A 57,087-nucleotide genomic window follows, 5' to 3' on the forward strand; every position below is an offset into this window, starting at 1 on the left:
AATGGTGCCGAGAACACTGCTGTGAACACTGGCGAGAACACTGCTGTGAACACGACTGACAACACCGCTGATAACTCGGCGGACAACAACACCGACCAGAGCTTTGAACTGGTTCCTGGCGTAGTCACGGTTGGTCAGGACTCAGAGGTATTGGGCGAGAACTACACGCCTAATGGCACGGTCACTGTCCAGATCAAGGACCGGGTAACCGGGGTGGAGACGGATCTGACCACGGATCTGGTTGTTGGGGAAGATGGCAGTATTGAGTACGCCATTGAAACCGGCGATCTCGCCCCGGGAACTTACAAGGTGACTGTCGTGGACAACACCACGGGCAATTCCACTACGCAGTACCTGGTTGTCAATGCACCAGACCTCCCTCTGGTCAAGGTGGACGTTACGCCCAAGACAGTAGTTAAGGGTGATGCCACGTTGCTGACAGGCAGCAAGTTCTCAGCTAATGAGACTGCGACTGTCGCAATTGCACCCGTCGGTGCAGGCGCAGAAACCGGTGGCCTTGCAGCATTCGCTGCTGCTGATTCCGAGCTGACAACGTTGACTGCCGATCAGCTGATCAAGGCTGACGGTACATTTGCTTTGCGCGTGGCCAGCACCAACCTTGAGTTGGGCGACTACCAGCTGGTAGTCACCGACAACAAGACGAGTGCCACGGACTCGGTAACGTTCACCGTAATCGCTGCTGGCGGAAATGCCTCGGACAACACGGCTGACAACGCTGCCGAGAACACTTCTGTGAACACCGCTGCGAACACGGCTGAGAATGCAAACGTGAACACGGCTGAGAACACGGCTGAGAACGCAAACGTGAACACGGCTGCGAACACGGCTGTCAACACGGCTGAGAACGCAAACGTGAACACGGCTGCGAACACGGCTGTCAACACGGCTGAGAACGCAAACGTGAACACGGCTGCGAACACGGCCGCCAATGGCACCAAGACCACCTCAGGTGGCAAGAAGCTGGCCAACACGGGTGCGGAGTCCTTGGGACTGCTCATCGGTGGCGGCTCGCTGCTTCTGCTGGGTGCAGCAACTATGCTGATTGTGCGCAAGCGCAAGACTGCATAATTAGTTAGACCCCGGCACTGCCCGGTGAACACCGCGTGGTTGGGGCCCATTTCTTTCAGGAGTGGGCCCCAGCCACGCATCACATTCTTGGTTGCCGCATTCCCGGCGGGCGACAATATTATAAGAAGGCATTTTGTGAAAATTCGACGCATTGGGCGACTCTCCACCGTCGTCCTGCTCATTGGCGGATTGCTGGCAGGTGGTCACCTGGCGGCAACATTGGCTTTTACCGGTCCCCAGACAGCCCTGAAGCAATCCCTTCAGCCTGCTTTGAGCAAGTATTTTCTTGGACCTCTGGATCAGGGCTGGAGCCTCTTTGCCCCGGGCCCGTACTCCCAGGATGAGAATTTCCTGATGCGCGGTTGTCTGAGTTCCGCCGAGGTCTGTGCCAAGGGTGCAAGTGCTGGTGCCGAGTTTTCAGAATGGCAAAACATAACGGCCGATGAATTGGCGTCGGCCAAGTTCAACATCTTTTCGAACCGGGAGTCGAAACAGTCCCGCGCCATTCACGGCCGGTTCTGGTCCGCGGCGGACAAACTTTCGGACAGCCAAACGAAACTGGCACAGGGAAACCACATAGATGGAGAAGCTGTTTTTGGTGTAGACCTGAACTCGCCCGAGGCCACCAAAAAGTTCAACCCGAGCCAGCTGAACACCTTGAAGTCTTACCAGCGACTCGAAGACGTGGCCGTTGGATTCGCTTCGCTGAAAGCTGTTGAACTGTGGGGTGGCAAAGCCTCGCTGGTCGAGGTCCGCATGCGCCGAGACCCCGTGACCCCCTTCGAACACCGCGATAACGAAGGCGGAAAGAAAAACTCCAACTTCATGAATATCGGTTGGCGGGATGTCATGACATTTGATGAAGACACCACGGCGGCCTGGAAATGACAAAGCAGACACTAAGCGAAATGAACGCCGAACCGGTGTCGTCCACTGCGGTGCAGACGAAAAATGACGGGTCCCAGCAAGACGACACCCCGAAGAAGCCGGCCACCATCCGTGGCTGGGTCACCAGCAACCGCTGGGGGCCGGTGAAACTGATCAACCTGGTTCTGACGTGGTTCACCAGCAACCGCCACGCCGACTACGGCCTGGCCGTGATGCGCATCGCCTCCGGCACGTTCATCCTCGGCTGGCTCGTCCTCAATATTCCAGTGGCCGCCCGCATCTGGGGCCCCGGTTCCGCCTACTGGGACGGCTACCGTGAAATTCTCGGCTACCAATGGCCGTTGAACCTCCTGCGTGACGCCGGCAGCGGCCCGTTCTGGCTTTGGTACGTCGCAGCAATTCTGTTGAGCATCGCCTTCGTGTTGGGCTGGCGCACGCGCATCATTACGCCATTGCTGTTTGTCTTTTACGCCGGCATCGTCGCCCAGAACACGCCGATCGCCGACGGCGGCAACTACTTCATCCGCATCATGCTCATCTACCTGGTGTTCGCCGACGTGTCCCGCCGCTGGTCACTGGATTCCCGCCGTCGTGCCCGGAAAAACCTGCAGGAGCACGAAGCCGCCACCGTTCTGCACAACCTGGCCCTGTGCCTGGTCATCGGGCAGCTGTGCCTTGTCTACCTCGAAGCCGGCCTCTACAAGGTCCAGGGCACGCTGTGGCAAAACGGCACGGCCATGTACTACCCGCTGCAGTCCGAGGCATACGGCGTATTCCCCTGGATCTCGGACCTGGCCACCCACTTCACCTGGGCCGTGGTGCTGGTGACCTACTTCAGCGTCCTGGTCCAGGTCGCCTTCACCTTCATGCTGTTCAACAAAATAACGCGCCGGCTCGCCCTTCTTGGCATCCTCGCCATGCACCTGGGCATCGCCGTGCTCATGGGCCTGCCGTTCTTCTCCGGCATCATGGCCTCGGCCGACGCCGTACTGGTGTCCGGGGCAACCTGGGTGTTGATCGTTGGCTGGCTGGGCCGCACCGGCCGCTCCGTCATGGGCCGCCTGCCCTTCCCGTCCAGGACAAGCACGACGGCGGATCACCCACCTGCCGCCGGAGCCGGCGCTGACGCGTTGGACCCGGAGGGCGCCGGGACCGCCCCCGAATTGGACAAGGTTTCATAGTTCCGCCCGCTCCGAATTCACCCTGCGATTCCGGCAAAGTGGTCTGCGAAAATTCAGACCGCTTTGCCGGAGCTGTTTAACGCCGGACGGGTCGCCCAACGCTGCGGCTCGGTAGCTGTCCGGCCGATGTCACGTAGTGGCTCGGCTAAGTCACTTAGCCAATTGGCCAAATATTGTGAGCTACAATGGTAAGTGCAATTCGGGGTGAATTGCAGGGTTAACAATGTTCATTTGTTGTGCCCGTCGTGCAAGCGGCAACCACCTGAGAAGTTGTTATTTCAGGAGCCAGTGGGGACTGGTTTGTGACATTTTCTTTGACATCAACAAAGAGAATCTCGTTTGGGGGGAGTAACACGATGAATATTGATTTTGCAGTAAAAACCGCAACGCTGCGGATGGCCGTGGTGGGGTGTGACTACGTCACCGGCCTGGGCCTGGCCCAGTTGCTGAGCCGTGCAAATTTTATCGACATGGTGAAAAGCGCCGCTGACTCCGCAGAGCTGCTGGCAGTGATGGAGAACGCGCCTGTTGACCTGGTCCTGGTGGATGCCGGCATACGAACAGAATCGCTGGCCCATGCGTGCAGGGTCTTGAGCCGTACGGCAGAGTCTCCAACCGTCGTCGTCATGGGTGACGTTCCCTATGACATGGCCGAGTCGCTCGTTTTTGAGGGTGTCAGCGCAATCTTGAATCATGGGCTGTTGGCAGAGGATCTCCCTGTCGCCCTGCGCATGATCCATCGTGGCGGGGCACTCCTGTTGAGCGACAGTGCGCGTGAAGCCATCATGGCACGCAACAGCACTTTCAATCCCAACCACCGCATCCGCTACGACAGCCTCAACGCCAGGGAACGCGTGGTCGCCCAAGGCGTCGCCGAAGGCATGACCAACGGTGAACTTGCAGTGTCGATGCACATGAGCGAAGCCACGGTTAAACTGCTGGTCTCCAATGTCATGAACAAACTGGGAGCCTCCAACAGGGTGCAGATCGCCGTGGTCGTCACCAAGGCGCGCGTAACCTGACCCGTCTGAAGCCCCGCCACGCGTGGGCCGGGAAACATGCCGGAAACACGATTGCAGCGCCAAATTAACCAGGGGGCCGCAAATGTAACGCCGTGGAAATCTTTTCCGCGCCGTCACGAAACACGCAGGTCCCAACATTGTAAGAGTCCACATTGCACAGCCCCGAAGAAGCGGCGCGCAGCATCTCTTTCAACGAAAGGCCAGCCCAATGAATACTGGCGATACAGCTTGGGTCCTTGCCTCAGCAGCTTTGGTGCTGTTGATGACCCCAGGATTAGCATTTTTTTACGGTGGCATGACCCGGGCAAAGGGCGTGCTGAACATGATGATGATGAGCTTCGGTGCCATCGCCGTGGTCGGCGTACTCTGGGTCCTGTTTGGCTACTCGGCAGCATTCGGCACCGACGTCGGCGGCGGATTGTTGGGGAATCCGTTCGAAAAATTGGGTCTCCAGGGTGTCCTTGACACTTCAGACAGCATGCCGCTGGTTGGTACCATCCCTGAGATCGCCTTCGTAGGCTTCCAGGCCGTGTTTGCCATCATTACCGTCGCACTTATTACAGGTGCAATCGCAGACAGGGCCAAGTTCGGTGCCTGGTTGCTTTTCGCGGCCATCTGGGTCACCGTTGTCTACTTCCCGGTAGCTCACTGGGTCTTCTCCTTTACCGAAGACGCTGACGGCAACCCCACAGGCGGTTGGATCGGCCAGGGGTTGGGCGTCATCGACTTTGCCGGTGGTACCGCTGTTCACATCAATGCCGGCGCAGCTGCACTGGCACTGGCCCTGATCTTGGGCAAGCGGAAGGGCTTCGGCAAGGATCCTAGTCACCGCCCGCACAACCTTCCCTTCGTTATGCTCGGCGCTGGCCTGCTGTGGTTCGGCTGGTTCGGATTCAATGCCGGTTCCGCTCTGGGTGCCAACGGTCTTGCAGCTTACGCTTGGATTAACACGCTTGCCGCACCGGCTGCTGCAATCTTGGGTTGGCTCTTGGTTGAGAAGCTTCGCGACGGTCACGCCACCTCGCTGGGCGCCGCCTCGGGTGCCGTTGCCGGCCTTGTTGCTATCACTCCCGCCTGCTCGGCCCTCACCCCCATGTGGTCGATGGTGCTTGGGCTGCTCGCCGGGGCCGTCTGCGCCTTGGCGGTTGGCCTGAAATACCGCCTGGGCATTGATGACTCGCTCGACGTCGTTGGCGTTCACCTCGTCGGCGGCATCGTCGGAACCTTGTTCATCGGCCTTGCTGCAGATCCCAACTCGCCGGCGGCCGGTCAGGGACTGTTCTACGGCGGCGGGCTCGAGCTGCTTGGCAAGCAGGGCATCGGCGCCTTCGCCGTCATGCTCTACTCCTTCATCATCGCCTATGTGATCGGCTGGATCATCAACAAAACTGTCGGCTTCCGCATCTCCAACGAACACGAGGCTGCAGGCATCGACGTCTCGGTCCACGCAGAGTCCGCCTACGATCTCGGCGGCCGCAACTCCGGCAGCTTCCACCCCCTGCTGGAGAAACTCCCTGAGGCCTCCATCGAATCCCGCACGAGCGAAGCAAAGGTTGACGCATGAAACTCATTACGGCAATCATCCGGCCCGAACAGCTCGACGACGTCCGCGGCGCCCTTGAAAGCTACGGCGTCCAGGGACTGACTGTCAGCGGCGCCCATGGCTACGGACGCCAGCGCGGCCACACCGAAATCTACCGCGGCGCCGAATACACGGTTGACCTGCACGCGAAAATCCGCATTGAGGTCCTCGCCACGGACGAACAGGCCTACGACCTGATGGACATCATCGTCGCCAGCTCCAACACCGGCAACGCCGGGGACGGCAAGGTGTGGCTGGTCGAGGTGTACGAGGCCGTCCGCGTCAGGACAGGCGAGCGCGGCGTCGCAGCCATCTAAATCGTCACCATGAAACGGCTGGGCCCACGCACCCTGGGTTCCCTGGCCGGGCTTGCGACGTTAGGGAGGGTGTGGGGCGGCGCCCGGGTTGGCAGGACAGCGAACCCGGGCGCCGCCGTCGTCCATGTCCGACACGGGCTTACTGCAACGGTCAGTCGCTGCTCGTGGTCCAGTCCGCCGGGCCGTTGGTGCCGGCCGCATATTCCTCCATGGGAACGTCGTTGGACTTCCAGGCAGCAAAGGCGGGTTCAACGATTCGCCAGCACTCCTCGGCCGTGTCGCCGCGCACCGACAGCAGCGGATCGGCGCTGAGCACGCCGTCGAGCACTTCACCATAGGGCAGCAGCGGGTCGCTGGCCAGTGCAGCCTCGAGGTGGACGCGGTCAAGGGTGAACAGGTCGCCCGGGCCGTTGACATCCAGGTCAAGGGTCAGGGTTTCCGGGCCAAAGCCAATGTGCAGGCGGGTGGGGGTGTCAGTGCCCTTGAAGCCAACCGGCAGGTGCGGCACCGGCTTGAACGTCACGACCGCTTCCTTGCGTGAGCGTCCGAGCGCCTTCCCGGAGCGCAGGATGAACGGAACCCCGGCCCAACGCCAGTTGTTCACGTACACCTCAACCTCGGCGAGGGTTTCGGTGTTGTTGGCCGGATCCACGCCTTCCTCGTCGACGTAGTTGGGCACCTTCCGGTCGCCGACGGTGCCCTTGGTGTAGCGGGCCCTGCGGGAGTGGGTGGCGACGTCGCCTGAACCATCGGGGCCGACCGTTGTCGCCCGCAACACGGCGGCCAGGTTGGACCGGACATCGTTTTCACCCAGCGTTGCAGGCGGTTCCATGGCGATGATGGCCATGATTTGCAGCATGTGGCTTTGGATCATGTCGCGCCCGGCGCCGGCGTGGTCGTAGTACCTGGCCCTGTTCTCCAACGTCAGCGGCTCGTCAAAAATGATTTCCACCTTTTCAACATGGGCGCCGTTCCAGGAATGCTCCAGGAGCCGGTTGGCAAAGCGCAGCCCCATGATGTTCAGGACGGTTGACTTGCCCAGGAAGTGGTCAATCCTGTGGATGTGATCTTCGGGAACCAGTTTTGCCAACGTGGCGTTGAGAACCTCAGCCGACTTGGTGCTTGAACCAAACGGTTTTTCCATGACCAGGCGGGTGCCCGGCGGCAGGTCCTTCTTCGCCAGCATCTCGCACGCCTTCTGGCTCACTGCCGGCGGCAGCGCGAAGTACAACGCCACGGGCCCCTCAACTTCCTTGAGGAGTTCGCCCAGTTCGCCCTTGGCGGTGACATCGAGCTGGTGGTAGCTGCTCTTTTTCTGGACCCGTTTGAGGTCCTTGATCCCTGCGGGGGTCGACACGCCGCCGGGGGAGAGCGCGTCGGAAAAACTGTCATCGAGCCGGTCCTGCCACTGTTTGGCCGACCAATCGTCGCTGCCGGCACCAACCAGCGCCAGCCCCGGCGCCCGGCCGGAAGCAATCAGCCGGGCCACACCGGGCAGCAGCAACCTGCCGGTGAGGTCGCCCGAGGCGCCCAAAATTACGAGAGTCTTGATCCGCTCGCCGGAGCCGTCCACCTCGGCCGGGGTCCCGGCGTCGTGCTTGGCTTTCGAGGCTTTCCGCGAGGCGGCAGTCTGGGTGGCGGGGGACGGGCTGGAGGCTGCAGTGGTTTTAGTCACGTCCTCAGCATGCCACCATCCGGCAGTTTTTTCTCCCCTCCGGGCCCGGTGGCTGAGATGTTTTGGTTCCGGGGTTTCTCCCGTGGCGCAATCGGCAAAGTTGGGCGCCATGTGCAGCGAAGGGCCCCGGCAGTTGGTACCCTTGATAGTTGAGTCCCTCAGGAAAGGGAGTGGGAGGGGGCCAAGTGCCCCGTTCCGCCGGTCTCATCCTGACTAACGTAAATTGCCGCGCCTGCATGCGCGGCCAGGTCTTCGGGCCCGGCCGCGCGGGCGTTGGTTATTCCCTGACGAAAGAAGTACGCGGCGCGTGTTCAACTCACTGTCTGATCGGTTGACAACAACCTTCAAGAACCTGCGTGGCAAGGGCCGGCTGAGCGAGGCCGACGTCGATGCCACAGTCCGCGAGATCCGTCGCGCCCTTTTGGATGCCGACGTTGCCGTGCCCGTGGTGCGTGAATTCACCGCCAAGGTCCGCGAACGCGCGCTCGGCTCCGAGGTCAACGAGGCGCTGAACCCGGCGCAGCAGATCGTCAAGATCGTCAACGAAGAACTCGTGGCCATCCTCGGTGGGGAAACCCGCCGCATCAACCTGGCCAAGAACCCGCCAACCGTCATCATGCTGGCCGGTTTGCAGGGTGCGGGCAAGACGACCCTGGCCGGAAAGCTGTCGAAGTGGCTCAAGGGCCAGGGACACAGTCCGCTGCTGGTCGCCGCAGACCTGCAGCGTCCCAACGCCGTCAAGCAGCTCCAGGTCAACGGTGAGCGCGCAGGCGTCCCCGTTTTTGCCCCGCACCCCGGCGTGTCCAGCGAATTTGAATCCGCCACCGGCGACCCCGTGGCTGTTGCCCTGGCCGGTCTGGCCGAGGCCAAGTCCAAGCTGCACGACGTCGTCATCGTTGACACCGCCGGCCGCCTGGGCATCGACGCCGAGCTGATGAAGCAGGCCGCGGACATCCGCACCGCCATCAACCCCGACGAAGTTCTCTTCGTCATTGACGCCATGATCGGCCAGGACGCCGTCAACACGGCCCAGGCGTTCAACGAAGGCGTCAACTTCACCGGCGTTGTCCTGACCAAGCTCGACGGCGACGCCCGCGGTGGTGCCGCCCTCTCGGTGGCTTCCATCACCGGCAAGCCCGTCATGTTCGCCTCCACCGGCGAGTCCCTGGACGACTTTGAGCTGTTCCACCCGGACCGCATGGCCAGCCGCATCCTGGACATGGGCGATGTGCTCACGCTCATCGAGCAGGCTGAAAAGAACTGGGACAAGGGCGAAGCCGAGCGGATGGCGAAGAAGTTCGCCGATCAGGAAGACTTCACCCTCGAGGACTTCCTCGCCCAGATGCAGCAGATCCGCAAAATGGGCTCCATGAAGAAAATGCTCATGATGATGCCAGGCGCCGCCAACATGCGCCAGCAGCTGGAAAACTTCGACGAGCGAGAGATCGACCGCGTCGAGGCGATTGTGCGTTCCATGACACCGCACGAACGCGTTGCCCCCAAGATCATGAACGGCTCCCGCCGCGCCCGCATCGCCAAGGGTTCCGGCGTCCACGTTTCCGAGGTCAACGGCCTGCTGGAACGTTTTGGCCAGGCCCAGAAGATGATGAAGAAGATGGCACAGGGCGGCGGCATTCCCGGCATGCCCGGTGTTGCCGGCCCCGGCGGTTTCAACAGCGCCCGCAAGGGCAAGCAGGGCCCGAAGAAGAAGGCCCGCTCCGGCAACCCGGCCAAGGCTGCCGCTGAATTGAAGGCTGCGCAGGAAAAGGCCAATGCGCCCAAGTCCCTGCCCACCGGTGCGTCATTCGGTGCCGGCGCCGAGGACTTCGACCCGGCGAACCTGAACCTGCCCAAGGGCTTCGAGAAGTTCCTGGGCAAGTAGCGCTCAGCTCAACTGCGTTTCCGGAAGGCCCCATTCTTCGTCAGTTACGACGGCGGATGGGGCCTTTCGCTGTGCCGGGGCCTTCGCCGTGTGGTCCAGCCGCTGTGCCGTGCGCCGCAATCCTGCGGCGGCTTCGCTGCTGCGAATCCGCACAAACTGCGTGATTATTGCCTCGAATTTGCGCCCCGGATAGTGTTCTTTGGTGATCCATCGCGTGTTGGCGGTAGGGGAAGGCCGCACCATTCATACACCACAATTTGCGGCAGGCTCAAGGTTGGCCGCCCGGGGAACTGTCGCCACATCTCCGCGGTGGGGACCGAGTCGGGTGCAGGTCCATTGCGCCTCTTGTCAGGGGCGTCCGGTAACCTGCATGAATGAGTAAAACCCGGATTGTGTTTGTGCACGGCATGGACGGCTATGGCGTTGCAGCCTGGCCGGCCCAACACCGCCTGGCCGGGAAATACGACTGTCTCTTTCTCAAACGGACCGGTTTCGACGCCGTCGAACCTCCCAAGCCAACCGACTTTGCCGCCGACGCCCGCATCGTGATCGACGCCCTGGGTGCCGGTGGACATGTCGTGGCCCACGCCCAGGGCGCCATCGCAGCCATGATGGCGGCCGTGCTCCGGCCGGATCTGGTCCGTTCGCTGGTCGTGGTTGAGCCGCTGCTACTGTCCCTGACCGCCGAGCTGGCCGCCACGGCCGCGCATTCCACGCAGGTCGCGAATCTGCAGGCCCGGTCGAAAGAACTGACGGACAGGCAATTTTTGGCCGAGTTCAACACCTTGATGGCCGTGACGACCGCGCCCAACACCGAACCCTTGGGCCGGTTGGCGACACGGGCCAGGCTGCAACGGCCGTCCACCGAGGCTCCGCTGCACATCATTCCCGGCGTTCCCACCACCGTGATCACTGGCGGCTGGGAGCCGCTGTATGAAGAAGTGGCGCAGTATCTGGACACCACGGGCGCGCGGCACATCATTCATCGCAGCGGCCACCGCCCCCAGGACACCGCGGAAGGCGCGGCGCTCATCGAGGAACTCATTGCGACCGCCGAAGCGGCCGCCGAGACAGGGTCCGCGAAGACGGACCGACCCTGATGAATGTCCGGTGCAGCCGATAGTCTTCTTGCATGCTTGAAATACGTCCGGCCGCGTTGAGTGAGTTTGCGCTTTTGCCGTCCATCGAGGCCGACGCCGACGCGGCGTTTGAAACGCTGGATCCACCCATGAACATTTCTGAGTTCCCGCCAGCGGGCACGGCCGCCGACTATGCCTCGGCCTTCCACATCATGGTTGCCGGCAGGCCGCCCATGGCTTTCGTCCGGCTGGAAATCGTTGATGGCCGGGCCCATTTGGAACAACTCGCGGTCAGTCCCGACTATGCGCGGCAGGGCATCGGGCGCGCACTTGTCACCGCAGCAAAGGCCTGGGCCCGGGAAGCCGGATTCAGCTCCATGACGCTGTGCACCTTCGCCGAGATTCCCTTCAACGGCCCGTTCTATGCCAGCTGCGGCTTTGCCGAAGTTGCGCAACACAACCTGACGCCCAGGTTGCTTGCCCTGCGGGAGGAAGAAACTGGGCGGGGCATGGATAAGCTGGCCCGGCGCATTGTCATGGAAGCCAAGCTGCCCGCCAAGGAATAACTTGAAGCTTCAACTAGTTACGACTAGCATGAACACAACGAACCTTGGAGAAAAAATGACCGCGCAACAAGACCTGCTGTCCGCCGACCTCGCCATGGGCACCGTGATGCTCAAGGTCGGCGACATGACAATGATGAGCAACTACTACCAGAAGGCACTCGGCCTGGACATCGTTGCCGAAGCCGACGGCGGTCAGTACCTGGGCCGCGGCAGCACCCCGCTGGTTCATTTGCAGCCCGCCGGCGGACTGCACGTTCCTGCGCGCGGCGAAGCCGGTCTCTTCCATACGGCGCTGCTCTTTGACGACCAGGCCGCCCTTGCCGCCACCGTCGCCACGGCCGCCCAGTACAGTCCGCAGGCCTTCGCCGGCAGCGCCGACCACCTGGTGTCCGAAGCCTTCTACTTCACCGACCCGGAAGGCAACGGCATCGAGCTCTACTGGGACCGCCCCCGCGACGCCTGGACCTGGAAAAACGGCGAGGTCGAGATGGCTTCCCTGGCGCTCTCGCCGCAGCAGTACCTCGAGCAGCACCTGACCGAGGCGTCCGTCACCGGGCAGCGCCAGTCCGGAGCCGACGTCGGGCACGTCCATCTGCAGGTTGGCGACGTCAAGACCGCAGAGCAGTTCTACGTTGACACGCTGGGCTTTGAAAAGACCTCCGGATTCCACGGCCAGGCCCTGTTTGTTTCGGCCGGCGGCTACCACCACCACATGGCCATGAACGTGTGGAACAGCCGCGGCGCAGGCCCCCGCAAGGATACGCTGGGCCTGGGCGAGGTGCTGATCCAGCTGCCCAAGGCGGACGACGTCGGGGCCCTCCAGGCGCGGTTGGCCCACCACGGCATTGCCGTCGCCAATACCGGTGCCGAGATTCTCTTCGACGATCCGTGGAAGAACCGGATTCGGGTTAGTGTTGGTTCCGGACAGCCGGCCAGGTAAAGCGGCTGGCGCCCCGGACGCCAAACGGCCCGGAACCTCAACTTGAAAGGCTTATGCGTGGCCAATTACTCAGAGTTCTTCATCGCCGACCACCACCAGGCCGTCGCCCGGGCGAAAGCCCGGATGACAGGAAAATCACCCTCCATCGATGTGCCGGTCCTGCCGACGCCCGGCCTGAGCGATTTTGAGATTGAAGTGCTGGGCGAGTTTGCCGTCAAGAAGGTTCACGCAACCGGCGTCGCCGCCGAGCTGAGCCTTGTCGACATTGAACTCGACACGCTGTTTGCCGTTCCCGATGCACTCCTTGAGGTCTTTGCCGAGCTGAACGCCCCCGAGGACCCGGAGGACGTTGTGGACCTGGCGGCCGAATGGGCCGCCGCCGAGGAAATGGAATCCACCCCCGAGGTGACCGAACCGCTGCTGCGGGCCCTGACCGCAATGTCGGCCGCAGCCCTTTCGGCCGCCGAGGAAAACGCCAAAATGAGCTTGTTCTTCTACTCCGCCGAATAACGACTGGGCTCAGGCCGGCGGAGCGCCTACGGGCGCCAGGCTGGCCCGAACCAGGCTGGCCCGAAAATGGTCCCGTTCCTGCCCAATGATCCCGGACTTCCGGCTTCACTGGGTGGGGCGGGATCATTTTTGTGTTCGTCGACAATTGTGCAGCCGGCCGTCTGCGCCTGACCCGGCCGTCTGCGCCGAAAATGCCCCCAACCCGCTGGTGTGCGGAGCCTGTTTGGCGAAGGTGACCCAAACTCGCGAAATAGGTGATTGTTGTGGGTCATTTCTCGAGTTCGGCTCATATTCGGCGAACTCCCCAATTAATATTGCAGCTGAAGCGGGACGGCCAGCGCAAAAGTGCAGGAGCGTCGGGGAAAACACCCCATTATCCGCAGGAGCGTTTGGGGCGGGCGGGATCAGTTTGCCACTGCCACCGTGGGTCCCGCCGCGCAACCGCCGCGCAACCGCCGCCGGGCGTCGTCGAACGTCCGGGAAACCGCCGGCAAAGTGGACGTGGCGGACAACACGGGGGAGGGGAGTCGTCACACGTCGCACGGGACAAAGTTTTTCTGGCATAATGGACAGGTACTCGATCCGCGTGGCCCCTCTCTCCGCGTGTAGGTCCTGTCCTTAGAAATCCGTCGAACGGCCCGCCCCACGGGAGCGTGACACGGGATTCGCCCCTTTTTCGAACCAGGAGTAACCACAAAAGTGGCCGTAAAGATTCGCCTTAAGCGCTTTGGTAAAATGCGCGCACCGTACTACCGCATCGTCGTCATGGACTCACGCGCCAAGCGTGATGGCCGTGCCATCGAAGAGATCGGCAAGTACCACCCGACCGAACAGCCTTCATTCATTGAGGTCAAGTCCGATCGTGCCCAGTACTGGCTCGGCGTCGGCGCACAGCCGTCCGAGCAGGTCTTCAAGCTCTTGAAGATCACCGGTGACTGGCAGAAGTACAAGGGCATCAAGGGCGCCGAAGGCACCTTGAGGACCAAGGCCCCGAAGGAAGCATTCGTTGCTCCCGAGGCCAAGAACGTCGTTGTCAAGGAAGCCATCACCAAGAAGGCCAAGAAGGCCGACGAGGATGAGACTGCCGAAAGCACCGAGGCCGAGTAACTTGTTGGCTGAAGCGCTGGAACACCTGGTCAAAGGGATAGTTGACTCTCCCGAAGACGTACAGGTGAGCGTCAAGAACAACCGCCGCGGGGAATCCCTCGAGGTGCGCGTTCATCAAGACGACCTGGGCCGGGTTATTGGCCGACAGGGCCGCACCGCCCGTGCTTTGCGCACAGTGGTAGCGGCACTGGCCAACGGCGAACCGGTGCGTGTAGACGTCGTCGACACCGACCGCCGCCGCTAACCTGCCGCCCGGAGGCTCGAGATCCGTTCGCGGAACACGTAGTTTTCAGCAGTAAAGCCAAACGTTTGGCCCCGGCACCATAATGGTGACGGGGCCAAATCTTTTCCCCATCAGTTTAGAAAGTATTTAGGAGCACTCATGCAGGTTCAGGTTGCCCGAATTGGCAAGCCCCACGGCATCAAGGGCGAAGTGACGGCGTTGGTCCTCACCGACGCCCCCGATTCCCGGTTCGCCGTCGGCGCCGAGTTCGTCGTGGAGCCGGCAACGCTGGGCACCCTGACCGTCAAGAGCTCGCGCTGGAACAAGGACATCCTGCTGCTCGGCTTCGAAGGCACCACCACCCGCAACGACGCGGAACTGCTGCGCGGCGCCACCTTGTACTTCGAATCCGAAGATGACGAGGACGACGACGCCTGGTACGAACACGAGTTGCTGAACCTTGAAGTTCGGGTCGGCAAGACGAAGGTTGGCAAAGTCACCGGGCTGCGCACCCTGGCCGTCCAGGACCTGCTCATCGTCGAGGACAACGACGGCGACGAGGTGCTGGTCCCCTTCGTTGACGAGATCGTTCCCGAGGTGAACATCGAGGACGGCTACGTGCTGCTGACCCCTCCGGCAGGGCTCTTCACCGTGAACAAGGAGTCGGCCGAAAATGACGAGACCGGCGAGGCGGCAGACCTGTCCGGCACCGGCACGGCTGGTACGGAAGGAACGCCCGAATAATGCGTTTTGACGTCGTCAGCATTTTTCCGGAGTACCTGGCACCCCTGGAGCTGAGCCTCATCGGCAAGGCCCGCACCGAGGGGCTGCTGGAGCTTGTCGTCCATGACCTGCGCAGCTACACCGCCGACAGGCACCGCACGGTCGACGACACCCCCTACGGCGGCGGCGCCGGCATGGTCATGAAGCCGGAACCTTGGGCGCAGTCACTCACCGACATCGCCGCAGCCACTTCCATGTCCGACGGCGGGAAGCCCACCTTGATCGTGCCGTCGCCTGCCGGGGAAGTGTTCAACCAGCAGCTCGCCTACGAACTGGCAGCGGAAGAACACCTGGTCTTTGCCTGCGGCCGTTACGAAGGCATTGACGAACGCGTCCTGGAATGGGCCGCCGATGACTACATTGTCCGCCCCGTCAGCCTGGGCGACTACGTCCTCAACGGTGGTGAGGTGGCTGTCCTGGCCATGGTGGAGGCCATCGGCCGGCTGATCCCCGGCGTCGTGGGCAACCCCGAATCCCTCATCGAGGAATCACACTCGGACGGGCTGCTGGAGTATCCCGTCTACACGAAGCCTTCCAGCTGGCGCGACCGCGACGTTCCCGAGGTGCTGCTCAGTGGCAACCACGGCAAGATCGCCAAGTTCCGCAAGGAGCTGCAGTTGCGCCGCACGGCCGACCGCCGCCCGGACCTGATCGACGCCCTGGACGTCTCCAAGTTCAGCAAGACGGACCGGAACGTGCTCTGGGACCTGGGCTACGCCGTCGTCGATGGCAGGGCAGTCCGCCGCGAGGGCGAATAAGCCGCGTAGGCGAATAAGTTGTGATGAAGCAGGCGCAGCCGCGGTGGCGGCTGAATTAGTTGTTGGGTCGCGAACTGTGGCAAAATGAGTGCAAGTGCCTACTGGGCGCGTTCCTGCCACAGGGGGAGCGTTAGTCAACAGCGAGGCGCACCGGTGATCCATCCGAGATATCCGGTCCAATCTTTCGATTTCCATGACTGGCTTTATGCCGTCCATGAAAGTCGTGACACAAAGTAAATGACCTGTGGCGTTTACCTGGAGTGAGAAAATGCATCTTCTCGATTCTGTTGACGCAGCCAGCCTGCGCAGCGACATCCCCGCCTTCCGTGCCGGCGACACCCTCAATGTTCACGTGAACATTATTGAAGGTTCCCGCTCACGTGTCCAGGTTTTCAAGGGCTTCGTCCTTGGCCGCCAGGGCGACGGCCTCCGCGAGACCTTCACGGTCCGCAAGATCTCCTTCGGCGTCGGCGTCGAGCGTACCTTCCCGGTACACTCCCCGGTTCTGGACAAGATCGAGGTAGTCACCAAGGGCGACGTTCGCCGCGCCAAGCTGTACTACATGCGCAGCCTGCGAGGCAAGGCAGCAAAGATCAAGGAAAAGCGCGACAACGTTCCCGCCAAGTAACAAAGGGAATCGCACTTTGACTCAAGCGAAACGCCAGTCCAGGAAACTGGGCTGGCGTTTTGTTGTTGTGGCAGTGGCCGTCATCTTTGTGTTCCTGGCGCTCGTGCGCAACGTCCTGGCGGACGTGTACTACATCCCCTCGGGCTCGATGGAACCGCTGCTGCTGACCGGCGACCGTGTTTTGGTTTCCCGATTGGCCTTTGCCAACCACCCCATTGAACGCGGCGACGTGGTCGTGTTCGACGGCAGGGGCTCCTTCACGCCGCTGAAATCGGGTGCGGGCCCTGTCGCGGACGCGGTTGTTGGCACCGGGCAGTGGCTTGGGTTGGTGCCCAACGACCATATTTACGTCAAGCGCGTGCTGGGCGTTGCCGGCGACACCGTCAAGTGCTGCTCGACCGGCGGACTCCTGGAAGTCAACGGCGTTCCCGTCACTGAGAGTTACCTGCATCCCGGCGACAAGCCCAGCGAGTTGAAGTTCGAGGTGACCGTCCCACAGGGTAAATTGTGGCTTATGGGTGATCACCGGAGTGTCTCGCTGGATTCACGCTCACTGCTGGGTGCCCCCGGCGGCGGTTTGATCTCCACCTCGAGGGTCATTGGTTCGCCTCTTGCAACTGTGTGGCCGTTGGGGCGGCTGCACTTGATCGACAGTGATGGCACGGCACTGCCGTAGTTGTGGTGCCGTAGTTGTGGTGCCGTAGTTGTGGTGCCGCAGTTGCCGGCAGCGGTGCGTCCGAGAATTGTTTGACCTGACTTTGCTAAGGAAAATACGTTGATGCAAGAAAGTGTGCCGGGAGAGTCCGACGGCGTCGAGCCCCACCATGGCGGCGCCCAGGAATCCTCCGAGGAGCAGGCGCGGCAGGACCAGCGGGCCCGCCAGGTGAATGCCGGCGTCGACAATGCGAACGCGAACGCGAACGCGGACGGCAGCGGCGGCGGCGAGGCCCCCACCGACGGCGAAGAGGCCCCCACCCGGGCCGGCGCCTCGGGCAGGAGCACCGGCAGCCACGGCGGTAACCACGGCGGCAATCACAGCGCCAACAATGGCGGCGGCACCGGCACCGAGCGCTTCGGCCGGCAGGCCTGGGCGTGGGCCAAGGAACTGCTGACCATCATCGTCATAGCAGTTGTCCTCTCATTCTTGATCAAGACCTTCTTGTTCAGGGCCTTTTTTATCCCCTCCGGGTCGATGGAAAACACCCTGCAAATCCAGGACAGGATCTTTGTGAACCTGCTGGTGCCCGAACCATTTGCCCTCAAACGCGGCGACGTCGTCGTGTTCGAGGACTCCCAGGGCTGGCTGAAGCCCGAACCTGCCAGCGACGGCCCCATCGGCTGGGTCGGCGACGTTGCGACCTTCATCGGCCTGGCACCGGACAACTCCCAGCAGCACCTGGTCAAGCGCGTCATCGGCCTGCCGGGGGACAGGGTCATGTGCTGCAGCGCCGACGGAAAGCTGACAGTCAACGGCCAGCCCATCACCGAGCCTTACCTCTATCCCGGCGCCGCGCCGTCGGACACCCCCTTTGACGTCACAGTTCCCGAGGGCCACCTGTGGGTCATGGGCGACCACCGCAACAACTCCCAGGACTCCCGCTACCACAACGTCGCCAACCACACCGGATTCGTCCCCATCGACGATGTTGAAGGCAGGGCCGTGGTCGTGGCCTGGCCGGTAACCCACTGGGGCATCCTGGGCAACTACCCCGATGTTTTCACCGACGTTCCCGCCCCCTCCAGCTCAAGTGTTGGTTCGCAGCAACACGTGCCGGCGGGCCAGTAATGGCCGCTGCCGCACCCACCCTTGACTGGGAGCGCGAACTCGTTTCGCAGGGGTACCAGGTAGTTGCCGGCTGCGATGAAGTGGGCCGCGGATCGCTTGCCGGGCCCGTCAGCGTTGGTGTGGTCATCATCCATGCAGCCACAGCCACGGAACTGCCCGGTGTGAAGGACAGCAAACTGCTGCGCATTCCCGTGCGTCAGGCACTCGTTCCCGCCATCATCGACTGGGCCGAAGCAAGTGCAGTGGGGCATGCCGAAGCGCATGAAATTGATTCCGTGGGCCTGGTGGGCGCCCTCCGCCTGGCCGGCCAGCGGGCCATGGCCCGGGCCGCCCAGGCGCTGATCCCGGACTTTGTGATTTTGGACGGCAACCAGGACTGGCTGTCTGAACCGGTGCAGGGCGACCTGGACTTGTTTGCCGCCGCGCTGCCACCGGCACCCGCCGCACCCGCCGCACCGTGGCGGATCCAGACGCGCATCAAGGCCGACCTGACCTGCCAGTCGGTTGCCGCCGCCAGCGTGCTGGCCAAGGTTGAACGCGACGGCATCATGAGCGGGCTCGCCGAACACTTTCCCGCCTTCGGCTGGGAGTCCAACATGGGCTACGGCACTGCGGGGCACCGGGCCGCGATTGCCGAACTCGGCCCCACCGACCACCACCGCAAAAGCTGGCGTCTGGTCTAGTTTCAACCGCCGCCACGTCGCTGCTTCGGCCTTGGCCACGGCGCCGCTTCAGCCGCTGCTTGCGGGGCCGTTGGGTAAGTGGGCCCTCGTGATGGATGATGGAAGCATGAGCGCTGAGGATCTGGAAAACTACGAAACCGACATGGAGCTGCAGCTTTACCGCGAATACCGTGACGTGGTGAACCTGTTCAGTTACGTGGTTGAAACGGAACGACGGTTTTATTTGGCCAACCACGTGGATTTGCAGGCCCGTTCAGCCGACGGCGAGGTGTACTTTGACCTGACCCTCCAGGACGCCTGGGTCTGGGACGTCTACCGCACGGCCCGCTTCGTGAAAAACGTCCGCGTCATCACCTTTAAGGACGTCAACGTTGAGGAACTGATCAAGACCGACGACCTGCAGGTCCCCAAGGACAGCCAGCTCGGCCCGCTCGGCTGAGCCACCCGCCGCTTGGGTGGGGAAAACTTAAGGATGGACGACGGCGGAACTCAAGTTCCGCCGTCGTCCATTTCCTTGCGTCCCAATCTGCGTTGAACCCGCCGCCGGTGTGCCGCATAACAGTGTCATGCGGCGCACCCACCGTGGGTTTTGCGCAGCTTGGGACAACTGGCAGTGAACTTGGACGCGCAGCCTAGCTCCGGTTGTGCTTATGAGTACTTGGACGCGCCACTGCGCCCCGGATGGCACTTTGGATGTGAGTTCCCTCCTAAAAACCCGCAGGTAACATGTTTCGGACTGGCAATCTACTGCCCGCGGCTTGTTACCATGCAGTCATGAGTCGAAACAAAAGTATCGAATCCATGCCCAAAACCAGAGGCGAACCGCCTGCCGACACCAACGATGAGACCGGTGGGCGAAACCCCATCAACAAAGTGGTCTTTTTCGGTGCGGCCGGCGGTGTGTTGGCCATCGCGCTTTGGGCCATCATCGACCAAGAGGGCGCGGACCTCGTCATCAGCACGGTCGTGGGCTGGGTCGGCTCCACCTTCGGCTGGTATTACTCGCTCGTGGTCGTCCTGGTGCTGGCCTTCGTGATCGCCGTGGCCTTCAACAAGGTCGGCAAAACGCGGCTGGGACCTGACCACTCCCGACCCACCTTCAACCTCTTCACCTGGACGGCAATGCTGTTTGCCGCCGGCATCGGCATCGACCTGATGTTTTTCTCGGTCTCCGAACCGGTCGCCCAATACCTGGCGCCGCCTGCGGGCGACGGCAGCACCGTTGAGGCCGCCCGCCAAGCCCTCGCCTGGACCTTGTTCCACTACGGCATCCTCGGCTGGGGACTCTACGCGCTCGTTGGTCTGGCCCTGGCCTACTTCGCCTACCGCCACAACCTGCCCTTGAGTATCCGGTCGGCGCTGTACCCGATCCTTGGCAAGCGCATTCATGGCGGGCTCGGCGACGCCGTCGACATTGCCGCCGTCCTGGGCACAATTTTCGGTATCGCCACGTCCCTGGGCATCGGTGTTGCCCAGCTGAACTTTGGCTTGAACTTCATGTTTGGCATCCCGGAAAACACGTCGGTGCAAATTGCGTTGATTGCCGTTGCCGTCATCATGGCGACCGTCTCCGTGCTCACCGGCGTGGAAAAGGGGATCCGGCGCCTGTCGGAACTCAACGTCATCCTGTGCATCGCACTGATGCTGTTCGTGCTCTTCGCCGGCAAGACCCGGTACCTGCTGGACGGGATCATCCTGAACATCGGCGATACGATCTCCCGCTTCCCGGGCATGGCACTTGACACCTTTGCCTACGACCGCCCGGATGCCTGGCTCAACAGCTGGACCTTGTTCTTCTGGGCCTGGTGGATCGCCTGGGCCCCCTTCGTCGGCTTGTTCCTGGCCCGCATCTCGCGCGGCCGGACCATCCGCCAGTTTGTTGGCGGCGTGCTCGTGGTGCCTTTTGCCTTCATTCTGCTGTGGATCTCGATCTTCGGCAACAGCGCCCTGGACCTGGTGCGCAGCGGCAACAGTGCCTTTGGTGAAATGGCCATGAGCCATCCCGAGCGCGGCTTTTACCTGATGCTCGACCAATACCCCGGAGCCACCTTCACGGCAGCCGTCGCAACATTCACCGGCCTGCTGTTTTATGTCACCAGCGCCGACTCCGGTGCACTCGTCATGGCCAACTTCACCTCGCGGTTGAAGGACCCCGGCGCCGACGGTGCCAAGTGGGTCCGCGTCTTCTGGTCGGTGGCGACCGGGTTGCTGACCCTGTCCATGCTGCTGGTCGGGGGAGTGGCCACACTTCAAAACGCCACCGTCATCATGGGGCTGCCATTCTCCGTGGTGCTGCTGTTCATCATGCTGGGCCTGTACAAGGCGCTCAGGGTGGAGAACGCGCTGGCCGGAAGCTACCGTGCCGGACTCCACGGCGTGCTGTCGTCGCGGGCAGAAGGCACCGGCCATGACAGCCGGCGCGGCTGGAAACAACGACTGGCCAGCGCCGTCAACTACCCGGGCAAACGGCAGGCCCAAAAGTTCATGACCGAGGTGGCCCGCCCCGCACTGGAAGAGGTGCGCGATGAATTCGCCGCCCAAGGCATCGAGGCCGCCCTGGACTTCGGCACCGTGGAACCGCCGGGCATTGGCACGGCAGACCTGCTGATCCAGCATGGGGACGAGCGGGCCTTCAAATACCAGGTGTACCCGGTCCAGCGCGAGGTGCCGACGTATGCCACAGCCTCCGTAAAAACCGAGCACTACTACCGGATGGAAGTGTTCTCCCTGGAGGGCAGCCACGGCTACGACCTCTTTGGCTGCGGCCGGGAACAGGTCATTGCCGACGTCCTGGACCACTACGAAATACATGTGGCCTTCCTCCACGAAAACGGCGGAACCGCCGGAATCAGCAAAATCGCCGAAACCAGCGAAGCAAAGACGGACTGGGAAGGCGACTTCGACACCGTCGACGACGCACCCATGGCCGCCGCACCCACACCCCCGAACGACGCATTGGATCAGGAGAAATCATGACCGAACAAAACTTTGCCCGACCGGCTGCCACCAAGGCCGGAAGCATGTTCATCGACGGCGCATGGGCGCCCGCGGCAGCCGGAGGCACCCGCGACATTGCCTGCCCGGCTGACGGGCAGCTCGTGGCGACGGTCTCGGAAGGGACGGCGGAAGACTCCGAACGCGCCATTGCCGCAGCCCGCGCCGCCTTTGACTCGGGTGTGTGGTCCTCCGTCCCCGCCCCGCAGCGCGGAGATTTCCTGCTCAAGGTTGCCGACCGGCTCCGGGAGCGCAAGGAAGAATTTGCCCGCGCCGAATCCGCGGACACCGGCAAGCGGATCCTTGAAAGCCGGCTGGACATGGACGACATTGCCGCCTGCTTCGACTACTTTGGCCGCCTGTCGGGCCAGCAGGCAGGCCGGATCGTTGACGCTTCCGACAACAATGTGCTCTCGCGCATTGTGTACGAGCCGGTCGGCGTCTGCTCCATGATCACGCCATGGAACTACCCGCTGTTGCAGGCAGCCTGGAAGATCGCCCCGGCTCTGGCAGCCGGCTGTTCCTTCGTCCTCAAGCCCGCCGAGCTGACCCCGTCAACCGCCATCTTGATGCTCGACGTGCTCGATGAGCTGGGGCTGCCCGCCGGTGTTGCCAACCTCGTCACGGGGGCCGGTGCCGCCGTCGGGCCTCCCCTCTCCAGCCATCCGGACGTGGACATGGTCTCGTTCACCGGCGGACTGGTCACCGGACGCAGCATTGCCGCGTCCGCTGCCGGAACCGTCAAGAAGGTTGCCCTGGAACTCGGGGGCAAGAACCCCAATGTGATCTTCGCGGACGCAGACTTTGACGCAGCCCTCGACAACGCCCTCAACGGCGCCTTTGTGCACTCCGGCCAGGTGTGCTCCGCGGGGGCACGGCTGCTGGTGGAGGAATCAATCGCCGAAGACTTCGTCAACGAACTGGTGCGCCGGGCGGACGGCATCCGCCTGGGCGGGCCCTATGACGAGCAGGCCGAGACAGGCCCGCTGATCTCCGCGGCCCACCTGGAAAAGGTCGACGCCTACGTCCGCAAGGGCCGGGACGAGGGCGCCCGGATCCGCTGTGGCGGACGCCCGGCCACCGCGGCCGAGGTCGGCGCTGCCCGGGGAACTGCAACGGCCAACGGCAACGGGTCGCAGGCAGGCGGCGCGAAGGCGGAGGGGCACTACTATCTGCCCACCGTCATCGACCAGGTTGCTTCCGGCATGTCGGTGCTTGTCGACGAGGCGTTCGGACCCACCGTCACCGTCGAAACGTTCCGCACCGAGGACGAGGCCGTGGCCCTGGGCAACGACACCATTTACGGCCTGGCGGGTGCAGTCTGGACCCAGGACGCCGGCAGGGCCCAGCGCGTGGCCGGCCGGCTGCGCCACGGCACCATCTGGATCAACGACTTCCACCCGTACCTCCCGCAGGCCGAATGGGGCGGCTACGGCCAATCCGGTGTTGGCCGTGAACTGGGCCCCACCGGACTGGGGGAGTACCAGGAAGCCAAGCACGTGTACCAAAACCTCGACCCGCAGGTCACCGGCTGGTTTGCCGATCACGAAGCCAGCGCCACACAGGAGGAGAACTAACACATGGCCACCATTGAAGAAGCAGCCAACCGCACCTTTGACTACATCGTCATCGGTGGCGGATCGGCAGGTGCCGCCGCGGCAGCACGGCTCAGCGAAGACCCCGCCGTCGAGGTGGCACTCGTGGAGGCCGGTCCGGACGACCACGGGCTGCCTGAAATCCTCCAGCTTGACCGCTGGATGGAACTGCTGGAGTCAGGGCTCGACTGGGACTACCCCATCGAGGAACAAAAAAACGGCAACTCGTTCATGCGCCACGCCCGGGCACGGGTCATGGGCGGCTGCTCCAGCCACAACTCCTGCATTGCTTTTTGGGCGCCGCGCGAAGACCTGAACGCTTGGGAATCGGTGCACGGAGCCACCGGGTGGAATGCGGAGATGGGCTACCGGCTGTTCAAGCAGCTTGAAACCAACGACGACGCCGGCGCCTCGGCACCGCACCACGGCGACAGCGGACCGGTCAAGCTCATGAACGTCCCGCCGTCGGACCCCTGCGGTGTGGCACTCCTGGACGCCTGCGAACAAGCCGGCATCCCGCGGGCGAAATTCAACGACAACACCACAGTTGTCAACGGCGCGAATTTCTTCCAGATCAACCGCCAGCCGGACGGCACCCGCGCGTCGAGCTCCGTGTCCTACATCCACCCGATCATGGACCGGAAGAACTTCACGCTGCTGACGGACCTGCGGGCCCGCGAGCTGACCTTTGACGAGGCGAACAAGTGCACCGGCGTCAACGTGGTGGATTCGGCTTTCGGCCGCACGCACACGCTGACGGCCAGCCGCGAGGTGATCGTGTCCGCCGGTGCCATCGACACGCCGAAACTGCTGATGCTTTCGGGCATTGGCCCGGCGGAGCACCTGCGCGACCACGGCATCGCGGTCCGGGTGGATTCGCCCGGCGTCGGCGAGAACCTGCAGGACCACCCCGAAGGCGTCATCCAGTGGGAGGCGAAGCAGCCCATGGTGGCGGAATCCACGCAGTGGTGGGAGATTGGCATCTTCTCGCCAACCCGCAGCGGACTGGACCGCCCGGACCTGATGATGCATTACGGGTCCGTGCCGTTCGACATGCACACGCTGCGCCAGGGCTACCCGACGACGGAAAACGGCTTTTGCCTGACCCCGAACGTCACCCATGCAAAGTCGCGCGGCACCGTGCGCCTGCGCAGCCGGGACTTCCGTGACAAGCCGAAGGTGGACCCGCGCTACTTCACCGACGCCGAGGGCCACGACATGACGGTCATGATCGCCGGCATCCGCCGGGCCCGTGAAATTATTGCCCAGCCGGCCATGGCCGAGTGGGCCGGCACGGAACTCTACCCCGGACAGGATGTGCAAAGCGATGACGAAATCGCCGACTACATCCGCCGCACGCACAACACCGTCTACCACCCGGCCGGCAGCGTCCGGATGGGTGCCGGCGACGATGCGATGGCGCCGGTGGATCCGCAGCTGCGGGTCAAGGGTGTCACCGGGCTGCGGGTGGCCGACGGCTCCGTCATGCCAGAGCTCGTGACGGTGAACCCCAACATCACCACCATGATGATCGGCGAACGCTGCGCGGAACTGGTCCGCGAGGCCGCCGGCAGCTGATCCGGAAGTTTTAACTGCCAACGCACGACGTCGGCGACCCGCCCCACCCGGGCAGGTCGCCGACGTCGTGCGTTAAGGGCAGTTTTGTTCCCCCACAGGCGGTGCAGGCTGCCTGACTGTCCACAAATCGCGTGGGGGAGCTGTTGCGGCACCCCAATGCCAGCAAAGCTGGCAGTGGAGGCAGTCATGAGAGCAAAAGACGCACTGGGGCAAAGCGGTGAACGGGTGGCGGCGGACTATCTGGAGGACCGCGGCATCCGGGTCATCGACAGCAACTGGCGGTGTGCCCAAGGTGAAATTGACCTGGTGGCCCTGGACGGCAGCGAGCTTGTCATCGTTGAGGTGAAGACGCGCAGGTCCCGGCGGTACGGGGATCCGCTGGAGGCGCTGACCCGGGCAAAACTGTTGCGGTTGCGCACCCTGGCGGTGCTTTGGGCACGCGAACACCAGCATGTCATCGGTGCCCTGCGGATCGACGCTGTCGGCATCATCATGGACCATTCGGCCCCGCCCAGCATCGACCACCTCAAGGGCGTGGCCTGATGGGAATGGGACGGGCCCTTGCCGTGGCGCTCGTTGGATTGAACGGGCACGTGATTGAGGTGGAGGCCGACATTGGCCAAACCCTGCCAAACTTCATTCTCCTGGGGCTCCCGGATGCTTCGCTCCAGGAGGCCCGGGACAGGATTCGTTCGGCGGCACAAAACTCCGGAATTCCCTTGAGCAGGCGCAAGATCACGGTGAACCTGGTGCCCGCGTCCCTGCCCAAAAAAGGTTCCGGATTCGATTTGTCCATCGTCATGGCTGCGCTCAACGCCGCCGGCGACGTCCGGCGCACGGGCGGAACCGTGTTCATCTCGGAGCTGGGACTCGACGGGCGGCTGCGGCCCGTCCGGGGCGTGCTGCCGGCCGTGCTTGCGGCGTTCTCAGCCGGGTACAAGGAATTCGTCGTGTCCACCGCAAATCTTGCCGAGGCGCGGCTGGTCAAAGGGGCGAAGGTCCGCGGCTACGACTGCCTGGCGCAGGTCGCCATCGACTTTGACGCCGATCCCAAGGACCTGGCCGGCATCGAAGGCACCTGGAGTCCCGGCGCGGATTCTGCCGGGGCAGCCCAGGAAACGGCCGTGGCCCAGCAAGGTGTTGACCTGTCCGAGGTGGCCGGCCAAGCCGTGGCACGGCTCGCACTGGAGATCGCCGCCGCAGGAGGGCACCACCTGATGATGGTCGGCCCGCCCGGCTCAGGCAAAACCATGCTGGCCGAACGGCTGCCGGGGCTCCTGCCGGACCTCAGCGACGCCGAGGCCATGGAGGTTACCGCCATTCACTCCCTCGAGCACAGGGGCGCCGGCCTCGTGGAGTTGATGCGCCGGCCGCCGTATGAACGGCCGCACCATTCAGCCAGCACGGCGGCCATCATCGGTGGCGGCAGCAGCATACCGCGTCCGGGCGCCGCCTCCAGGGCACACAGGGGAGTGCTGTTCCTTGACGAGGCACCCGAATTCGACAAGCGGGTCCTGGACGCCCTGCGCCAGCCGCTGGAAAGCGGGGAGCTTGTCCTGCACCGCTCTGCCGGAACGGCGGCGTATCCTGCCCGTTTCCAACTGGTCATGGCCGCCAACCCCTGCCCCTGCGGAAAAGCCACGGGCAAGGGCATCAACTGTGAGTGCACGCCCATGGCGCGCCGGCGCTACTTTGGCCGGCTCTCTGGTCCGCTGCTTGACCGGGTCGACATCCAGTTGCAGGTCAACAAGGTGCAGCTGTCGCAGCTCGCCGACGCAGGGGAACGTGAATCCAGTGCCACGGTGGCCGCCCGGGTGCAGCTGGCGCGCAACATGGCCGGTGAACGGCTCCAGCAATGGGGGCTTGCCCACAACGCGGACCTGACAGGGCGTATCTTGCGCGGTCCCCTGCGGCTGGGCGGGCACGACACAGCACTGTTGGACAGGGCCATGGGCACTGGAGTGCTCAGCGCCCGCGGCTACGACCGTGTGCTGCGGCTGGCCTGGACCGTGGCGGACCTGCAGGGACGGGAGCGACCGGGCAGCGACGACGTTGGGCTGGCGCTGACATTGCGGCAACGAGGAGAAGGACTATGAGCAACGCAGGAAACCAGGCGGCAGACATGGGGCTGCGTGTTGCCCGGGCCGCCCTCACCCGGCTGATGGAGCCGTCGGACTTGCCGGGGCTGGCCTTGATTCAGGTTTTGGGACCGGAAGAGGCACTTGCCTTGATTGGCAGCGGGGATTCCTCCAACGCCCGCGTCGAACGCGAGGTCACCGAGGTGTTGAATACCGCAGGCACCGAACGGTGGACAGGCCTGGCGGAGGCGTTGGAACGATGGCGGCCGCGGCTGGTGGATGTGGCCCCCGAACGCGACCTGGCCACAGTGGAAAGAATGGGAGGAAGGCTGCTGGTCCCTGAGGACGAACACTGGCCCCAGGCGTTTGATGACCTGGAACTGGGCGCCCCGATAGCCCTCTGGTGCAGGGGAAGCCTGCGGGACATCCCCGCACAGCCGCATTGCATCGCCGTGGTTGGGTCCCGGGACAACACCAGCTACGGAGCCAACGTCACCGCGGAGATCGCCAGTTCGCTGGTGCAGCGAGAATTCACTGTTGTCAGCGGGGGCGCCTACGGCATTGACGCGGAGGCCCACCGAGGTGCGCTCAGCGCCTTCAACGCCGGCAGTTCTTTTCCCGGGTTGCCAGCGACCGCGGCGTCCCTGCCCGCGGTCCCGGAAATCGGCCGGCCGCCGACCATCGCCGTCATGGCCGGGGGAGTGGACAGGTTTTACCCTTCCGGAAATGAGGATCTGCTGCGGACCATCGCTGAACGCGGGCTGGTGGTGGCCGAGGTGCCACCCGGGACCAACCCGACCAGGTACAGATTCCTGCAGCGGAACCGTTTGATCGCCGCACTGTGTTCGGTCACGGTGGTGGTGGAAGCCAGATGGCGTTCAGGTGCGCTCAACACTGCCCATCATGCAGAAGCACTCAGCCGGGTGGTGGGGGCCGTGCCGGGCTCCGTGTACTCCGCCAATTCGGCCGGGTGCCACCGGCTGCTCAAGGAAGGCTCCGCGGTTTGCGTCACCGATGCCGCCGACATCGCCGAACTTGCCGGTGCCATGGGCGAGCACCTTGTTGCCGAACCACAGGTGCAGGCGGCCCTGTATGACGGTTTGGGCACACAGGACCTGCTGCTCCTGGATGCCCTGCCGCTGCGCATGGCCTCAACCATTGAAAAGTTGTGCCTCGTTGCGGGACTCAGTGCCACAACGGTCCTGTCCGGGCTGGGCAGGCTTGAAGCATTGGGGCTGGCGGAGAGGCTGGCCGGCGGCTGGAAGCGCTGCGCCCAATAGCGTCGCGGCCGACGGCCTGACAGCCTCAGCGTTGTCGGTTTCTCGGCATCGCCGGGTGCGCAACGTACGCTACTTGAGGTAGTTGCCCAATGCTTCGAGCAGGCCCCGGGTGCCTTCCTCGCGGCCCGGCCCGTCGGCCTGGAACTGGTCGAAGAAGACGCCGTGCTCGACGTGTGTGAACCGGGTGCCGTCGTAGATCGGCTCGAATTCCAACGATGCCACGGACGTCGACATGTGGACCCCGTCGAGCCACATGTCGTACGTGGTGACGATCCGGACGTGCTCGACGATGTCTGTATATGTGGCCTCGTACCTCGAAACCGGACCATTGTGAAACGTGCCCTCGTCGACGTCGCGTCCGCCGATGCGGAAGTCGAATGCCCACTCACCGGGCTCAGCGGCGTCACCGGCGCCCCACCAGCTCAGCTTCTGGTCCTCTTCGGCAAATGCGCTCCAGAGGAGCTCAAGGGGAACGGGGTAGTCGCGGGTCAGGGTGAAGCCGGCGTGGGCGAGTCGGCGTTCGATTGCCATGTGATGTCCTATCGCGTGAAGGTGACGTGGATTGTGCCGCTCTCTGCGACTTCCGTCGTCACCTTGTGGGTGAGGTCGAGACCGGCCAAGTCGTCCCACAGCCGGGTTCCCCGGCCGAGGACGATCGGTGCGACCAGGAGGTGCAACTCGTCGACCAGGCCGGCGCGCAGGAATTCCCTCGCGGTGCCGACTCCGCCGCCGATGCGCACGTCCATGCCGGCTGCGGCTTCTGTCGCTTCTGCGAGCACGTCCTCGATTCGGGTGTTGCGGAAGTGGAATGTCGTTCCGCCCTGCATCGGGATCGACGGACGTGGTGCGCTGTGGGTGAGGATGTACACCGGGGTGCCGAACGGCGGCTGGTCAGCCCACCAACCTTTCCAGTCCGGGTCGTCGGGGAACGAGTGCAGGCCGAACATGGCAGCGCCCATGATCTCGGCACCGACTCCCTTGAAGAACGCGGCAGCGTGGGAGTCGTCGATGCCTGTCGTGCCGGTGCCGCTGATGTCGCCGAAGACATGCTCGTGGAACGTGCGGGTCGCCGAGTAGGCTGCGGTGAGGCGGCCCCAGTCCTCGCCCATCGGGTTTTCAGGTGATCGGGCGGTTGTTGAGGTGTAGCCGTCCAGCGAGACGAACAGGTCCATGCGTACGCGGGTCATATCAGGTCTCCTTTGGGGTGGTGCGGATGAGGTGGATGCCGAGCCGGTCGGCTTGGTGTTCTGCCGGGGTTCGTTGTTCGCCGAGCCACAGGTGCAGGACGTCGAGGGCGCCGGGTCGCAGGCTCACGGTTCGGACACGTCCGTGCTTCCGGGACGTGACCAGTCCCGCGTTCTCAAGGAGGCGCAGGTGTTGCATGAGCGAGGGCAACGCCATCGAGAACGGTGCCGCGAGTTCGGAGACGACGGCGGGCGACTTCGCCAACCGTTCCACGACGGCCCGTCGCGTCGGATCCGCGAGGGCCCGGAGCACGGCGTCGAGCTCGATGTGATAGTTAGGCATATACCTAATCATTCTTGAGGGGGCGGGATTCGTCAACAGCCTTAAAGGTACCGACCGGCTGCGGTGTAGTTAAATCTGTGCCCATGATTCCTGCCCGCGTCGGGAACACCGGCCGAACAGGACTTAGCTCAAGACCTGCTTGAAGAGTGCTGGGTAGTCACCGCTGGCGAGGTTCAAGGCAATTGCGTCGTCCAGACTGAACCAGCCCATGGCGTCATGTTCATCAGGGGCGGCGTTAACGATGTCACCGTCCCAATCCTCAATCAGCCAGATTTCCTGGCACATTTCAGCGTCTTGACGTGTCAGCAGCGCTTTCCCGGCAGGCGCAGTGATCTCCACGCCCAACTCTTCTCGAATCTCACGCACAAGAGCTTGCCTGCCATTCTCTCCCAGCTCGAGGTGGCCTCCGGGGAAGTCCCAGACATTGGGATGGCGCAGCTTCGACGCCGAGCGGTGCACGAGAAAAACGTGCCCCGCACGCACGAGCATGCCGCACGAAACGTAATGCATCAAAGGCTCTTTCATGGAAGGAGTCTACTGAGGATCCCGGGCGTTGGACGACAGGACCAACGTACCGAACCGGACCAGCCGGGGCACTTCATTGCCGCCAGAGCACAGCTCCTGGATTGAGAGACAAAATGGGCCGGCGGTGGCAGGATGGCGACTATGAGCAACGATGCGGAGCAAGCACAGCCCGCCCGCCGCAGACGCAACAAGCGGCGAAACGTCCTGCTGGTCGTTCTGGGGTTGTTCCTGGTGGCTGCCTTGGCCAGCGTTGTCTTTGTTGGCAACCTTGCGCGCAGCTTTGACACAAAAACCCAAAAGATCCCGATGGCCTTCCCGAACGAAACCCTGCGCCCGGTGAAACCCAGCGAAGGCCCGGCTGCGGATGCCATGAATGTGTTGATTCTCGGCAGCGACAGCCGCGGGGATTCTCTCGACCTGGCAGAAGGCGGCGATCCCTCCAACCAACGCTCGGACACCATGATGTGGATGCACATCCCGGCCGACCGAAAGAACATTTTCCTGATGTCGGTCATGCGGGACACCTGGGCGGACATTCCCGGGCACGGGCAGGCAAAGATCAACGCCGCCATGGCCTTTGGCGGTGTCCCGCTGGTGGTGCAAACGCTCGAAGGCATGTTCAAGAACCGAATTGACCATGTCGCCATTGTTGATTTTGAAGGGTTCAAGGCCATCACCGATGCCCTGGGCGGTGTGGAGGTCGACGTCCCGCTGCCCTTCACCTCCACTCACGGCGACTACACTTTTGCGGCAGGTCCGCAGAAGCTCAACGGTGACCAGGCGTTGGCGTTTGTCCGTGAACGGTATGCCTTCAGCGACGGCGACTTCCAACGCGTCAAGGACCAGCAAATCTTCCTCAAGGCGGTCCTGAACACCGTCCTGGCCCCGGCCACCCTGGCCAATCCGGTCACGGTGACCGCGCTCGTTGACAAGGTGTCTCCGTACATCAGTGTTGATTCGGGTCTTGATGCGGCGGTGGTTGGAAACCTCGCGGTGAGCCTGAAAAGTGTCCGTGGCGGAGATGTCATCTCTTTCACTCTGCCGTCCCTGGGCACAGGCACCAGCACGGATGGCCAGTCAATCGTACTGCGGGACGACGACGCGATCGCAGCCATTGCCCAGGCCCTCACCGATGATTCGCTCGGGTCATACGTTAAAGGCGCCGGACTGGGCTAGCTGAAAACACGGCGTTGCGGCGGGGCAGCTTGCCACGGCCGGTCCGACAGCGCACAGTGGTTGTGTGGATCCAGAAGAACGTTCAGCCCTGCCGCCCGCATTGGCCCGGGCAGCCGATGCATTCGAGCGCTATCTGCGTGCGGAGCGGGGCCGTTCGGAACACACCATCCGGGCCTATCGCGGAGACATTGACGCCTTGTTGATTCACGCCGTCACCGAAGGCAACACCTCCCTGGCTGAGGTGGACCTGGGCTCGCTGCGACGCTGGATGGGTGAGCAGAACGCTGCGGGACTGGCGCGCTCGACACTTGCACGCCGCGCAGCCACGGTGCGCAGCTTTACCTCCTGGGCCCTGCGGGAGGAGATCATTGCGGTGGATCCGGCATTGCGTTTGAAAGCGCCGCAGCGTGAGAAGAACTTGCCGGCCGTCTTGCAGCAACAGCAGGTCCGGCGGCTGTTTGAAGAACTGGCCGCCACGGCTGAAACCGGCGACCCGGTTCCCCTGCGGGACCTGGCCATGGTTGAGCTTCTTTACGCGAGCGGAATCCGCGTGGGCGAAATGGCCGCCTTGGATCTCGTGGATGTGAACCGGGAACGACGCACGGTCAGCGTGGTGGGCAAGGGCAACAAGGAACGCACAGTGCCCTTCGGGCTGCCCGCCGACACTGCCCTGGGCAGGTGGCTGGACGTGGGGCGAAACAAACTGCACAAGCCAAAAAGCGGCACCGCCCTGTTCCTGGGACAGCGGGGCGGACGCATCGACCAGCGCACGGTGCGCTCAGTGGTGGACAAACACCTGGCTTCACTGGGGGACACCTCCGCAACCGGACCGCACACCCTTCGCCATTCCGCAGCCACACACCTCTTAGACGGCGGGGCGGACCTGCGTGCCGTGCAGGAAATTCTCGGCCACAGCTCCCTGGCCACCACACAGCTGTATACCCATGTCTCGGTGGAGCGGCTCAGGGACAGCTATCGGACAGCCCACCCGAGGGCCTGAGGGGAAGAATTTGCCCCTTCGCCGTCATGGAAAGTCCCTACGGTGGCGTAATCAGCTCAGCTACGGCACAATAAGAGGGAGCAAACGCTCAATAACGAAAGGCCCGGCGTCACAGCCGGACATTCAGGGTCAGTTCACATCGGATCCGCGCACCACCAGTTTCATCCTAAGAAGGTCGTTGGGGAAGACGCACCTACTGCAATGGAGGATGGAATGAAGGTCGAAAACACGCGCGGTGTTTTGTTTGTGCACTCAGCCCCGGCTGTCATGTGCCCGCATATTGAATCATCCATTGCCGGGGTGATGGACCAGCGCACGGACTTGCAGTGGACTGCACAGCCCGCGGCGCCCAATGTGCTGCGCACCGAACTTTCCTGGCGCGGGCCTGCCGGAACCGGCGCCCGCCTTGCCTCGGCCCTGCGCGGCTGGGCAAATTTGCGCTACGAAGTCACGGAAGATCCCAGTGCCGGCGTCGACGGATCGCGCTGGTCCCACACCCCCGAACTGGGCATTTTCCATGCGGTTGCCGACGTCCACGGAAACATCATGGTGTCCGAGGACCGCATCCGGTACGCCTACGAAGCGGGCAAGGGCGACCCGTCCCTGGTCTACCAGGAGCTGTCACTGGCACTGGGTGAGGCGTGGGACGAGGAACTGGAACCATTCCGCCATGCTGCAGCCGGGGCGCCCGTGCGCTGGCTCCACCACGTAGGCTGACCCGCCTCCCCTTAAACAAGTAACCCGCAGTTGTGGTTGTAAAACCGGCGAAATACTGCCGGATTACGACCACAACTGCGGGTTACTTGTTGGTGCGGGGGCGCGGGGCGTGCCTTGGCTGTCAGGCCATCTCAACCTTGGGGCCGGTGCTGCGGATGGCCACAACGGCGTTGTGCCCGCCAAAGCCGAAGGAGTTGTTCAGGGCCATGATCTCGCCGTCGGGCAGTTCACGCGGGGTGCCCGTGACAACGTCGAGCGGGATTTCCGGGTCCTGGTTTTCCAGGTTGATGGTGACGGGGGCCAGCCGGTGGTACACAGCCAGCACAGTCATCACCGATTCAACGGCACCCGAGGCGCCCAGAAGGTGGCCCGTCTGGGACTTCGTGGCGGAGACGCAGACATTGTCCACGTGCTCACCCAGGGCGGCCTTCAGTGCGGTGTACTCGGGGCGGTCGCCCACCGGGGTGGAGGTTGCGTGGGCGTTGACGTGCACCACGTCTTCGGGCAGGGCGCGGGCGTCAAACAAGGCAGCCTTGAGGGCACGGGTGGCGCCCAGGCCCTGGGGATCCGGGGCCGTGATGTGGTAGGCGTCGGCGGTAACCGAGGTGCCGGCAAGCTCGCCGTAGATGCGGGCACCGCGGGCAATCGCGTGCTCTTCGGCCTCAAGCACCAGGGCACCTGCGCCTTCACCCATGACAAAGCCGTCGCGGTTCACGTCGTAGGGCCGTGACGCCGTTTCGGGGGAGTCGTTGCGCTTGGAGAGCGCCTGCATGGCGGAGAATGAAGCCATGGGCAGCGGGTGGATTGCTGCTTCAGCGCCACCGGCCACGACGACGTCGGCCTTGCCTGAACGGATCAGTTCCAGTCCGATGTGGAGCGCTTCGGTCCCCGAGGCGCAAGCCGACACGGGGGTGTGGGCGCCGGCGCGGGCGCCGAGGTCGAGGCTGACTGCTGCGGCGGGACCGTTGGGCATGAGCATGGGAACCGTCATGGGCAGGACGCGGCGGGGGCCCTTTTCGCGCAGGGTGTCCCACGCGTCAAGGAGGGTCCACACGCCACCGATGCCGGTGGCGAAGGCAACGGCGAGGCGGTCGTGGTCGATTTCTTCCAGGCCGGAATCCTTCCAGGCTTCGCGGGCGGCGACGACGGCGAACTGGGTGGAGGGGTCCATGCGCTTGGCTTCAACGCGACTGAGGACGTCTGTGGCAGGAGTTGTAACTTTGGCTGCGAAATGTACGGGCAGATCGTACTTCTCCACCCAATCGTCAGTGAGCGTGTGGGCGCCGGAGACGCCTTTGAGGGCGTTCTTCCACATGGTCGGGACGTCGCCGCCAATGGGCGTGGTGGCGCCCAGTCCGGTGATGACTACTTTGCGGGCCATGGTTCAACTCTCTACAAAATTTATGGGGCAGGACTCGGGGATGTTGATGTGGTTGGCCGGCGTCCTGCTTTCCGGCCAACCACCAGGCCCCGTGCCGCTTGCGCGGACAGGGGCAAAACTCAGGGCTTACTTGCCCTGTGCGGCCTCAATGAAGCTGACAGCGTCGCCAACGGTCTTGAGGTTCTTGACTTCCTCGTCCGGGATCTTCACATCGAACTTCTCTTCAGCGTTGACAACAATGGTCATCATTGAGATGGAGTCGATGTCCAGGTCATCCGTGAAGGACTTGTCCAGCTCGACCGCTTCCGGGGCAAGGCCGGTCTCTTCGTTGACGATTTCGGCCAATCCGGCCAGGATCTCTTCGTTGCTAGCCATTGACGGCTCCTTTTCTTCTTGTGCTGTGATCAAGGACTTGATCTTTTCAGGCATGATGATCAAACCACGGATGTGGCCCGATACGTTTGTTAGGGCAGGCGCACAACTTGGGCGCCAAACACCAGTCCGGCACCAAAGCCGATCTGAAGCGAAAGTTTACCGGAGAGCTCGGGGTTCTCCGCGAGCAGGCGGTGTGTTGCCAGCGGAATCGAGGCGGCCGAGGTGTTGCCGGCGTCGGCAATGTCGCGGGCGATGATGACCTGCTCGGGCAACTTCAGCTGCTTGGCCAGCTCGTCGATGATGCGCATGTTGGCCTGGTGCGGCACAAACGCGCCGAGGTCAGCGGCGGTGATGCCTGCGTCCGCAAGGGCCTTCTTCGCCATCTTCGCCATTTCCCACACGGCCCAGCGGAACACGGTCTGGCCGTCCTGGCGCAGCGTGGGCCACAGCGTGGAGTGTGCCTCGTCGGCGGCGGCGAGGGCGACGCCGTCGCCCTTCATGGCCTGCTCGCTGAAGTCGCGGATGTCCAACTGGGAGTGGGTCATGCCGATGGTGTCCCACTTGCTGCCGTCGGAACCCCACACGGTGGGGCTGATGCCCGGCTCGTCGGAGGGGCCGATGACAACAGCGCCGGCGCCGTCGCCGAGCAGGAACGAGATGGTGCGCTCGTGGTTGTCGATGACGTCCGAGAGCTTTTCAACGCCGACGACCAGCACGTACTCGGCGGTGCCGGAGCGCACCAGGGCGTCGCCCTGGGCCACGCCGTAGCAGTAGCCGGCACAGGCGGCTGAGATGTCGAAGGCGGGTGCCGGTGCGGCGCCCAGCCGTTCGGCGATCAAGGCGGCGGCCGACGGCGTCGCGTAGGGGTGCGTGACTGTCGAGACGAGCACGGCGCCGATCTGGGACGCCTCAATTCCGGCGTGCTTGATGGCTTCGGCGCCTGCGCCCACGGCCATGTCCACCACCGAGACGTCCCTGGGGGCGCGGTGGCGGGTGATGATGCCGGTGCGCTGCTGGATCCACTCGTCGGAGGAGTCGATCCACTGGCACACATCTTCGTTCGTGACGATTTCGCTCGGCCGGTACGCGCCGATGCCCAGGATGGTGGATCCGGCGCGGAGTGTGTGTTGTTTCAGTGTCGGGGTGCTCACAGTGTTCCTTCTTGGGGCGCGGAGTGTGCTGCCAGCAAGTCCTGGGCAGCTTGAAGATCATCGGGCGTTTTCACGGCAACGGTCACAATGCCGGGGATGCCGCGCTTGGCCAGGCCGGTCAGCGTCCCGGCCGGAGACAGCTCAATCAGCCCTGTCACTCCCATGGCGGCCATGGTTTCCATGCACAGGTCCCAGCGGACCGGCCGCGACACCTGGGCGATCAGGGACTGCAGTGCCGCGTCCCCGGAAGGCACGACGGCGCCGTCGTAGTTTGACAGCAGCGGAACCGTGGGTGCGTGGGTGGTCAGCGACGGGGCAAGCGCCTCAAGGGCTGAAACCGCCGGTGCCATGTGGTGGGTGTGGAAGGCGCCGGCAACCTGCAGCGGGATGACCCGGGCCTTGGCCGGCGGGGCAGCCACCAGGGCCGCGATCTGCTCGAGCGTGCCGGCGGCCACCGTCTGGCCCTTGGAATTCATGTTCGCCGGTGTCAACCCGGTCGCCGCAATGGCCGCGAGGACCTCCTCGGCGTCACCGCCAACAACGGCGGCCATCCCCGTGGGGGTTGCCGCGGCGGCGTCGGCCATGCGGTTGGCACGCTCGCGCACAAATGCCATGGCGTCGGCGCTGGAAAGGGTCCCGGTCAGGGCGGCGGCGGTAATTTCACCCACGGAGTGCCCGGCCACAACCACCGGGCGGGAGGCAACGGCGGCGGGGGCGTCGTCGCCCAAAAGCGCACGGGCCGTGATGAGTCCGGCCGCCACGATCAAGGGCTGCGCCACGGCGGTGTCCTTGATGGTCTCGGCATCCGAGGTGGTGCCGTGGGCCAGCAGGTCAATCCCTGCAGCGTCGCTCAGGGCGGCCAGTTGTTCCTGCACGCCCGCGCGTTCAAGCCATGGGGAAAGGAAGCCGGGGGATTGGGAGCCCTGTCCAGGGCAGACTATTGCAAGCACATTAACCAGCTTTCCAAACTTAACGGCATTTTCACGGTGTTTTCATGCACCAAGCTCTTCTGCACAATTTGTAGGAAGTCTACAATATCGTTGTCCGCAGGGCGCCATCGGTGACTTTTTTTGGGCGAAAAAGGACTAACTCCCTCAGCTTTTGCCCCTGCTGCGGGAGGTCGCTGCCCGGCCATCCGGCGCAGCGTGTAGCGGGACCGCGGCCGGGACTTGTTTGCCCGCCTGCTTGACGGGCTGTTTGCCTGCCGGGAGCTTGGCCGGGGCGGGCGTGGCCAGCCTGCCCACGATGAGGGCCGTTTGCAGGACAAACGCCTCGCGGGGGATCAGCGGGTCCCAGCCGGTGACATCGCAGACGCGGCGCAGGCGGTAGCGGACGGTGTTGGAGTGCACAAAAAGCTCCCGGGCCGCGGCCTCCAGGGAATGGCCGCCCTGGAGGTAGCTGCTGAGGGTTTCGATCAAGCCGTTCGAGGCGGCAACCAGGGGGCGGTGGATGCCGAGCAGCAGGGCCCGCCGGGCCGACTCGTCGCCGCCGATTACGCGCTCCGGCAACAAGTCGTCGGCGGACACGGGGCGGGGGGCCGAGGACCAGCCCTTGACCACTGCAATACCGGCAAAGGCCGCCTGGGCCGAGGCTGTGGCGTCCGCCAGCGTTGCCGCGAGCGGTCCGTAGACAACCGGCCCCGGAGCGAAGAGTTCGCTGAGCCGGACATAGGCAGACTCCGGCGTGGTGACATTGCCGAGCACGAGGATCAGCTTGTCGCCTTGAATGCCGACCATGACGTCTTCGGCAAAGCGTCCGGCAGCCCGGCGCAAGGTCGCCAGGAACAAGGCATTGGCTTCGGAGGGGGCCGGCCCCACCATGATGGTGAAGCGCCCGTGCGTGGTCCAGCCCAGGGCGGAGATGCGTGATTGCAGGGCGTCGGCGTTTTCCCCGCGCAGGATGCCGTCCACAGCAAGGGCCTCCAGCCGGGTGTCCCAGGCGCCGCGGTTTTCCGCCGCGCGGGCATAAACGTCGGCCGCGGCGAAGGCCACTTCCCGCGAGTAACGCAAGACAGCTTCCCGCAGGTCAACCTGGTCTTCCGGTGCTGCCAGTTCCGGGACCCTGTCCTCGACAACCTGGACCACCGTGCGGATCAGCTGCAGAGCACGCTGCAGGCTGATGGAGCGGGTCAATTCGGTTGGGGCTGTGCCAAACACGTCCGAAAGAACCCAGCTGGGCGATGACGGGTGTTCATACCAGGACACAAAGGCGGTGATGCCATTTTGGGCCACCATGCCCAGTGCCGAGCGTTCGTCGGCGCTGAGCCGGCTGTACCAGGGAAGTGTCCTTTCCAGCTCCTTGTGCATCATGGTGGAGAGCGTGCCAACGCTTGCCCGCAGCCGCTGCAAGGTCTCGGAAGTGCTCTTGACTCCGCTGCTCCTGTGCTGTGCCTGCTTGCCGGCGGAGTCTTTTTCCGGTGGCGGTGCCGCCGGCGTGTTCTTTGCTGCCATGTCTCGAGGATATGTCTTTATTGCCCGCAGGCGTTATTTGTGTGAACCCCACAAGTTTGGCGGACGGCGCTGGGTGCGTGATTGCCGTGGGCATGCGGCTTAACGCAGAACGGGTGGTTGCTGTTGCTGTGGAACTTCCACAGCAACAGCAACCACCCGTCAGCAGGCTGCCATCAGCCGGCCGTCAGTGTCAGCTGTCTCCGCCGGCGTTGCCGGTGGTGCCCGCGTTGACGTTGAGCAGGTCGTACTTGGCGATCGCCTGGGCGGGTGCCCCGGCGTCGACCTCGCCGCGTTGGGCCAGCATCTGCAAGGTCCGCACAACCACTGAGTGGGAGTCGATCTTGAAGAAGCGCCGGGCCGCTGCGCGGGTGTCGGAGAAGCCGAAGCCGTCCGCGCCCAGGGTTGCGAAGTCATTGGGCAGGAACTGGCGGACCTGGTCCGGCACTGCCTTCATGTAATCGGTGACAGCGACCACGGGTCCGTGCGCATCAGCCATTTTGGCGGTGATGTACGGGACGCGCGGTTTGTTCTCCGGGTGCAGGAAGGAATCTTCCTCAGCCGCAAGGCCGTCGCGGCGCAGTTCGGTCCAGGACGTCACCGACCATACATCGGCGGCAACACCCCATTCCTCGGCCAGGATCTGCTGCGCTTCCAGCGCCCACGGTACGGAGACGCCGGAGGCCAGCAGCTGGGTGCGGGGCCCTTCGGTCTCAGCAGCCTTGAGCAGGTAGATGCCCTTCGTGATGCCTTCAACGTCCATGTTCTCCGGCGCCTTGGGCTGGATGATGGGCTCGTTGTACACGGTGATGTAGAACATGACGTTGGGATCGACGGAATCCTTGCCGTACATGCGCTCCAGGCCGGCATGCATGATAACGCCGATCTCATAACCGTAGGCGGGGTCGTAGGTGACGACTGCCGGGTTCGTCGCGGCCAGGATGGGGGAGTGGCCGTCAGCGTGCTGGAGCCCCTCACCTGTCAGGGTCGTGCGTCCGGCGGTCGCGCCAATGATGAAGCCGCGGGTCATTTGGTCCCCGGCGGCCCAGAAGGAATCGCCGGTGCGCTGGAAGCCGAACATGGAGTAGAACACGTAGATCGGGATCAACGGTTCGCCATGGGTGGCGTAGGCGGTGCCGGCGGCGGTGAACGCTGCCACGGAACCGGCCTCGTTGATGCCGGCGTGCACGATCTGGCCGGAGATCGATTCCTTGTAGGCCAACACCAGGTCGCGGTCCACGGAGAGGTAGTTCTGACCGTTGGGGTTGTAGATCTTCGCGGTCGGGAAGAACGCGTCGATGCCGAAGGTGCGTGCCTCATCCGGGATGATCGGGACGATGCGCTGGCCGATGCCCTTGTCGCGCATCAGGTCCTTGAGCAGGCGCACGAACGCCATGGTGGTGGCCGCGTGCTGCTTGCCGGAACCACGGTTGGCGACCTCGTAGGTCTTGTCTCCGGGGAGCTCAAGTTCGGTGTGCTTGCTGCGGCGCTCCGGGATGAATCCGCCCAGTGCCTGGCGGCGTTCCATCATGTACTGGATTTCCGGGGTTTCCATGCCGGGGTGGTAGTACGGGGGACGGTACGGGTCGGCTTCGAGAACCTCGTCGCTGATGGGCAGGCGCAGGTGGGTGCGGAAGTCCTTCAGGTCCTGCAGGGTGAGTTTCTTCATCTGGTGCGTGGAGTTGCGCGCCTCGAAGTGGGTGCCCAGGCCGTAACCCTTCACGGTGTGGGCCAGGATGACTGTGGGCTTGCCCTTGAACTCGGTGGCTGCCTTGTAGGCCGCATAGACCTTGTGGTAGTCGTGGCCGCCACGCTTGAGGTTCCAGACCTCGTCGTCGCTGAGGTGCGCGGCGAGTTCCTTCGTCTGCGGGGTCTGGCCGAAGAAGTGCTCGCGCACGAATCCGCCGGACTCGGCCTTGTACGTCTGGTAATCGCCGTCGACCGTGGTGTTCATGACGTCAACAAGTGAGCCGTCTTCATCCTTGGCAAGCAGGTCATCCCACTCACGGCCCCAGAGGACCTTGATGACGTTCCAGCCGGCGCCGCGGAAGAACGCTTCGAGTTCCTGGACGATCTTGCCGTTGCCGCGCACCGGGCCGTCGAGGCGCTGGAGGTTGCAGTTGATGACGAAGGTCAGGTTGTCGAGCTTGTCGTTCGCTGCCAGCTGAAGCAGGCCGCGCGACTCGGGCTCGTCCATTTCGCCGTCGCCAAGGAAAGCCCAGACGTGCTGGTCGGTGGTGTCCTTGATGCCGCGGTTGTTCAGGTACCTGTTGGACTGTGCCTGGTAGATCGCGTTCATCGGGCCAATGCCCATGGAGACGGTGGGGAATTCCCAGAACTCCGGCATGAGCCGCGGGTGCGGGTACGAGGAAAGGGCGTGGCCCTCGTGGGACTTCTCCTGGCGGAAACCGTCAAGGTCTTCCTCGGAGAGGCGTCCTTCCAGGAATGCGCGGGCGTACATGCCGGGGGAGGCGTGGCCCTGGAAGAAGACCTGGTCCCCGCCGCCGGCGTGGTTCTTGCCGCGGAAGAAGTGGTTGAAGCCAACCTCATACAGGGTCGCAGCACCGGCATAGGTGGAGATGTGTCCGCCAACGCCAATGTCGGGGCGCTGGGCCCGGTGCACCAGGACGGCGGCATTCCACCGCAGCCAGGCGCGGTATTTGCGCTCGATTTCCTCGTTGCCGGGGAACACAGGTTCCTGGTCGGCGGGAATGGTGTTCACATAGTCGGTGGTCGTGACCATGGGCACGCCAACACTTTGAGCGCCGGCCCGCTGCAGCAGGCTACGCATAATGAATTGGGCACGTTCTGTGCCACGTTCCTGAATCAACGAATCCAAGGACTCAAGCCATTCGGCTGTCTCTTCCGGATCGCGATCAGGCAGCTGGTTAGTCAACCCGCTGAGGATATGGGAGTTCTGGTCTCCTGCAGCCACGTCCAACCTCTCTTAAAAGCAGTGTGGGGCGCCCAATGCTGTGGCCTTGGGCGTGTACAAACACTCTAGACCGCCGTAACCCGTTGTGCGTAGCTGCGCCCGCCCCGTGACGACGTGACGGACCCCGGCGGCCGTCCACCGCAAGGAACTCACAGCCGCGTCCGTAACATAAATCACAATGCGGCGGGGTTCCGTGCGGGAAGTTTGTTGCTATTCGCTGTTAAGTAGGGGCAACATGGGCACAGCCCTTAGACTGGGGTTACTGACCAACAACCAGCGCGCAAGCGTTGACCGCAGGAGGAAATAACGTGAGTGAGGCCGACGCCGGCACTGTTGCCAAGGTGGCAGGCAAATTGGGGTTCAAGGATGAGGATCTTGTCCAGGAACTCGGATACGACGACGACGTTGATTTTGGGCTGCGCGACAGCATTGAGGACCTGATCGGGTCCGAAATGTTCGACGAGGATGATCATGACGTTGTGGACGCCGTCATCTTCTGGTGGCGTGCAGACGACGGCGATTTGGTGGATTCCCTGGTGGATTCGCTGACAACCCTGGATGAGGGCGGAGTGGTGTGGATCCTGACACCCAAGTCGGGCCGGGAAGGTTACGTCCCGCCGTCGGACATTCAGGAAGCGGCACCCACGGCCGGGCTGCATGTCACCACCACCGCCGGGGTTTCCACGGATTGGGCGGCAACCCGCCTGGTTCCGCGCAAGCGCCAATAGGGCCGGAATGCCAATGAAGCACGACGGCGGCGCGCACCCAGGCTTGCATGTGGGGGACATTGCTCCCGACTTTTGCCTGCCAAACCAGTTTGGTGAGCCAATTTCGCTTGCCGGGCTGCGTGGCACCGCGGTCGCCGTCGTGTTTTATCCCTTTGCGTTTTCAGGGATTTGCACCGGTGAGTTGTGCGAACTGCGTGACAACTTTGCCGACTTCGCTGACGCCGGTGTGCGGTTGCTGGCCATTTCCGTGGACAGCAAATACACGCTGCGCGCCTATGCGGAGAGCGAAGAATACGCCTTTGACCTGCTGTCCGACTTTTGGCCGCACGGCGAAACCGCCCGTGCCTACGGCGTGTTTGACGAGACCCGCGGCATGGCCGGACGCAGCACCTTCCTGCTCACTGCCGACGGGGTCATCGCCGACATGTTCAGCACCCCCGCCGGGCAGGCCCGTCCGCTCGGCCGGTACAGGCAAGCGCTGGAGCGGCTGTAGCCATGGACAGCGTGCGCCCGGGCATCGGCGAGACAGGATTCGTCCAGCACAGCGCCGCGCCGCACGGCGCCGGGCCGGGTGGGCAGGCGCGGCAGGGTTCGGCACCGGACGCGCAGCCTGATGCGGAGCATGGCCCGCAGTCCCGTGCGCTGCGCGGTGCCATTGCCGCAGGCCCCGGTTTGGCCGACGCCGACATGGCGGCACTGGACGGCGTGGCCTCCCTCCTTCGCCGCCATCCCGCAGCACTGCTGACCGGGGCGGGGCTGAGCACCGATTCGGGGATACCCGACTATCGCGGACCCAATTCCCCTCCGCGGCAACCCCTCACATACCAAGAGTTCATGGCGGACCCCCAACTGCGCCAGCGGTATTGGGCAAGGAACCATGTCGGTTGGGCGCACATGCACCAGGCCGAGCCAAACGCCGGGCACCTGGCGGCAGCGGCGCTGCGCGAGAGCGGGCACCTCACCGGCATCATCACACAAAATGTTGACGGACTGCACGGGGACGCCGACACCCCCGACGTGGTGGATTTGCACGGGCGGTTTGACCGGGTTGTTTGCATGGGCTGCACCAACACATACTCCCGGGCATTTATTGCGATCATTCTGACCGAGCTCAACCCCGGGTTCCTGGCGGCGGTCACCACGGCCGGCGGGGTATCGGCAGCTCCCGACGCGGATGCGGACCTTGAGAGTGAGAAGCTCATTGCCGGGTTCAAGGTCGCCAAATGTCCGTTGTGCGGCGGCTTGCTGAAACCGGATTTTGTGTTTTTTGGTGAAAACGTGCCGAAGGACCGGGTTGCCCGTTCCTTCGAGCTGGTGGATGCTGCCGGGTTTCTGATAGTGGCCGGATCGTCGCTGGCCGTCATGAGCGGGCTGCGCTTTGTTAAAAAGGCCAACAAGGACGGCAAGTCCGTGGTGATCATCAACCGGGGTGAGACACGCGGGGACCCGTTTGCCGATGTGAGGTTGGAGGCAGGTGTGGGGGAGAGCCTTGGCTACCTCGCTGATGTGCTGGGACTCGATTGGCGCAATCACTAATTCATCATGTACAGTAGTTTCTCGTTGGTCAGGCCGACAAGCATAAAGCTTGGAAGCCTGAAGCAATGAATGGGTCTTTAGCTCAGCTGGTAGAGCGCCACGTTTACACCGTGGATGTCATCGGTTCGATCCCGGTAGGACCCACCACTGAAGAACCCGCGGCATCAAGGAAACAGCCTTGAAGCCGCGGGTTTTTTGTTTCCGGCAAACAGGCCGGCAGCAGTGCGCAGCAAGGTGCGCGGCGACAGGGAGAACGCATGCAGGGGATTTCTTTCACGGCCATCGACTTCGAGACGGCCAACAACTTCCGGGCCTCGGCCTGCGCCGTCGGTCTGACAAAGGTGCGGGCGGGGGTTGTGGTTGAGCAGGCAGCCTGGCTGATGAATCCGCTGCCTGGATATCGCGAGTTCCACCCCGTTAACGTGGGCATCCACGGCATCACGGCACCCCAGGTGCGAAACATGCCCGACTGGACCGGCATCCATGGGCCCATGATGGACTTTATTGGTGGTGACGCCCTGGTGGGCCACAATGTCAGCTTTGAGAAGTCGGTCATTTCCAAGGCCAACGAGGTGTGCGGGCTCCCTGCTCCCGCCCTGGATTTTCATTGCACCCTGGCCTTGGCCCGGCAGCATCTGGCGCTGGCCCATTACACGCTCTCTGACGTCGTTGGGGCGTTGGAACTGCCCGCATTCAACCACCACGACGCCGGGGACGACGCGCGTGCCAGCGCCCTCATCGCCATTGAATTGGCCCGGCGCAACGGTGCTTCCAGCTTGGACGCGCTGTGGCCGCCCGCAACCAAGGCAGCTGCCAGAATGCCCAGCTACTACTCGGCCGGCTATACGCGGAAACTGGCGGACCTGCCGCAAGCAAACACGACGGCCAATCCGCACGGGCCACTTTTTGGGCAGACAATTGTTTTCAGCGGAGACATGGCAGCCCTGCCGCGGTCGGAAGCCCAGGATGCTGCGGCAGCAAAGGGCGCCACGATTGCCAACAGCACCACAAAGAAGGTCACCATGGTGGTCAGTGCTGAGTTGGAACGTGGCGGCCCGCCCAGTGCGAAGGTCAAGCGCGCCCACGAACGTGCCGCGGCCGGTCAGGATATTCAGGTCATCAGTGAACTGCAGTTCCTGCGCCTGATGGCGTTCAAGTAGCAGCGGCTGCGCGCAACCGGGACTCAGGCTGGACTCAGCTGGGCAACCGCCTTGACGGGACAGCTTCCCGGGCACCTTCCCGGGTCAGGTGACGTCACGCCGTCGTACGTTGCACATGAGCCCGGCTTGCAGCCGCCGGAATGTCAGACCCTGCCCGTAACGTACGGGGCATGAAGACAGCCGTGGAAGAAGTACTGGTAAGAACCGACCCTGCAGGGGTGCCGACGGCTGTGCACCGCAACGGCCGGGTGTGGATCGTGGGTGCCGAGCCTGTGCGCTGGTATGAGCGGATCGAGTGGTGGAAGCAGGCGCAGCGGATGCCCAAGGGGCAGGGGCGCGTTGATGTCCAGGTGTGGCGTCTGCAGGCACGGCTGGGCCAAAACCTGCGCAGCGAGCTGGTGACCATGGAGTTGGAACGCGACTTTGAGGGCGGGACCTGGCGAATGCGCGGGCCCCTGCAAATGGCCGGCTGACGCCTGGCGGTGGCGGGTCGGCCCACGGTTGCCCACTGTGCCCGACTTTTGCCGCTGGGCCCAAGTGAGGCATCATTCTGGCTACTAACCCACGAGGTGCGGCTTAAAGTGAAAGGTTCCCCGCCACAGCTATTGGGGGACGCTGTGGTGGGGAACCAGTAATAAAAATATAACAACTGGTTTCGCAAGATGCAAACTGACACGCTCAATTGCCAGATTGCGCCCAGCTTGTTTCCAGACAGTGCCCATGAGGGATTGGAGGTGCCGGACCCGGGTCATTTTGTGGCGGCAGGGAGTTTTGGGGGCCTAGTCATCAGCGGACGGCAGCCGGCTGGGCGGAGCGCAGCCCGGGGTGGCCGCGGGGATCGGCGGCGTGGAGTCGCTGAGGCAGGGATGTAGTCGGCCCGGACGCCCTCCGCACGAGTTTTCCGTGCTCCCGTTTTCTGTAAACCTGGGAAAGGAAGCGGTGGCCCGTATCTGAGCGACGCTTCGCCAAAACAGCCCTCAGCTGTGCGAGGATCTGAGGCAACGAGGGTGAATCCACCCACGGAAGAGCCGGAAGGCGGCGTTTAAATTGGGGGACCTTCCACTGTGGCTATTGGGGGACGCCACAGCGGAAGGCCTGCACACGAATATACCGCCCGCTCGGGCAAAAGACAATACGGGACGTTCTACCTCCGGCCATGGACAGTATGATGGATATTGTTCACTGCAATGAACTGCGGTCTTGTGGTCGAACGCCGGGCCCGGGGGATTCCCGGGCTGCAGCCTTCAGCGTTGAGGAAGCCACGTGAGCGAAATTCAGGTCAAGTCCCAGAAGAACAGTGACGTTCGGGCCAATGCAACCCCGGCGCCAGCCGTAACCCGGGCGGCAGCCGTGCTCGACGCGTTGGCTGAGTCGACAACGGGACGGCTGACCCTCAGCGATTTGGCCCGCGAATTGGGCATCCCGAAGTCCTCAACATCCAACCTGTTGCAGGCTTTGGAGGACGCGCAATTGATCACCAGGCTCGGCTCGGACTACGCACTTGGCGTGAAGCTGGTGGAACTGGGTGCCGCCTACCTCAGCCGCCGGGACGAGGTTCGGGAGTTCTACCGCTTCTGTGAGCAGGCTCCTGTGCTCAAGGGTGAAACTGTGCGCATCGCGATGCTCGACGGCGACAATGTCATCTATCTGGCCCGTCATGAGGGGCATCCCGCCGTCAGGCTGACCTCAAACATTGGCGACAAGATGCCTGTGACACTGTGCGCAGTGGGCAAGGTGCTGGTTTCCAGACTGCACGACCATGACCTTGAGCAGCTTTTCCCGGACGACGCCGAGCTGCCCGTCATGACGCCCAAGTCCCTGCGGACAGGTCGCGAACTCAAGGCGGAGATTGCCCAAATTCGGGCCCAGGGCTATGCCCTTGAGGATGAGGAATCCACCCTGGGTGTCGTGAGCCTCGGCGTGGCCGTGCCAACGCGGGGGTCCCACGGTCCGAGCCTGGCCGTTTCCGTGACCGCCCTGAAGGCGACCTTCTCGGAGGGGCAGCGTGCAGCCATGGTGAGCGAGCTGACGGAGCTCACTAAAATGCTCGGAAATCCCATGGGATAGCAACAAAAAACATTTTCCTTGGCGATGTGTTCACAGTAATGTACGCTGTTCAACATAGTGATCGGCCTCATAGGTCGTTGTCGCCTGCCTGAACCAATGGTGGTTCGGGGAGATTCAAGGGAGAACCAGTGACTACACAACCTTTACAGCCCACCACCCCGTCCCGGAATCAAGCGGATGACAAGGTAGATCCGGAGCAGCTGCGGCGGGCCACCCTGGCCAGCTCAGTTGGCTCGGCGCTTGAGTATTACGACTTTTACATCTTTGGCCTCGCGACCGCATTGATCTTCGGCCCGCTCTTCTTTGCCCCGCTGGGTGCAACAGGAGCGCTGCTCGCAGCCTTCGGCACCTACGGCGTTGGGTTCGCGGCCCGCCCGTTCGGCGGCTTGATCTTCGGCTACATCGGCGACCGCTTCGGCCGCAAGCAGGTTCTGCTGCTCACCGTCGGGCTCATGGGCGGGGCATCCTTCGCGATCGGGCTGCTGCCGACCTATTCGCAAGCCGGCATGGTGGGTGCCATCCTTTTGGTGGTCCTGCGCATCGTCCAGGGACTGGGCGCCGGCGCCGAGCAGGCCGGGGCCACCACCCTCATCTCCGAAGTTGCCCCGCGCAAACGCCGCGGCTTCTTCGCGGCACTGCCGTTCGTGGGGATCCAAATCGGCACCCTGTTGGGCGCGGGCACCTTCGCGCTGCTGGGCCTGGCCCGCCCGGAGGTGCTGGAAGGCTGGCTCTGGCGCTTGCCGTTCCTGGCCAGCGTCCTGCTGATCGCCGTCGCCATCTACATCCGCCTCAAGCTCAAGGAAACCCCCGTGTTCCAGGAGCTGGAGAAGCACAAGAACGTCACGAAGAACCCGCTGGGCGTGCTGTGGCGCAGCTCCAAAAAGAATGTGCTGATCGGCATCGGGCTGCGAATGGGTGAGAACGGCAACTCCACCATTTACTCCACGCTGCTTGTCGGTTTCATGGCGGCCAAGGGCGGAATTTTTGAAGGCGACAAGTTCATCGGCCCCGTCGGCCTGCTCATCGCCGCCGGATTCTCCGCGGTCATGGTGATCACTTTCGGCGCCTTGTCCGACCGCGTGGGCCGCATCAAGGTCTACCGCTACGGAGCCCTGTTCCAGCTGGTGTTCGCCTTCCCGGCCTTCTACCTGATCTCCCTGGGCAACGTCACGCTCGTCTGGATTGTCATGAGCGTCGGCATCGCACTTGGCGTGCAGTCAATGCTTGGCCCGCAGTGCGCCATGCTGCCCGAGCTGTTCGGGGCCACGCACCGCTTCACCGGCGTCGCCATGAGCCGGGAAATCTCGGCAGTGTTCGCCGGCGGGATCGCCCCGTTCGTGGGCGGCGTGCTGCTGGCCGTCACCAACCAGTCCTGGATGGTGCTGGCCGGCTACTCGCTGGTCCTGGCCGCAATCTCCTTCGCCACCACCTTTGTCGCGCCGGAAACCGTGGGCCGCGACCTCAACCTTGTCGAGGACGCAACTTAACCCGGGCTCGGCACCCCACCACCGCGCACACGGCGCCTGCCTTGGCAGGTGCCGTGTGGCATTTAATGCTTGCCCCCTATTTCCAGGCACGACGCCGGACCCGCACCTGACGCCGGACCCGCACCTGACGCTGGAGCCTGGCCATCCGCCGTCGACCTTGCAGCGGGCACACAAAAGGGGAGCCCCCTGCATCGGGGGCTCCCCTTGTGGGTTGGGCTTAGTAGAAGTGCACGGGATCCACGGCGTGCAGCAGCGTCCCGCCGGCCTGGAAGCGCTTGAGGTTTTCGATGAAGCGCTCGGCAATCAGGCGGTTCTCGGCGGAGCTCAGTGCCGAGGTGTGGGGGGAAACCAGGACGCGCGGGTGCTCCCACAGGGGGCTGGCGGCCGGCAGCGGCTCCACGGCAAACACGTCGAGGCAGGCGTAGGAGACCTGGCCATTGTCCAGGGCCGCGAGGAGGGCATCCTCGTCAACGACGGTGCCGCGGCCAACATTGACCAGCACGGTGCCGGGCTTCATGGCGTCGAAGATTTCGGAGTTGATCATTTTCTCCGTATAGGGAGTTCCCGGCAGGGTGTTGATAAGGACGTCGGCCGTTGCCACCAGACCGGGCAGACCCGCCGTGTCCGTGACTTTGTCGATGCCGGCAATGTCCTCGACGCTGCGCTTGGTGCCGCTGACGTTCATGCCCAGGGCCCGTGCCAGGCGTGCAGTTTCCAGGCCGATCTCGCCAAGGCCCGTGATGACCACATTGGAGCCGCTGGCCAAACGGGTGGGCGTGCGCAACTCGGGCCAGTGCTTCGCGGCCTGGTCGGCGGCAAGCTCGGCGGTGCGCTTGATGCCGTTCAAAGCGCCCATCATGGCGAACTCGGCCAACGGCAGGGCGTGGACGCCGGCGGAACTGGTGACGGTGATGCGGGCCAGATCGTCGGTGGACAGCTTGGCTGCCTTGACGGCGCCGCCGGCCCCTGCCGCCATGGCTTGAATCCACTGCAGCTTGGTGCTCGATGCGATGGTGGCCAAGCCCGCCGCATTTTCATTGGGCAAGCCGTAGAGCACGTCGGCGCTGTTCAACAATTCCCAGTAGCGGGCTTCCTGCTCCGCCGTACGCTGGAAGGCCGGGTCGCCGGCATGGTCCGCCGGGAAACGCTCCGGCGGCAGCAGCTCGGGTTCATGCAGAACTGTGACGGTGGGATGGGCGGACCTGATGGCCTCCACAAGCTCGGATTCGAGCGGGACGGCAATCGCGACGGTGAGATTATTAAGGGTCATAGTGTTCATCATACTGAATTGTGGATAGAATGCTGAACAAATGCGACGAACAATCTCGTCAAACGCCCAAACCACAAAGTTGTGAGGACTGGTACGCAATGACCCGAGACCCTTCATCCCCACCGGGCACCGCCCCGGCGCCGGGCCGACAGGCTGCAGAACTCGTCGGGCCCGGTCCTGCGGCGGCTGGCAAAGCTGTCCGATTCGGACGGCTCGGCTTTGTCGGCCTGGGCCACATGGGCGCCCCCATGGCCGCCAACCTGCTTCGGGCGGGCTGGCCGCTGGCGGTCTGGAACCGTTCGGCGGCCGCCGTCGAGGCATTGACCGGGCAGGGTGCCCACGCCGCCGCCACTGTTGCCGAGCTGCGCGACAGCCACATCATCATGTTCATGCTGCCTGATCTGAGTTTCATCGCCGACGCTGCGGCACCGCTGCTGGCCGCGTGGCGCGAGCTGCCCCCCGAGCCGGGAACCGTCGTCGTTGTCATGAGCAGCGTATCGCCGCAGGCCGTGAAGACGTTTGATGCGGAGGTGTCCCGGGCCAGCGCCGGCAACGCGGCGGTCATCGACGCTCCCGTCAGCGGCGGCACGGTCGGGGCGGAAAACGGCACGCTGGCCATCATGGCCGGCGGCGCCGACGAAGACTTTGAGCGGGTCCGCCCCGCCCTCGAAAGCATGGGAACCACTGTGCGCCTGCTGGGCGGCCTTGGTTCCGGGTCGCTGGCGAAGGCCTGCAACCAGCTCCTGGTGGGAACCACGACGGCGGCACTTGCGGAGGCAGCCGAGCTTGCCGAACGCTCGGGCATGGATGTCACGGCGCTCTTTGAGGTCCTGTCCGGCGGACTGGCCGGCAGCCAGGTGCTGAAAATTGTTGGCCCGCGCATTGCCGCCAAGGAGTACGCGCCAACGGGCCCGGCCAAATTCATGCACAAGGACCTCGGGTTTGTGCTTGAAAGTGCACAGTCATCGGGGTCGGCCGTGCCCATGACCGCTGCCGGGCATGCCCTCTACGGCACGTTGATACAACAGGGGCTGGGCGACCAGGACCTGGCCGTGGTCCGGGAAAGCATCGCCCGCCTCAAAGGCAAGGCATAGCTTCCCGCACCACCAACCCCGCCCCTTGTCTTCAGGACTCCATCTGGCGCGGGGTGCAATACATGAAAACTTCTTCAGCAGCTAAGGAACTAAAGCATGAGCGGATTGTTTGATTTGACCGGGCGCACGGCCCTGGTGACGGGCTCCAGCCGCGGCATTGGCAATGCCCTGGCGCGCGGGCTTGCCGAGGCCGGAGCGACAGTTGTCCTCCACGGCTTGAATCCGGAACGGCTCGCCGCCGCAGAAGCGGCCATGGCCGGCGATTTTCCGGCCGGCAAGATCCGCTCCCTGGCTTTTGACGTCACCAACGACGTGGCGGCCGCCGAAGGCATCGCTTGGATCGAAGCCAACGTCGGGCCGTTGGAGATCCTCGTCAACAATGCCGGCATCCAGCACCGCGTCCCGCTCCTTGACCTGGACGTGAAGGATTGGGACAGGGTCATCAGCACCGACCTGACCAGTGCCTTCCTGGTGGGCCGCGAGGCCGCCCGGGGCATGCTGGCCCGTGGCCGGGGAAAGATCATCAACATCTGTTCGGTCCAGACCGATCTGGCCCGCCCCACCATCGCCGCCTACACCGCAGCGAAGGGCGGGCTGCGGAACCTGACCCGTGCCATGACCGCCGAGTGGGCCTCCGGCGGGCTGCAGATCAATGGCATTGCCCCCGGCTACATCCATACGGAAATGACCCAGAATCTGGTCGACGATGAGAAGTTCAATTCCTGGATCCTGGGCCGGACCCCGGCCAACAGGTGGGGGACCGTTGCGGACCTGGCGGGGCCCGCCGTGTGGCTGGCCTCCGACGCCTCCAACTTTGTGAACGGCCAGACCATCTTCATCGATGGCGGCATGACGGTAGTGGTTTAGAAAGATGGCAACTGTGACTGATTACCCACCTCTGCCCGCCACTGCCCCGGCCGTTGTGGCCCACGGCAAGGACGACCTGCGCATCGAAGAGGTGGCCCTGACCCCGACTCGCCCCGACCAGGCCGTCATTGACATTGCCTACGGCGGCATTTGCGGCTCGGACCTGCACTACTGGCTGCACGGAGCCGCAGGCGAGTCCATCCTGAAGGACCCCATGGTGCTCGGGCATGAGGTGGTGGGCACTGTGGTCCGCGCCGCTGCCGACGGCACCGGACCCGACGTCGGAACGTCCGTGGCCGTGCACCCCGCCACCCCTGCCCCCGGCGCTGCCAAGTATCCACTGGACCGGCCCAACCTGTCCCCGGGGTGCACGTATCTGGGCAGCGCAGCGCGGCATCCGCACACAGATGGTGCGTTCCTGCGCTACGCAAATCTGCCCACACGGATGCTCCGGCCCCTGCCGGAGACGCTGCCGCTGCGCCGGGCTGCCCTCGTTGAACCGGCCAGCGTGGCATGGCATGCGGTGTCCCGGGCCGGTGACGTGCGCGGAAAGACGGTCCTGGTGGTGGGTTGCGGCCCCATCGGAACCCTGGCGGTCGCCGTGCTCAAGCGTGCCGGGGCCGCCCACATTACGGCCGTCGACATGCATGAGAATCCGCTGCAGATCGCCGCTGCCGTGGGTGCCGACGTGCTGCTGCAGGCACCCGATGCCGCAACGATTGCGGCCGTCGAGGCCGACGTCGTGATTGAATCCTCGGGCAACCATTTCGGCTTGGCCTCGGCCATCAACGGCGCCGTGCGCGGCGGCCGGGTCGTCATGGTGGGATTGCTTCCCTCCGGTGAACAACCGATTGCCATTTCATTGGCGATCACTCGGGAACTTGAATTGCTGGGATCGTTCCGCTTCAACGACGAAATTGACGAGGTGATTGACGCCCTGGCCGACGGCACCTTGAGCGTGGATGCGGTTGTTACTCATGAATACGCACTCAAAGACGGACTTGAGGCCTTTGATACGGCGCGAAATTCGGCCCTGTCCGGGAAGGTGCTGCTGAACTTCCGGGCCTGAAACCGGCCTGTGGCATCCGGTTGCCAACTGAGGGGCACCCAGGGTCTCCGCTTCAGCAAGTTGGAATCCTCGCGGCAGCGCATCCGGATCGTGAAACAAAGTGGGGAACGGGCGCTGTCCCGGATATGATTGGGGAAACTGTTCAAAACTCTCTGGAGGTAGCATGTCTGCACAAATCGGCACCGCACAGATCGGTGTCACGGGTCTGGCCGTCATGGGCGCCAACCTTGCACGCAACTTGGCCCGCAATGGGTACACGGTAGCCCTGCACAACCGTTCGGTTGAAAAGACTGACGCACTGCTGGACGCCCACGGCGGCGAGGGCGAGTTTGTTCGCACCGAAACGCTGGCCGAACTCGTGGAATCCCTGGAAAAGCCGCGCCGCGTGCTCATCATGGTCAAGGCCGGCGGTCCTGTCGACTCCGTGATCGATCAGCTCGTGCCGCTCATGGAAGCCGGCGACATCATCATTGATGGCGGCAACTCCAACTTCCAGGACACCCGCCGCCGCGAAGCTGACCTGGCGAAGAAGGATCTGCACTTTGTTGGTGTTGGCGTTTCCGGTGGTGAAGAGGGCGCCCTGCTGGGCCCGTCCATCATGCCCGGTGGTTCCAAGGAGTCTTACGACGCACTTGGCCCGCTGTTGGAAAAGATTTCCGCCAAGGTTGACGGCCAGCCCTGCTGCGCATGGATCGGCACCGACGGTGCCGGCCACTTCGTCAAGATGGTTCACAACGGCATCGAATATGCCGACATGCAGGTCATCGGTGAAGCGTACGACCTGCTCCGCAGTGCTGCCGGCATTGAGCCGGCCGAGCAGGCCGAGATCTTCGGTAAGTGGAACGAAGGCCAGCTGGCCTCCTTCCTGATCGAAATCACCGCAGAAGTATTGGGCCACGTTGACGCCAAGACCGGCAAGCCGCTGGTTGATGTCATCGTTGACTCTGCAGGCCAGAAGGGCACGGGCCGCTGGACGGTTCAGTCCGGTTTGGACCTGGGCTCACCCATCTCCGCGATCGCCGAGTCCGTGTTCGCCCGCGGCCTGTCCAGCCAGCGGGACCAGCGTGCCATTGGCCAGGAAGTTCTGGCTGGCCACGAGGTTGCCGTTGAACTCGGCGCCGACTTCGTTGAAGACGTTCGCCAGGCACTCTACGCGTCCAAGCTCATCAGCTACGCGCAGGGCATCGACATGCTGACCAGCGCTGCCAAGGAATACAACTGGGACCTGAAGCTGGACGAGATCGCTTCGCTGTGGCGCGGCGGCTGCATCATTCGCGCCGAGCTCCTCAAGGACATCACCAAGGCCTACGCCGCTGAGGACAAGCCGGCCAACCTGCTCTTCGCCCCGGCGTTCGCCGCTGAAATCGCCGAGGTCCTCCCGGCCTGGCGCCGCGTGGTCTCCACCGCCGTCCAGCTGGGCATCCCGGTTCCGGTGTTCTCCTCCTCGCTGGCGTACTACGACGGCCTGCGCCGGCCGCGCCTGCCCGCCGCCCTGACCCAGGGCCTGCGCGATCTCTTCGGCGCCCACACGTACAACCGTGTTGACGAAGAAGGCACCTTCCACACCCAGTGGAGCGGCGACAAGTCCGAAATCAACGCGGTGGACACGCACTAGGCCCCACGCCTGCGCGGGACCAGCTTTGCAACTGGCCCGCAGTTGTGGTCGTAAAAACACCGATTTTAGGCGTTTTTACGACCACGACTGCGGGCCAGTTTATAATGTCCGGGGTGGGATGAAGCACGACGACGGCCGGTGACCATCCAAGGGAAGGCCACCGGCCGTCGTCGTACGTTTCCATAAAATCTGTGTGGCAGCTGTTGGACGAAAAACGCCCATAAAGGGCCATTTCCGTCCAACAACTGGAGTGCAGAATATTGGGGGAGAAGGTGGGCCGGGCTAGATCCACATGGCGGGGTCGATGTACTCCGCCGGGTCCACTGCGGGGGCCATCTCGCGCTTGGCGTCGCGGTGCCGCCAGGTGGCCGGGACCCCGGTGAGGATGGAGTTGGTCGGGGCGTCCTTGACGACGACGGCGTTGGCGCCGATCGCGGAATCGTCGCCGATGCTGATGGGTCCAAGGACCTTCGCGCCGGCCCCGATGGTGACCCGGCTGCCGATGGTGGGGTGCCGCTTGACCTTGGCCAGTGAGCGGCCGCCGAGCGTGACGCCGTGGTAGATCATGACGTCGTCGCCAATTTCGCTGGTCTCGCCAATGACAACGCCCATGCCGTGGTCGATGAAGAAGCGCCGGCCGATCGTGGCTCCCGGGTGAATTTCGATGCCCGTGGCAAAACGCGCCAGCTGGGACAGTGCCCGGGCGGGGAAGCGCAGTCCGGGGTTGGCCCACATTTTATGGGTCAGGCGGTGCACCCAGATGGCATGCAGTCCGGAGTAGACAAAAAAGTTCTCGGCGGAACCGCGGGCGGCCGGGTCATGCGACCGGGCCGACTCGAGGTCTTCACGTATTCTGCTGAAAAATCCCACAGACTTCTTTCAGTTGACGCCACAGATGTGTCCTGGCGTGGATTGTCGTGCGCAGACCAGAAGACCCGCATCACTGACAGCAACAGCGTCAGTGATGCGGGAATTATTCCGGCGGAGCGGAAGCGGCGATCAGCCCCTGATGTCGTCGTAGAGCACGGTGGAGATGTAGCGTTCGCCGAAGTCGGGGACCACTGCAACAATCAGTTTGCCCGCGTTCTCCGGGCGCTTGGCCAGTTCCAGGGCGCCCCATACGGCTGCGCCGGCGGAAATGCCGCCCAGGATGCCTTCCTGGTTGCCGAGCGCGCGGGCCACGGAGACGGAATCCTCCAGGGTGGCGTCAAGGACCTCGTCGTAGATGTCGCGGTCGAGGATTTCTGGGATGAAGTTTGCGCCCAGGCCCTGAATCTTGTGGGGGCCGGGTGCCCCGCCGTTGAGGATGGCGGAATCGATGGGTTCCACAGCCACAACCTGCACACCGGGCTTGCGCTGCTTCAGCAGCTGGCCGGCACCGGTGATGGTCCCGCCGGTGCCGATGCCGGCAACCAGGATGTCGACGGCGCCGTCGGTGTCTTCCCAGATTTCCACACCCGTGGTGGTGCGGTGGATGTCGGAGTTGGCCGGGTTGGCGAACTGCTGGGCCCAGATGGCGTTCTCGGTGGTGGCCACAAGTTCCTTCGCCTTGTCGACTGCTCCGCGCATGCCTTCCGAGCCGGGGGTCAGAACAATCTCGGCACCGTAGGCGCGGAGCATGACGCGGCGCTCGGTGGACATGGTCTCGGGCATGGTCAGGATGACCTTGTAGCCGCGTGCGGCGCCCACCATGGCCAGGGCAATGCCGGTGTTGCCGGAGGTGCCCTCCACAATGGTGCCACCGGGCTTGAGCTCGCCGGAGGCCTCGGCTGCGTCCACAATGGCGACGCCGATCCTGTCCTTGACGCTGTTGGCCGGGTTGTAGAACTCCAACTTCACGGCCACGGTCGCGGCCAGGCCCGCTGTCAGGCGGTTCAGGCGCACCAGCGGGGTGCGGCCAACCAACTGGGTGACATTGTCATAAATAGGTGCCATGAAGGATCCTTAGTTTTCGTGAAACGGTGGGCTGCGGACAACTGCGCTTGCTGCGAAGGGTGAAACGGGTGTGGAAAACCGCGAAAGGCAGGGCAGGATCCGCACGGTGTGCATACCCGTCAGCGTAGCGAGTCCCCCTTGGCGGTTCTAGGCGGTGAGCCACTTCGCGTAATGTTTTCTTACTTTGGCGATTTTTGGGTTGATAATGACCTGGCAGTACCCCACCTCCGGCCGTTGGGCATAGAAATCCTGGTGGTAGTGCTCGGCGGGGTAGATGACCTCCGCCGGCGACACCTCCGTGACAATCGGGTCGGCCCACAGCGGCTGGTTCCGTGCAATCGCGGCCCGGAACAACGCCTCTTCCTCCGCATCACGGTAGTACATGGCCGAGCGGTACTGGGTGCCGACGTCGTACCCCTGGCGGTTCAAGGTGGTGGGATCGTGCTGGACAAAGAACATGTCCAAGATGGTGTCCGCGGGAATGACAGTCTCGTCGAAGGTCACCGACACCACCTCCGCGTGACCGGTCATCCCGGTGCAAATTTGTTCGTAGGTGGGATTGGGCAGCGCCCCGGCCGTGTAGCCCGAAACTACCGATTCCACGCCCCTGGTCATTTGGTAGACGGCATCGAGGCACCAAAAGCAGCCGCCGCCCAATACAAAAGTCTTCATATTCATTTATAAGTCATCCGGGGCCCACAAGATTCCCGAACGGCATTCCAGTCTGCCGAGGGGCGCTCCCGCCAGTAAGGTAGGAACATGAGCAAGGAACCATTTCTTCCCACGCCCGACGCCGGAACT

Annotated in this window: 55 protein-coding genes and 1 tRNA gene; 41 read left to right on the forward strand and 15 right to left on the reverse strand. The window is 63.6% G+C overall.

The features are described from left to right. The 6 genes from ACT3TS_RS11500 to ACT3TS_RS11525 form a co-directional block, all read left to right on the forward strand. On the forward strand, positions 1-1,089 hold a 1,089-nt coding region (locus tag ACT3TS_RS11500; protein WP_444531649.1), incomplete at its 5' end, for an LPXTG cell wall anchor domain-containing protein. An 87-nt stretch (positions 1,090-1,176) separates the two neighbouring features. After that, positions 1,177-1,977 (forward strand): DUF5819 family protein, encoded by an 801-nt coding sequence (locus ACT3TS_RS11505; protein ID WP_444531650.1) that lies wholly within the window; start codon positions 1,177-1,179, stop codon positions 1,975-1,977. Between the two features lie 20 nt (positions 1,978-1,997). Continuing rightward, complete coding sequence (locus ACT3TS_RS11510; protein WP_444531651.1) at positions 1,998-3,158, forward strand: HTTM domain-containing protein; 1,161 nt, start codon at positions 1,998-2,000, stop codon at positions 3,156-3,158. A 356-nt stretch (positions 3,159-3,514) separates the two neighbouring features. Then, positions 3,515-4,180, forward strand: coding sequence for a LuxR C-terminal-related transcriptional regulator (locus ACT3TS_RS11515; protein ID WP_444531652.1), 666 nt, complete (start codon positions 3,515-3,517; stop codon positions 4,178-4,180). Between the two features lie 208 nt (positions 4,181-4,388). Further along, positions 4,389-5,744, forward strand: coding sequence for an ammonium transporter (locus ACT3TS_RS11520; protein WP_444531653.1), 1,356 nt, complete (start codon positions 4,389-4,391; stop codon positions 5,742-5,744). Next, positions 5,741-6,079: a P-II family nitrogen regulator gene (locus ACT3TS_RS11525; RefSeq protein WP_444531654.1), complete on the forward strand. Its 339-nt coding sequence runs from the start codon at positions 5,741-5,743 to the stop codon at positions 6,077-6,079. Before ACT3TS_RS11520 ends, ACT3TS_RS11525 begins: the two co-directional genes overlap by 4 nt. 151 nt (positions 6,080-6,230) lie before the next feature. Here ACT3TS_RS11525 and ACT3TS_RS11530 read toward each other — a convergent pair whose 3' ends face one another. Next, positions 6,231-7,754, reverse strand: coding sequence for a glucose-6-phosphate dehydrogenase (locus tag ACT3TS_RS11530; RefSeq protein WP_444531655.1), 1,524 nt, complete (start codon positions 7,752-7,754; stop codon positions 6,231-6,233). 307 nt (positions 7,755-8,061) lie between these two features. Here ACT3TS_RS11530 and ffh point away from each other — a divergent pair, with 307 nt between their 5' ends. The 20 genes from ffh to ACT3TS_RS11630 all read left to right on the forward strand — a co-directional run bounded on the left by ffh (position 8,062) and on the right by ACT3TS_RS11630 (position 28,224). Continuing rightward, positions 8,062-9,636 (forward strand): signal recognition particle protein, encoded by a 1,575-nt coding sequence (gene ffh / locus ACT3TS_RS11535; protein ID WP_444531656.1) that lies wholly within the window; start codon positions 8,062-8,064, stop codon positions 9,634-9,636. Between the two features lie 374 nt (positions 9,637-10,010). Next, complete coding sequence (locus tag ACT3TS_RS11540) at positions 10,011-10,736, forward strand: alpha/beta fold hydrolase (RefSeq protein ID WP_444531657.1); 726 nt, start codon at positions 10,011-10,013, stop codon at positions 10,734-10,736. Positions 10,737-10,768: 32 nt separating this feature from the next. Continuing rightward, positions 10,769-11,281, forward strand: a complete 513-nt coding sequence (locus ACT3TS_RS11545) for a GNAT family N-acetyltransferase (RefSeq protein ID WP_444531658.1) — start codon at positions 10,769-10,771, stop codon at positions 11,279-11,281. Positions 11,282-11,336: 55 nt separating this feature from the next. Next, entirely contained in the window at positions 11,337-12,221 is an 885-nt protein-coding gene (locus ACT3TS_RS11550) for a VOC family protein (RefSeq protein ID WP_444531659.1), read from the forward strand. A gap of 57 nt (positions 12,222-12,278) precedes the next feature. Beyond that, positions 12,279-12,731: a hypothetical protein gene (locus ACT3TS_RS11555; protein ID WP_444531660.1), complete on the forward strand. Its 453-nt coding sequence runs from the start codon at positions 12,279-12,281 to the stop codon at positions 12,729-12,731. 699 nt (positions 12,732-13,430) lie between these two features. Further along, positions 13,431-13,838: a 30S ribosomal protein S16 gene (gene rpsP / locus ACT3TS_RS11560; protein ID WP_444531661.1), complete on the forward strand. Its 408-nt coding sequence runs from the start codon at positions 13,431-13,433 to the stop codon at positions 13,836-13,838. Between the two features lies 1 nt (position 13,839). Then, entirely contained in the window at positions 13,840-14,082 is a 243-nt protein-coding gene (locus ACT3TS_RS11565) for an RNA-binding protein (RefSeq protein ID WP_444531662.1), read from the forward strand. Between the two features lie 138 nt (positions 14,083-14,220). After that, positions 14,221-14,805 carry a ribosome maturation factor RimM gene (rimM, locus tag ACT3TS_RS11570; protein WP_444531663.1) on the forward strand — a complete coding sequence of 195 codons (585 nt, stop codon included), beginning with the start codon at positions 14,221-14,223 and terminating at the stop codon, positions 14,803-14,805. Further along, complete coding sequence (gene trmD / locus ACT3TS_RS11575) at positions 14,805-15,602, forward strand: tRNA (guanosine(37)-N1)-methyltransferase TrmD (protein ID WP_444531664.1); 798 nt, start codon at positions 14,805-14,807, stop codon at positions 15,600-15,602. Before rimM ends, trmD begins: the two co-directional genes overlap by 1 nt. A gap of 268 nt (positions 15,603-15,870) precedes the next feature. Then, the gene (gene rplS, locus ACT3TS_RS11580) at positions 15,871-16,230 is read left to right on the forward strand and encodes a 50S ribosomal protein L19 (protein ID WP_444531665.1); all 360 of its coding nucleotides are present in this window, start codon (positions 15,871-15,873) and stop codon (positions 16,228-16,230) included. A 16-nt stretch (positions 16,231-16,246) separates the two neighbouring features. Next, on the forward strand, positions 16,247-16,906 hold the full coding sequence (lepB, locus tag ACT3TS_RS11585) for a signal peptidase I (RefSeq protein ID WP_444531666.1): 660 nt from the start codon (positions 16,247-16,249) through the stop codon (positions 16,904-16,906). Positions 16,907-17,008: 102 nt separating this feature from the next. Beyond that, positions 17,009-18,016, forward strand: coding sequence for a signal peptidase I (gene lepB, locus ACT3TS_RS11590; RefSeq protein ID WP_444531667.1), 1,008 nt, complete (start codon positions 17,009-17,011; stop codon positions 18,014-18,016). Further along, positions 18,016-18,699 carry a ribonuclease HII gene (locus ACT3TS_RS11595; RefSeq protein ID WP_444531668.1) on the forward strand — a complete coding sequence of 228 codons (684 nt, stop codon included), beginning with the start codon at positions 18,016-18,018 and terminating at the stop codon, positions 18,697-18,699. The genes lepB (ACT3TS_RS11590) and ACT3TS_RS11595 overlap by 1 nt, the downstream gene beginning before the upstream one ends. A 106-nt stretch (positions 18,700-18,805) precedes the next feature. Beyond that, entirely contained in the window at positions 18,806-19,138 is a 333-nt protein-coding gene (locus ACT3TS_RS11600; RefSeq protein WP_444531669.1) for a DUF2469 domain-containing protein, read from the forward strand. Between the two features lie 362 nt (positions 19,139-19,500). Beyond that, positions 19,501-21,675: a choline BCCT transporter BetT gene (gene betT / locus ACT3TS_RS11605; protein ID WP_444531670.1), complete on the forward strand. Its 2,175-nt coding sequence runs from the start codon at positions 19,501-19,503 to the stop codon at positions 21,673-21,675. Next, positions 21,672-23,270 carry an aldehyde dehydrogenase family protein gene (locus ACT3TS_RS11610; protein WP_444531671.1) on the forward strand — a complete coding sequence of 533 codons (1,599 nt, stop codon included), beginning with the start codon at positions 21,672-21,674 and terminating at the stop codon, positions 23,268-23,270. Before betT ends, ACT3TS_RS11610 begins: the two co-directional genes overlap by 4 nt. A 3-nt stretch (positions 23,271-23,273) precedes the next feature. Further along, positions 23,274-24,866: a GMC family oxidoreductase gene (locus tag ACT3TS_RS11615; protein WP_444531672.1), complete on the forward strand. Its 1,593-nt coding sequence runs from the start codon at positions 23,274-23,276 to the stop codon at positions 24,864-24,866. A 186-nt stretch (positions 24,867-25,052) separates the two neighbouring features. Then, positions 25,053-25,409 (forward strand): YraN family protein, encoded by a 357-nt coding sequence (locus ACT3TS_RS11620; protein ID WP_444531673.1) that lies wholly within the window; start codon positions 25,053-25,055, stop codon positions 25,407-25,409. Beyond that, entirely contained in the window at positions 25,409-26,962 is a 1,554-nt protein-coding gene (locus tag ACT3TS_RS11625) for a YifB family Mg chelatase-like AAA ATPase (RefSeq protein ID WP_444531674.1), read from the forward strand. The genes ACT3TS_RS11620 and ACT3TS_RS11625 overlap by 1 nt, the downstream gene beginning before the upstream one ends. Continuing rightward, positions 26,959-28,224, forward strand: a complete 1,266-nt coding sequence (locus ACT3TS_RS11630; protein ID WP_444531675.1) for a DNA-processing protein DprA — start codon at positions 26,959-26,961, stop codon at positions 28,222-28,224. The genes ACT3TS_RS11625 and ACT3TS_RS11630 overlap by 4 nt, the downstream gene beginning before the upstream one ends. A 69-nt stretch (positions 28,225-28,293) precedes the next feature. Here ACT3TS_RS11630 and ACT3TS_RS11635 read toward each other — a convergent pair whose 3' ends face one another. From ACT3TS_RS11635 to ACT3TS_RS11650, 4 genes are all read right to left on the reverse strand, one after another. Next, the gene (locus tag ACT3TS_RS11635; protein ID WP_444531676.1) at positions 28,294-28,755 is read right to left on the reverse strand and encodes an SRPBCC domain-containing protein; all 462 of its coding nucleotides are present in this window, start codon (positions 28,753-28,755) and stop codon (positions 28,294-28,296) included. Between the two features lie 8 nt (positions 28,756-28,763). Further along, complete coding sequence (locus ACT3TS_RS11640; protein ID WP_444531677.1) at positions 28,764-29,411, reverse strand: dihydrofolate reductase family protein; 648 nt, start codon at positions 29,409-29,411, stop codon at positions 28,764-28,766. 1 nt (position 29,412) lies between these two features. Next, positions 29,413-29,751, reverse strand: a complete 339-nt coding sequence (locus ACT3TS_RS11645) for an ArsR/SmtB family transcription factor (RefSeq protein WP_444531678.1) — start codon at positions 29,749-29,751, stop codon at positions 29,413-29,415. Positions 29,752-29,874: 123 nt separating this feature from the next. Next, positions 29,875-30,276 carry an NUDIX domain-containing protein gene (locus ACT3TS_RS11650; protein ID WP_444531679.1) on the reverse strand — a complete coding sequence of 134 codons (402 nt, stop codon included), beginning with the start codon at positions 30,274-30,276 and terminating at the stop codon, positions 29,875-29,877. A gap of 141 nt (positions 30,277-30,417) precedes the next feature. On the opposite strand from ACT3TS_RS11650, the gene ACT3TS_RS11655 reads away from it, so the two are divergent. The 3 genes from ACT3TS_RS11655 (at position 30,418) to ACT3TS_RS11665 (ending at position 33,169) form a co-directional block, all read left to right on the forward strand. Then, a complete protein-coding gene (locus ACT3TS_RS11655; protein ID WP_444531680.1) occupies positions 30,418-31,452 on the forward strand; it encodes an LCP family protein in 1,035 nt (344 codons plus the stop codon). A 64-nt stretch (positions 31,453-31,516) separates the two neighbouring features. After that, a complete protein-coding gene (locus ACT3TS_RS11660) occupies positions 31,517-32,452 on the forward strand; it encodes a tyrosine recombinase XerC (RefSeq protein WP_444531681.1) in 936 nt (311 codons plus the stop codon). Positions 32,453-32,665: 213 nt separating this feature from the next. Further along, positions 32,666-33,169, forward strand: coding sequence for a DUF3145 domain-containing protein (locus ACT3TS_RS11665; RefSeq protein WP_444531682.1), 504 nt, complete (start codon positions 32,666-32,668; stop codon positions 33,167-33,169). Positions 33,170-33,290: 121 nt separating this feature from the next. On the opposite strand, the gene fabF is transcribed toward ACT3TS_RS11665, so the two are convergent. From fabF to aceE, 6 genes are all read right to left on the reverse strand, one after another. Continuing rightward, positions 33,291-34,550, reverse strand: a complete 1,260-nt coding sequence (gene fabF, locus ACT3TS_RS11670) for a beta-ketoacyl-ACP synthase II (protein WP_444531683.1) — start codon at positions 34,548-34,550, stop codon at positions 33,291-33,293. 126 nt (positions 34,551-34,676) lie between these two features. Continuing rightward, the gene (locus ACT3TS_RS11675; RefSeq protein WP_444531684.1) at positions 34,677-34,925 is read right to left on the reverse strand and encodes an acyl carrier protein; all 249 of its coding nucleotides are present in this window, start codon (positions 34,923-34,925) and stop codon (positions 34,677-34,679) included. 89 nt (positions 34,926-35,014) lie between these two features. Continuing rightward, on the reverse strand, positions 35,015-36,076 hold the full coding sequence (locus ACT3TS_RS11680; RefSeq protein ID WP_444531685.1) for a beta-ketoacyl-ACP synthase III: 1,062 nt from the start codon (positions 36,074-36,076) through the stop codon (positions 35,015-35,017). Then, the gene (locus ACT3TS_RS11685; RefSeq protein ID WP_444531686.1) at positions 36,073-37,026 is read right to left on the reverse strand and encodes an ACP S-malonyltransferase; all 954 of its coding nucleotides are present in this window, start codon (positions 37,024-37,026) and stop codon (positions 36,073-36,075) included. Before ACT3TS_RS11685 ends, ACT3TS_RS11680 begins: the two co-directional genes overlap by 4 nt. Positions 37,027-37,170: 144 nt before the next feature. Beyond that, positions 37,171-38,526: a PucR family transcriptional regulator gene (locus ACT3TS_RS11690; RefSeq protein WP_444531687.1), complete on the reverse strand. Its 1,356-nt coding sequence runs from the start codon at positions 38,524-38,526 to the stop codon at positions 37,171-37,173. A 190-nt stretch (positions 38,527-38,716) separates the two neighbouring features. Next, the gene (aceE, locus tag ACT3TS_RS11695) at positions 38,717-41,458 is read right to left on the reverse strand and encodes a pyruvate dehydrogenase (acetyl-transferring), homodimeric type (protein WP_444531688.1); all 2,742 of its coding nucleotides are present in this window, start codon (positions 41,456-41,458) and stop codon (positions 38,717-38,719) included. Positions 41,459-41,766: 308 nt separating this feature from the next. Here aceE and ACT3TS_RS11700 point away from each other — a divergent pair, with 308 nt between their 5' ends. From ACT3TS_RS11700 to ACT3TS_RS11735, 8 genes are all read left to right on the forward strand, one after another. Next, positions 41,767-42,186, forward strand: coding sequence for a DUF3052 domain-containing protein (locus ACT3TS_RS11700; RefSeq protein WP_444531689.1), 420 nt, complete (start codon positions 41,767-41,769; stop codon positions 42,184-42,186). Positions 42,187-42,193: 7 nt separating this feature from the next. Then, positions 42,194-42,679 (forward strand): peroxiredoxin, encoded by a 486-nt coding sequence (locus ACT3TS_RS11705; protein WP_444531690.1) that lies wholly within the window; start codon positions 42,194-42,196, stop codon positions 42,677-42,679. 2 nt (positions 42,680-42,681) lie between these two features. Further along, positions 42,682-43,722, forward strand: a complete 1,041-nt coding sequence (locus ACT3TS_RS11710) for a Sir2 family NAD-dependent protein deacetylase (protein ID WP_444531691.1) — start codon at positions 42,682-42,684, stop codon at positions 43,720-43,722. A gap of 71 nt (positions 43,723-43,793) precedes the next feature. Then, positions 43,794-43,869 (forward strand) — tRNA-Val (locus tag ACT3TS_RS11715). A 110-nt stretch (positions 43,870-43,979) separates the two neighbouring features. Beyond that, positions 43,980-44,882 carry an exonuclease domain-containing protein gene (locus ACT3TS_RS11720; protein WP_444531692.1) on the forward strand — a complete coding sequence of 301 codons (903 nt, stop codon included), beginning with the start codon at positions 43,980-43,982 and terminating at the stop codon, positions 44,880-44,882. A gap of 170 nt (positions 44,883-45,052) precedes the next feature. Then, a complete protein-coding gene (locus ACT3TS_RS11725) occupies positions 45,053-45,355 on the forward strand; it encodes a hypothetical protein (protein WP_444531693.1) in 303 nt (100 codons plus the stop codon). A 799-nt stretch (positions 45,356-46,154) separates the two neighbouring features. Continuing rightward, positions 46,155-46,949 (forward strand): IclR family transcriptional regulator, encoded by a 795-nt coding sequence (locus tag ACT3TS_RS11730; RefSeq protein WP_444531717.1) that lies wholly within the window; start codon positions 46,155-46,157, stop codon positions 46,947-46,949. A 128-nt stretch (positions 46,950-47,077) separates the two neighbouring features. Continuing rightward, entirely contained in the window at positions 47,078-48,436 is a 1,359-nt protein-coding gene (locus ACT3TS_RS11735; protein WP_444531694.1) for an MFS transporter, read from the forward strand. Positions 48,437-48,653: 217 nt separating this feature from the next. Here ACT3TS_RS11735 and ACT3TS_RS11740 read toward each other — a convergent pair whose 3' ends face one another. Further along, a complete protein-coding gene (locus ACT3TS_RS11740) occupies positions 48,654-49,718 on the reverse strand; it encodes a D-2-hydroxyacid dehydrogenase (RefSeq protein WP_444531695.1) in 1,065 nt (354 codons plus the stop codon). Between the two features lie 86 nt (positions 49,719-49,804). Between ACT3TS_RS11740 and ACT3TS_RS11745 the strand changes: the two genes are divergently transcribed. From ACT3TS_RS11745 to gndA, 4 genes are all read left to right on the forward strand, one after another. Continuing rightward, complete coding sequence (locus ACT3TS_RS11745) at positions 49,805-50,800, forward strand: NAD(P)-dependent oxidoreductase (protein WP_444531696.1); 996 nt, start codon at positions 49,805-49,807, stop codon at positions 50,798-50,800. A 96-nt stretch (positions 50,801-50,896) separates the two neighbouring features. Continuing rightward, a complete protein-coding gene (locus tag ACT3TS_RS11750; RefSeq protein WP_444531697.1) occupies positions 50,897-51,667 on the forward strand; it encodes an SDR family oxidoreductase in 771 nt (256 codons plus the stop codon). Between the two features lie 13 nt (positions 51,668-51,680). Then, positions 51,681-52,736: an L-idonate 5-dehydrogenase gene (locus ACT3TS_RS11755; protein ID WP_444531698.1), complete on the forward strand. Its 1,056-nt coding sequence runs from the start codon at positions 51,681-51,683 to the stop codon at positions 52,734-52,736. A gap of 163 nt (positions 52,737-52,899) precedes the next feature. Then, positions 52,900-54,351 carry an NADP-dependent phosphogluconate dehydrogenase gene (gene gndA / locus ACT3TS_RS11760; protein ID WP_444531699.1) on the forward strand — a complete coding sequence of 484 codons (1,452 nt, stop codon included), beginning with the start codon at positions 52,900-52,902 and terminating at the stop codon, positions 54,349-54,351. A gap of 282 nt (positions 54,352-54,633) precedes the next feature. Here gndA and epsC read toward each other — a convergent pair whose 3' ends face one another. The 3 genes from epsC to msrA all read right to left on the reverse strand — a co-directional run bounded on the left by epsC (position 54,634) and on the right by msrA (position 56,958). After that, positions 54,634-55,221 (reverse strand): serine O-acetyltransferase EpsC, encoded by a 588-nt coding sequence (gene epsC / locus ACT3TS_RS11765; RefSeq protein ID WP_444531700.1) that lies wholly within the window; start codon positions 55,219-55,221, stop codon positions 54,634-54,636. A 129-nt stretch (positions 55,222-55,350) separates the two neighbouring features. Next, positions 55,351-56,286, reverse strand: coding sequence for a cysteine synthase A (gene cysK, locus ACT3TS_RS11770; RefSeq protein ID WP_444531701.1), 936 nt, complete (start codon positions 56,284-56,286; stop codon positions 55,351-55,353). 147 nt (positions 56,287-56,433) lie between these two features. Then, on the reverse strand, positions 56,434-56,958 hold the full coding sequence (gene msrA, locus ACT3TS_RS11775; RefSeq protein WP_444531702.1) for a peptide-methionine (S)-S-oxide reductase MsrA: 525 nt from the start codon (positions 56,956-56,958) through the stop codon (positions 56,434-56,436). Positions 56,959-57,087 lie beyond the last annotated feature (129 nt).

Source organism: Specibacter sp. AOP5-B1-6, from assembly GCF_052376555.1.
Lineage (GTDB): Bacteria > Actinomycetota > Actinomycetes > Actinomycetales > Micrococcaceae > Specibacter.

What these genes read in the sequence shown, in the direction of transcription:
- ACT3TS_RS11525 (WP_444531654.1), top strand. Translation starts at nt 5,741, where the DNA reads ATGAAACTCATTACGGCAATCATCCGGCCCGAACAGCTCGACGACGTC.
- ACT3TS_RS11600 (WP_444531669.1), top strand. Translation starts at nt 18,806, where the DNA reads ATGAGCGCTGAGGATCTGGAAAACTACGAAACCGACATGGAGCTGCAG.
- ACT3TS_RS11620 (WP_444531673.1), top strand. Translation starts at nt 25,053, where the DNA reads ATGAGAGCAAAAGACGCACTGGGGCAAAGCGGTGAACGGGTGGCGGCG.
- ACT3TS_RS11690 (WP_444531687.1), bottom strand. Translation starts at nt 38,526, where the DNA reads ATGGCAGCAAAGAACACGCCGGCGGCACCGCCACCGGAAAAAGACTCC.
- ACT3TS_RS11610 (WP_444531671.1), top strand. Translation starts at nt 21,672, where the DNA reads ATGACCGAACAAAACTTTGCCCGACCGGCTGCCACCAAGGCCGGAAGC.
- ACT3TS_RS11665 (WP_444531682.1), top strand. Translation starts at nt 32,666, where the DNA reads ATGAAGGTCGAAAACACGCGCGGTGTTTTGTTTGTGCACTCAGCCCCG.
- ACT3TS_RS11550 (WP_444531659.1), top strand. Translation starts at nt 11,337, where the DNA reads ATGACCGCGCAACAAGACCTGCTGTCCGCCGACCTCGCCATGGGCACC.
- ACT3TS_RS11515 (WP_444531652.1), top strand. Translation starts at nt 3,515, where the DNA reads ATGAATATTGATTTTGCAGTAAAAACCGCAACGCTGCGGATGGCCGTG.
- ACT3TS_RS11745 (WP_444531696.1), top strand. Translation starts at nt 49,805, where the DNA reads ATGACCCGAGACCCTTCATCCCCACCGGGCACCGCCCCGGCGCCGGGC.
- ACT3TS_RS11645 (WP_444531678.1), bottom strand. Translation starts at nt 29,751, where the DNA reads ATGCCTAACTATCACATCGAGCTCGACGCCGTGCTCCGGGCCCTCGCG.
- ACT3TS_RS11630 (WP_444531675.1), top strand. Translation starts at nt 26,959, where the DNA reads ATGAGCAACGCAGGAAACCAGGCGGCAGACATGGGGCTGCGTGTTGCC.
- ACT3TS_RS11545 (WP_444531658.1), top strand. Translation starts at nt 10,769, where the DNA reads ATGCTTGAAATACGTCCGGCCGCGTTGAGTGAGTTTGCGCTTTTGCCG.
- ACT3TS_RS11720 (WP_444531692.1), top strand. Translation starts at nt 43,980, where the DNA reads ATGCAGGGGATTTCTTTCACGGCCATCGACTTCGAGACGGCCAACAAC.
- rplS (WP_444531665.1), top strand. Translation starts at nt 15,871, where the DNA reads ATGCATCTTCTCGATTCTGTTGACGCAGCCAGCCTGCGCAGCGACATC.
- cysK (WP_444531701.1), bottom strand. Translation starts at nt 56,286, where the DNA reads ATGGCACCTATTTATGACAATGTCACCCAGTTGGTTGGCCGCACCCCG.
- ACT3TS_RS11675 (WP_444531684.1), bottom strand. Translation starts at nt 34,925, where the DNA reads ATGGCTAGCAACGAAGAGATCCTGGCCGGATTGGCCGAAATCGTCAAC.
- ACT3TS_RS11540 (WP_444531657.1), top strand. Translation starts at nt 10,011, where the DNA reads ATGAGTAAAACCCGGATTGTGTTTGTGCACGGCATGGACGGCTATGGC.
- ACT3TS_RS11510 (WP_444531651.1), top strand. Translation starts at nt 1,998, where the DNA reads ATGAACGCCGAACCGGTGTCGTCCACTGCGGTGCAGACGAAAAATGAC.
- betT (WP_444531670.1), top strand. Translation starts at nt 19,501, where the DNA reads ATGCCCAAAACCAGAGGCGAACCGCCTGCCGACACCAACGATGAGACC.
- msrA (WP_444531702.1), bottom strand. Translation starts at nt 56,958, where the DNA reads ATGAAGACTTTTGTATTGGGCGGCGGCTGCTTTTGGTGCCTCGATGCC.
- ACT3TS_RS11740 (WP_444531695.1), bottom strand. Translation starts at nt 49,718, where the DNA reads ATGATGAACACTATGACCCTTAATAATCTCACCGTCGCGATTGCCGTC.
- ACT3TS_RS11750 (WP_444531697.1), top strand. Translation starts at nt 50,897, where the DNA reads ATGAGCGGATTGTTTGATTTGACCGGGCGCACGGCCCTGGTGACGGGC.
- ACT3TS_RS11595 (WP_444531668.1), top strand. Translation starts at nt 18,016, where the DNA reads ATGGCCGCTGCCGCACCCACCCTTGACTGGGAGCGCGAACTCGTTTCG.
- ACT3TS_RS11725 (WP_444531693.1), top strand. Translation starts at nt 45,053, where the DNA reads ATGAAGACAGCCGTGGAAGAAGTACTGGTAAGAACCGACCCTGCAGGG.
- ACT3TS_RS11705 (WP_444531690.1), top strand. Translation starts at nt 42,194, where the DNA reads ATGCCAATGAAGCACGACGGCGGCGCGCACCCAGGCTTGCATGTGGGG.
- ACT3TS_RS11650 (WP_444531679.1), bottom strand. Translation starts at nt 30,276, where the DNA reads ATGAAAGAGCCTTTGATGCATTACGTTTCGTGCGGCATGCTCGTGCGT.
- ACT3TS_RS11635 (WP_444531676.1), bottom strand. Translation starts at nt 28,755, where the DNA reads ATGGCAATCGAACGCCGACTCGCCCACGCCGGCTTCACCCTGACCCGC.
- ACT3TS_RS11520 (WP_444531653.1), top strand. Translation starts at nt 4,389, where the DNA reads ATGAATACTGGCGATACAGCTTGGGTCCTTGCCTCAGCAGCTTTGGTG.
- lepB (WP_444531667.1), top strand. Translation starts at nt 17,009, where the DNA reads ATGCAAGAAAGTGTGCCGGGAGAGTCCGACGGCGTCGAGCCCCACCAT.
- ACT3TS_RS11640 (WP_444531677.1), bottom strand. Translation starts at nt 29,411, where the DNA reads ATGACCCGCGTACGCATGGACCTGTTCGTCTCGCTGGACGGCTACACC.
- rimM (WP_444531663.1), top strand. Translation starts at nt 14,221, where the DNA reads ATGCAGGTTCAGGTTGCCCGAATTGGCAAGCCCCACGGCATCAAGGGC.
- ACT3TS_RS11655 (WP_444531680.1), top strand. Translation starts at nt 30,418, where the DNA reads ATGAGCAACGATGCGGAGCAAGCACAGCCCGCCCGCCGCAGACGCAAC.
- fabF (WP_444531683.1), bottom strand. Translation starts at nt 34,550, where the DNA reads ATGGCCCGCAAAGTAGTCATCACCGGACTGGGCGCCACCACGCCCATT.
- trmD (WP_444531664.1), top strand. Translation starts at nt 14,805, where the DNA reads ATGCGTTTTGACGTCGTCAGCATTTTTCCGGAGTACCTGGCACCCCTG.
- ACT3TS_RS11625 (WP_444531674.1), top strand. Translation starts at nt 25,409, where the DNA reads ATGGGAATGGGACGGGCCCTTGCCGTGGCGCTCGTTGGATTGAACGGG.
- gndA (WP_444531699.1), top strand. Translation starts at nt 52,900, where the DNA reads ATGTCTGCACAAATCGGCACCGCACAGATCGGTGTCACGGGTCTGGCC.
- ACT3TS_RS11710 (WP_444531691.1), top strand. Translation starts at nt 42,682, where the DNA reads ATGGACAGCGTGCGCCCGGGCATCGGCGAGACAGGATTCGTCCAGCAC.
- ACT3TS_RS11615 (WP_444531672.1), top strand. Translation starts at nt 23,274, where the DNA reads ATGGCCACCATTGAAGAAGCAGCCAACCGCACCTTTGACTACATCGTC.